53 protein-coding genes and 2 tRNA genes (1 of these 55 running past the window's edge) are annotated in these 56,570 nt (G+C 68.1%); 26 read left to right on the forward strand and 29 right to left on the reverse strand.

Annotated features, from left to right (window positions below; translation table 11 throughout):
• Positions 1–115: 115 nt before the first annotated feature.
• Both ACWGCN_RS25450 and ACWGCN_RS25455 read left to right on the forward strand, forming a co-directional pair.
• Positions 116–271 (forward strand): DUF6131 family protein, encoded by a 156-nt coding sequence (locus ACWGCN_RS25450; protein WP_378993113.1) that lies wholly within the window; start codon positions 116–118, stop codon positions 269–271.
• Between the two features lie 35 nt (positions 272–306).
• Positions 307–519, forward strand: coding sequence for a hypothetical protein (locus ACWGCN_RS25455; protein ID WP_378993115.1), 213 nt, complete (start codon positions 307–309; stop codon positions 517–519).
• Positions 520–555: 36 nt separating this feature from the next.
• Here ACWGCN_RS25455 and ACWGCN_RS25460 read toward each other — a convergent pair whose 3' ends face one another.
• Positions 556–1,353 carry an MHYT domain-containing protein gene (locus tag ACWGCN_RS25460; protein WP_452460134.1) on the reverse strand — a complete coding sequence of 266 codons (798 nt, stop codon included), beginning with the start codon at positions 1,351–1,353 and terminating at the stop codon, positions 556–558.
• Positions 1,354–1,540: 187 nt separating this feature from the next.
• A complete protein-coding gene (locus tag ACWGCN_RS25465) occupies positions 1,541–1,987 on the reverse strand; it encodes an SRPBCC family protein (protein ID WP_452460133.1) in 447 nt (148 codons plus the stop codon).
• Between the two features lie 163 nt (positions 1,988–2,150).
• On the opposite strand from ACWGCN_RS25465, the gene ACWGCN_RS25470 reads away from it, so the two are divergent.
• From ACWGCN_RS25470 to ACWGCN_RS25490, 5 genes are all read left to right on the forward strand, one after another.
• Entirely contained in the window at positions 2,151–3,638 is a 1,488-nt protein-coding gene (locus tag ACWGCN_RS25470; RefSeq protein WP_379314948.1) for a peptide MFS transporter, read from the forward strand.
• Positions 3,639–3,689: 51 nt separating this feature from the next.
• Positions 3,690–5,201, forward strand: coding sequence for an APC family permease (locus ACWGCN_RS25475; RefSeq protein ID WP_379314947.1), 1,512 nt, complete (start codon positions 3,690–3,692; stop codon positions 5,199–5,201).
• Between the two features lie 116 nt (positions 5,202–5,317).
• A tRNA-Leu gene (locus ACWGCN_RS25480) sits at positions 5,318–5,391 on the forward strand.
• Between the two features lie 152 nt (positions 5,392–5,543).
• Positions 5,544–6,092, forward strand: a complete 549-nt coding sequence (locus ACWGCN_RS25485) for a carboxymuconolactone decarboxylase family protein (RefSeq protein WP_452460132.1) — start codon at positions 5,544–5,546, stop codon at positions 6,090–6,092.
• 178 nt (positions 6,093–6,270) lie between these two features.
• Positions 6,271–7,515 carry a hypothetical protein gene (locus ACWGCN_RS25490; RefSeq protein ID WP_452460131.1) on the forward strand — a complete coding sequence of 415 codons (1,245 nt, stop codon included), beginning with the start codon at positions 6,271–6,273 and terminating at the stop codon, positions 7,513–7,515.
• Between the two features lie 14 nt (positions 7,516–7,529).
• Here ACWGCN_RS25490 and ACWGCN_RS25495 read toward each other — a convergent pair whose 3' ends face one another.
• The 4 genes from ACWGCN_RS25495 to ACWGCN_RS25510 all read right to left on the reverse strand — a co-directional run bounded on the left by ACWGCN_RS25495 (position 7,530) and on the right by ACWGCN_RS25510 (position 11,277).
• Entirely contained in the window at positions 7,530–7,979 is a 450-nt protein-coding gene (locus ACWGCN_RS25495; RefSeq protein WP_452460130.1) for a cupin domain-containing protein, read from the reverse strand.
• 128 nt (positions 7,980–8,107) lie between these two features.
• Positions 8,108–9,334 (reverse strand): acyl-CoA dehydrogenase family protein, encoded by a 1,227-nt coding sequence (locus ACWGCN_RS25500; protein ID WP_387445847.1) that lies wholly within the window; start codon positions 9,332–9,334, stop codon positions 8,108–8,110.
• Positions 9,335–9,386: 52 nt separating this feature from the next.
• Positions 9,387–9,965 (reverse strand): TetR/AcrR family transcriptional regulator, encoded by a 579-nt coding sequence (locus ACWGCN_RS25505; RefSeq protein ID WP_452453374.1) that lies wholly within the window; start codon positions 9,963–9,965, stop codon positions 9,387–9,389.
• Positions 9,966–10,035: 70 nt separating this feature from the next.
• Complete coding sequence (locus tag ACWGCN_RS25510; RefSeq protein WP_452458867.1) at positions 10,036–11,277, reverse strand: cytochrome P450; 1,242 nt, start codon at positions 11,275–11,277, stop codon at positions 10,036–10,038.
• A 95-nt stretch (positions 11,278–11,372) separates the two neighbouring features.
• Here ACWGCN_RS25510 and ACWGCN_RS25515 point away from each other — a divergent pair, with 95 nt between their 5' ends.
• Together ACWGCN_RS25515 and ACWGCN_RS25520 are read left to right on the forward strand one after the other, a co-directional pair.
• Positions 11,373–11,639, forward strand: a complete 267-nt coding sequence (locus ACWGCN_RS25515) for a YdeI/OmpD-associated family protein (protein ID WP_449970463.1) — start codon at positions 11,373–11,375, stop codon at positions 11,637–11,639.
• 60 nt (positions 11,640–11,699) lie between these two features.
• Positions 11,700–12,710: a hypothetical protein gene (locus tag ACWGCN_RS25520; RefSeq protein WP_452458866.1), complete on the forward strand. Its 1,011-nt coding sequence runs from the start codon at positions 11,700–11,702 to the stop codon at positions 12,708–12,710.
• Positions 12,711–12,773: 63 nt separating this feature from the next.
• Here ACWGCN_RS25520 and ACWGCN_RS25525 read toward each other — a convergent pair whose 3' ends face one another.
• From ACWGCN_RS25525 to ACWGCN_RS25560, 8 genes are all read right to left on the reverse strand, one after another.
• Entirely contained in the window at positions 12,774–13,733 is a 960-nt protein-coding gene (locus ACWGCN_RS25525) for a Ppx/GppA phosphatase family protein (protein ID WP_378993144.1), read from the reverse strand.
• A 45-nt stretch (positions 13,734–13,778) separates the two neighbouring features.
• On the reverse strand, positions 13,779–14,294 hold the full coding sequence (locus ACWGCN_RS25530) for a DUF501 domain-containing protein (RefSeq protein WP_378636110.1): 516 nt from the start codon (positions 14,292–14,294) through the stop codon (positions 13,779–13,781).
• Entirely contained in the window at positions 14,291–14,866 is a 576-nt protein-coding gene (locus ACWGCN_RS25535; protein ID WP_378636108.1) for an FtsB family cell division protein, read from the reverse strand. Before ACWGCN_RS25535 ends, ACWGCN_RS25530 begins: the two co-directional genes overlap by 4 nt.
• 23 nt (positions 14,867–14,889) lie before the next feature.
• Positions 14,890–16,176: a phosphopyruvate hydratase gene (gene eno / locus ACWGCN_RS25540; RefSeq protein WP_378993146.1), complete on the reverse strand. Its 1,287-nt coding sequence runs from the start codon at positions 16,174–16,176 to the stop codon at positions 14,890–14,892.
• A 114-nt stretch (positions 16,177–16,290) separates the two neighbouring features.
• Complete coding sequence (locus ACWGCN_RS25545; RefSeq protein WP_378993148.1) at positions 16,291–17,007, reverse strand: lytic transglycosylase domain-containing protein; 717 nt, start codon at positions 17,005–17,007, stop codon at positions 16,291–16,293.
• Positions 17,008–17,137: 130 nt separating this feature from the next.
• Positions 17,138–19,591 carry an ABC transporter ATP-binding protein/permease gene (locus ACWGCN_RS25550; RefSeq protein ID WP_452458865.1) on the reverse strand — a complete coding sequence of 818 codons (2,454 nt, stop codon included), beginning with the start codon at positions 19,589–19,591 and terminating at the stop codon, positions 17,138–17,140.
• Positions 19,588–20,517 (reverse strand): ABC transporter permease, encoded by a 930-nt coding sequence (locus ACWGCN_RS25555; protein WP_449970447.1) that lies wholly within the window; start codon positions 20,515–20,517, stop codon positions 19,588–19,590. Before ACWGCN_RS25555 ends, ACWGCN_RS25550 begins: the two co-directional genes overlap by 4 nt.
• A gap of 5 nt (positions 20,518–20,522) precedes the next feature.
• Positions 20,523–22,028 (reverse strand): ABC transporter substrate-binding protein, encoded by a 1,506-nt coding sequence (locus tag ACWGCN_RS25560; RefSeq protein ID WP_452458864.1) that lies wholly within the window; start codon positions 22,026–22,028, stop codon positions 20,523–20,525.
• 327 nt (positions 22,029–22,355) lie between these two features.
• Here ACWGCN_RS25560 and ACWGCN_RS25565 point away from each other — a divergent pair, with 327 nt between their 5' ends.
• Genes ACWGCN_RS25565 through ACWGCN_RS25585 form a run of 5 tightly spaced genes read left to right on the forward strand, consistent with a single transcriptional unit; the run spans position 22,356 to position 28,359 of the window.
• Complete coding sequence (locus ACWGCN_RS25565) at positions 22,356–23,432, forward strand: TauD/TfdA family dioxygenase (RefSeq protein WP_378993155.1); 1,077 nt, start codon at positions 22,356–22,358, stop codon at positions 23,430–23,432.
• Entirely contained in the window at positions 23,404–24,414 is a 1,011-nt protein-coding gene (locus tag ACWGCN_RS25570) for an ornithine cyclodeaminase family protein (protein ID WP_378636093.1), read from the forward strand. Before ACWGCN_RS25565 ends, ACWGCN_RS25570 begins: the two co-directional genes overlap by 29 nt.
• Positions 24,405–25,859: a Y4yA family PLP-dependent enzyme gene (locus tag ACWGCN_RS25575; protein WP_452458863.1), complete on the forward strand. Its 1,455-nt coding sequence runs from the start codon at positions 24,405–24,407 to the stop codon at positions 25,857–25,859. The genes ACWGCN_RS25570 and ACWGCN_RS25575 overlap by 10 nt, the downstream gene beginning before the upstream one ends.
• Before the next feature lie 36 nt (positions 25,860–25,895).
• Complete coding sequence (locus ACWGCN_RS25580; RefSeq protein ID WP_378636088.1) at positions 25,896–26,930, forward strand: PLP-dependent cysteine synthase family protein; 1,035 nt, start codon at positions 25,896–25,898, stop codon at positions 26,928–26,930.
• Between the two features lie 37 nt (positions 26,931–26,967).
• A complete protein-coding gene (locus ACWGCN_RS25585) occupies positions 26,968–28,359 on the forward strand; it encodes an MATE family efflux transporter (protein WP_452453364.1) in 1,392 nt (463 codons plus the stop codon).
• A gap of 57 nt (positions 28,360–28,416) precedes the next feature.
• Here ACWGCN_RS25585 and ACWGCN_RS25590 read toward each other — a convergent pair whose 3' ends face one another.
• From ACWGCN_RS25590 to mfd, 4 genes are all read right to left on the reverse strand, one after another.
• Positions 28,417–28,992, reverse strand: a complete 576-nt coding sequence (locus ACWGCN_RS25590) for a TerD family protein (RefSeq protein ID WP_378993159.1) — start codon at positions 28,990–28,992, stop codon at positions 28,417–28,419.
• A gap of 38 nt (positions 28,993–29,030) precedes the next feature.
• Positions 29,031–29,516, reverse strand: coding sequence for a hypothetical protein (locus ACWGCN_RS25595; RefSeq protein WP_378993162.1), 486 nt, complete (start codon positions 29,514–29,516; stop codon positions 29,031–29,033).
• Positions 29,517–29,717: 201 nt separating this feature from the next.
• Positions 29,718–30,425, reverse strand: a complete 708-nt coding sequence (locus ACWGCN_RS25600; protein WP_449970430.1) for a MazG family protein — start codon at positions 30,423–30,425, stop codon at positions 29,718–29,720.
• Positions 30,422–34,036, reverse strand: coding sequence for a transcription-repair coupling factor (gene mfd / locus ACWGCN_RS25605; RefSeq protein ID WP_449970427.1), 3,615 nt, complete (start codon positions 34,034–34,036; stop codon positions 30,422–30,424). The genes ACWGCN_RS25600 and mfd overlap by 4 nt, the downstream gene beginning before the upstream one ends.
• A 218-nt stretch (positions 34,037–34,254) precedes the next feature.
• Here mfd and ACWGCN_RS25610 point away from each other — a divergent pair, with 218 nt between their 5' ends.
• Together ACWGCN_RS25610 and ACWGCN_RS25615 are read left to right on the forward strand one after the other, a co-directional pair.
• Positions 34,255–35,538 carry a hypothetical protein gene (locus ACWGCN_RS25610; RefSeq protein WP_452458862.1) on the forward strand — a complete coding sequence of 428 codons (1,284 nt, stop codon included), beginning with the start codon at positions 34,255–34,257 and terminating at the stop codon, positions 35,536–35,538.
• An 87-nt stretch (positions 35,539–35,625) separates the two neighbouring features.
• On the forward strand, positions 35,626–36,249 hold the full coding sequence (locus ACWGCN_RS25615) for a TIGR03085 family metal-binding protein (protein ID WP_378993169.1): 624 nt from the start codon (positions 35,626–35,628) through the stop codon (positions 36,247–36,249).
• A 1-nt stretch (position 36,250) separates the two neighbouring features.
• Here ACWGCN_RS25615 and ACWGCN_RS25620 read toward each other — a convergent pair whose 3' ends face one another.
• Together ACWGCN_RS25620 and ACWGCN_RS25625 are read right to left on the reverse strand one after the other, a co-directional pair.
• Positions 36,251–36,898 (reverse strand): TetR/AcrR family transcriptional regulator, encoded by a 648-nt coding sequence (locus ACWGCN_RS25620; protein ID WP_358071707.1) that lies wholly within the window; start codon positions 36,896–36,898, stop codon positions 36,251–36,253.
• Positions 36,899–37,058: 160 nt separating this feature from the next.
• On the reverse strand, positions 37,059–37,697 hold the full coding sequence (locus ACWGCN_RS25625) for a TetR/AcrR family transcriptional regulator (RefSeq protein ID WP_379223884.1): 639 nt from the start codon (positions 37,695–37,697) through the stop codon (positions 37,059–37,061).
• A 227-nt stretch (positions 37,698–37,924) separates the two neighbouring features.
• Between ACWGCN_RS25625 and ACWGCN_RS25630 the strand changes: the two genes are divergently transcribed.
• The 6 genes from ACWGCN_RS25630 to ACWGCN_RS25655 all read left to right on the forward strand — a co-directional run bounded on the left by ACWGCN_RS25630 (position 37,925) and on the right by ACWGCN_RS25655 (position 42,578).
• Positions 37,925–37,995 (forward strand) — tRNA-Gln (locus tag ACWGCN_RS25630).
• A gap of 91 nt (positions 37,996–38,086) precedes the next feature.
• Positions 38,087–39,577: a bifunctional UDP-N-acetylglucosamine diphosphorylase/glucosamine-1-phosphate N-acetyltransferase GlmU gene (gene glmU, locus ACWGCN_RS25635; protein ID WP_378993172.1), complete on the forward strand. Its 1,491-nt coding sequence runs from the start codon at positions 38,087–38,089 to the stop codon at positions 39,575–39,577.
• The gene (locus ACWGCN_RS25640) at positions 39,574–40,554 is read left to right on the forward strand and encodes a ribose-phosphate diphosphokinase (RefSeq protein ID WP_056813833.1); all 981 of its coding nucleotides are present in this window, start codon (positions 39,574–39,576) and stop codon (positions 40,552–40,554) included. The genes glmU and ACWGCN_RS25640 overlap by 4 nt, the downstream gene beginning before the upstream one ends.
• A gap of 205 nt (positions 40,555–40,759) precedes the next feature.
• Positions 40,760–41,386, forward strand: coding sequence for a hypothetical protein (locus tag ACWGCN_RS25645; protein WP_452458861.1), 627 nt, complete (start codon positions 40,760–40,762; stop codon positions 41,384–41,386).
• A gap of 86 nt (positions 41,387–41,472) precedes the next feature.
• Positions 41,473–42,138 carry a DUF2461 domain-containing protein gene (locus ACWGCN_RS25650; protein ID WP_378993175.1) on the forward strand — a complete coding sequence of 222 codons (666 nt, stop codon included), beginning with the start codon at positions 41,473–41,475 and terminating at the stop codon, positions 42,136–42,138.
• A gap of 65 nt (positions 42,139–42,203) precedes the next feature.
• Entirely contained in the window at positions 42,204–42,578 is a 375-nt protein-coding gene (locus tag ACWGCN_RS25655) for a hypothetical protein (RefSeq protein ID WP_387445836.1), read from the forward strand.
• Between the two features lie 112 nt (positions 42,579–42,690).
• Here the strand turns inward: ACWGCN_RS25655 and egtD are convergent, their stop codons facing one another.
• The 4 genes from egtD to egtA form a co-directional block, all read right to left on the reverse strand.
• Positions 42,691–43,662, reverse strand: coding sequence for an L-histidine N(alpha)-methyltransferase (gene egtD, locus ACWGCN_RS25660; RefSeq protein ID WP_452458860.1), 972 nt, complete (start codon positions 43,660–43,662; stop codon positions 42,691–42,693).
• Complete coding sequence (egtC, locus tag ACWGCN_RS25665; RefSeq protein ID WP_452458859.1) at positions 43,659–44,501, reverse strand: ergothioneine biosynthesis protein EgtC; 843 nt, start codon at positions 44,499–44,501, stop codon at positions 43,659–43,661. Before egtC ends, egtD begins: the two co-directional genes overlap by 4 nt.
• Complete coding sequence (gene egtB, locus ACWGCN_RS25670; RefSeq protein WP_452453352.1) at positions 44,501–45,835, reverse strand: ergothioneine biosynthesis protein EgtB; 1,335 nt, start codon at positions 45,833–45,835, stop codon at positions 44,501–44,503. Before egtB ends, egtC begins: the two co-directional genes overlap by 1 nt.
• An 82-nt stretch (positions 45,836–45,917) precedes the next feature.
• Positions 45,918–47,204: an ergothioneine biosynthesis glutamate--cysteine ligase EgtA gene (egtA, locus tag ACWGCN_RS25675; RefSeq protein ID WP_387445833.1), complete on the reverse strand. Its 1,287-nt coding sequence runs from the start codon at positions 47,202–47,204 to the stop codon at positions 45,918–45,920.
• A 122-nt stretch (positions 47,205–47,326) separates the two neighbouring features.
• On the opposite strand from egtA, the gene ACWGCN_RS25680 reads away from it, so the two are divergent.
• Positions 47,327–48,505, forward strand: coding sequence for an aminotransferase class V-fold PLP-dependent enzyme (locus ACWGCN_RS25680; protein ID WP_387445832.1), 1,179 nt, complete (start codon positions 47,327–47,329; stop codon positions 48,503–48,505).
• Here ACWGCN_RS25680 and ACWGCN_RS25685 read toward each other — a convergent pair.
• Entirely contained in the window at positions 48,495–49,055 is a 561-nt protein-coding gene (locus ACWGCN_RS25685; protein ID WP_387445831.1) for a TetR/AcrR family transcriptional regulator, read from the reverse strand. The two genes, ACWGCN_RS25680 and ACWGCN_RS25685, sit on opposite strands and share 11 nt — an antisense overlap.
• Before the next feature lie 97 nt (positions 49,056–49,152).
• On the opposite strand from ACWGCN_RS25685, the gene ACWGCN_RS25690 reads away from it, so the two are divergent.
• Positions 49,153–49,809 (forward strand): lysophospholipid acyltransferase family protein, encoded by a 657-nt coding sequence (locus tag ACWGCN_RS25690; protein WP_378993191.1) that lies wholly within the window; start codon positions 49,153–49,155, stop codon positions 49,807–49,809.
• Between the two features lie 122 nt (positions 49,810–49,931).
• Positions 49,932–51,575 (forward strand): fatty acyl-AMP ligase, encoded by a 1,644-nt coding sequence (locus tag ACWGCN_RS25695; protein ID WP_378993194.1) that lies wholly within the window; start codon positions 49,932–49,934, stop codon positions 51,573–51,575.
• 42 nt (positions 51,576–51,617) lie between these two features.
• Here the strand turns inward: ACWGCN_RS25695 and pth are convergent, their stop codons facing one another.
• On the reverse strand, positions 51,618–52,196 hold the full coding sequence (gene pth, locus ACWGCN_RS25700; RefSeq protein WP_379318384.1) for an aminoacyl-tRNA hydrolase: 579 nt from the start codon (positions 52,194–52,196) through the stop codon (positions 51,618–51,620).
• Positions 52,197–52,219: 23 nt separating this feature from the next.
• Positions 52,220–52,843: a 50S ribosomal protein L25/general stress protein Ctc gene (locus ACWGCN_RS25705; protein WP_452453345.1), complete on the reverse strand. Its 624-nt coding sequence runs from the start codon at positions 52,841–52,843 to the stop codon at positions 52,220–52,222.
• A 482-nt stretch (positions 52,844–53,325) separates the two neighbouring features.
• Here ACWGCN_RS25705 and ACWGCN_RS25710 point away from each other — a divergent pair, with 482 nt between their 5' ends.
• Positions 53,326–54,966, forward strand: a complete 1,641-nt coding sequence (locus ACWGCN_RS25710; protein ID WP_387445829.1) for a peptide chain release factor 3 — start codon at positions 53,326–53,328, stop codon at positions 54,964–54,966.
• 19 nt (positions 54,967–54,985) lie between these two features.
• Here the strand turns inward: ACWGCN_RS25710 and ACWGCN_RS25715 are convergent, their stop codons facing one another.
• Entirely contained in the window at positions 54,986–55,552 is a 567-nt protein-coding gene (locus ACWGCN_RS25715) for a nuclear transport factor 2 family protein (RefSeq protein WP_387445897.1), read from the reverse strand.
• A gap of 240 nt (positions 55,553–55,792) precedes the next feature.
• Positions 55,793–56,570 carry the 3' portion of an Abi-alpha family protein gene (locus tag ACWGCN_RS25720; protein WP_378993200.1) on the reverse strand. Its footprint extends 95 nt past the window's final position, so only the last 778 of its 873 coding nucleotides appear in the window; its start codon lies beyond the right edge, outside the window; the stop codon is at positions 55,793–55,795.

Here is a 56,570-nt window from a genome sequence, read left to right on the forward strand (position 1 = left end):
CGGTGCCCCGGTCGCTTGGGGCACAGCCTGTTTCGAATCGGGAAAACCGGGCATGCGGCCATTGTGGGTGCCTGCCGGCATTCCACAGTCCCGACACCGAACAAGGTGAGATCTGATGATTATTCTCGGCGCAATTCTTCTCATTGCTGGACTCGTTTTCGGCATCCCCCTCCTCAGCACGGTGGGAGTCATCCTGCTCGTGGTCGGTCTCGTCCTGGCATTGGTCGGTAGCACCGGGCGTGTTATCGGCGGCCGTCGGCACTACTACTGACCATGCGCAGAATCCGTCGAACCAGAGGACCAGTCATGGCAGGCAGTAGATCACGCATCATTTCGATCGTTGTGCTGGTGTGGTTGCTGATCGGAATCCTGGCCGCGGGCCAACGCGGCTACTACACCGAACGCGATCAGAACTGCGCGACCCTCGGCACCATCGCGGTGACGATCATCGCGGGCCCCCTGAACTATGTGGGCGCCAATCCGAAGGTCGATGATTGCGACCTACCTCAGCCGAGCTGATGGATGCCGCCGTGGCCGAATACTCGGCCACGGCGGTCACTCCGGCTGACGCGGCCAGTGTTTTCCGCTGTCGGAGAGCGTGGCCGGATCGGTGCTGTACATGCCACCCGCGCTCGGTCGCACCGGCGTGAATTCCGACCGGCTGTCGCCGGCTTCCACTTCGGCCAGCCCGACCACGATCACCAATCCGGTGACCACCAGCGACACCGTCGCGATCAACGGCAGCAGCAATTGCACCGGCGTGACACCGTCCACCACGGTCATCGATTCACCGTGGTGCACGCGCATCGCCGCCATCGCCGTGTAGTGCATGCCGCACACCGCGATTCCCATGACCAGCGCGGCGCCCGCCGTCATCAGCAGGCCACGCACGTGCAGCATGAACCACAGCGCCGCCGTGGCCGCTACCACCGCGATCACGAGCGACAACGCCATCAGCGCCGGCTCGTATTCGATGACAGCCTGGGTGCGCATCGCCCACATCCCCAGATAGTGCATGGCAGCCACCCCGAGCCCGGTGATGGCGCCACCCATCGGCAGCGCCACCCACTCGTTGCCGCCCCCGGTGACGATGGTGAGCCCGATCAGCACCACCACGATCGCGATCACCGCGCTGAGCAGCGTCAACGGCACGTCGTAACGGATGGCCGCACCGTCGATGCCGAATCCGAGCATGGCGGTGAAGTGCATGACCCAGATGGCGGCTCCGCCCAGCGCGACCGACGCGGCGATGAGCCACCCGAGCGGTGCGGACGACGCTTTGGCGTGCACCGCGCACCGTAGCCCCAATACCGAACCGATGAACGACAGGCCGAAGGCCAGTACCGGATTCATCCAGCCATTGTTGAAGTGCTCGATATGAAGCACACGCGTTCCCCTGATCTACCCTATGCATTTCGATAGTGGGCTAGAGACTAATCCACATGCGCAGACAGAACATCAGGACAGCGAATTCCACAAAACTATTGCAGCGCGAAATACTCGCTATCGAGAAATACGAACCGGTCGGAATTCCTGCGAGTCATTCATTCTGCGAACGAGCACGAATCAAAGCGGCCAACCGATCCAGCGATTCCTGGTTACGTGCCGAGAAGAGCAGATCTTGCGCCATGCCGGGGATCAACTGCGCGGGTCCGCGGGCGGCGCGTTCGACCATCCGGATCGTGGTGTACCCCGGGGATTGTTCGTCGAGCGTGAGCGTGATCCATGCCGAGCCGACCGACCACAGCCGCGCCTCCAACTCCAGCCGGTGCGGCGGGTCGATCGCCCGCACCACTGTCGTATCGCTGATCAGCACCGGCCACAGCCCGAATCGGTAGTGGATGCGGCTGCCGATGGCGGGCCAGCCGGGGTCGACCTCGCCGATGTGCGAGGCGCCGACCACCCAGCTCGCGTAGAGCCAGCCGTCGGCCAGGGTCGCGAACGCCCGCTCCGGCCGCACGGGCACGGTCACCTGGGCTGTCAGCACGTCTGATTTCCTCGTCCGTCGCGGGAGTCCGGTCACCACAGCCTAATTGGTGCCGGGGTCCGCCGCCGGACGTGTTCGCACCGGCCCGGCGGGCACGGCACGCCGAACCCGCGACGATGCGGGAAAATTGCTGTCCGCCGTTTCGGCGTGGGATCGTTCCCTTATGTCCACGGAAGAAACACGGCTCGGCGACCCGCCGAGCCCCGCCGACACGGCGGCCGAACGCACCCTGTTCGGTCACCCCATCGGTTTGACCAACCTGTTCGGCGTCGAGCTGTGGGAGCGTTTCTCCTTCTACGGCATGCTCACCATCCTGGGCTACTACCTCTACTACTCCACCACCGAGGGCGGCCTCGGGATCGCACAGAGCACCGCGCTCGGCATCGTCGGCGCGTACGGCGGCTTGGTATACCTGTCCACCGTGCTCGGCGGCTGGATTGCCGACCGGGTGCTGGGGATGGAGCGAACGGTCTTCTACGGCGGTGTCGTGGTCGTGGCCGGGCATCTCGCGCTGGCGGTGTTGCCCGGGCTCACCGGTGTCGGCGTGGGTCTGGTGCTGGTCGCGCTGGGCAGTGGCGGGTTGAAGGCGAACGCGTCGTCGTTGCTCGGCACTCTCTACGCGCCGACGGACGCGCGAGTCGACGGCGGGTTCACGCTGTTCTATCTGGGCATCAACATCGGCGCGTTCTGCGGCCCGCTGCTGACCGGCCTGTTGCAGCGCGAGTGGGGTTTCCACGTCGCCTTCGGCGCGGCGGCCATCGGCATGGCGCTCGGCCTGGCCCAGTACGTGATCTTCCGCCGCAATCTCGGCACCCACGGGCGCGAGGTGCCCAATCCCATCACCCGCCGCGAACTGACCCCGGTGCTGATCGGCGTCGCCGTCGCCGCGGTCGCGGTGCTGGTCGCCGTACTGACGAAGCTGATCACCCTCGAGAATCTCTCCGACGTCACCACCGGCGTCATCGTGGCCGCTTCGGTCGTCTACTTCGCGGTGATGCTGCGCAGCGCCAAGGTGACCCAGGTCGAACGAACACGGGTGGTCGCGTTCATCCCGCTGTTCCTCGCCAACGCGGTGTTCTGGTCGCTGTTCCAGCAGATGTTCACCATGCTCGCGGTGTATTCCGACGAGCGCGTCGACTGGCGGATCTTCGGCTGGGAGGCGCCGGCCAGCTGGATCGGTTCGGTCGAGCCGGTGTGGATCATCGCGCTCTCGCCGCTGTTCGCGCTGATGTGGACCAAGCTCGGCAATCGCGCGCCGAGCACGCCGATCAAGTTCGCGCTCGGCGTCATCGGGATGGGCATCGCGTTCTGGTTGTTCGCGCTGCTCAGCGGTTTCGACGGCAAGACCGTGCCGGTGCTCGCCGTCTTCGTGATCCTCGGCGGCTTCGCGGTCTCGGAATTGCTGCTCTCACCGATCGGCCTCGCGGTCACCACGCATCTCGCGCCCGCCGCGTTCCGCTCGCAGATGATGGCCCTGTACTTCTTCTCCGTCGGTATCGGCACATCGATGGCGGGCACGCTGGCCCGCTTCTACAGCCCCGAGAGCGAAACCGCCTACTTCGGGTTCAGCGGTGCCGCGGCCATCGTGGCCGGTCTCGTCGTCATCGCGTGCGCGCCCTGGATCAAGCGCCGCATGCAGGGCGTGCACTGACCTGGTTACGGGTAATCCCCGATTACGTTCGTGAGAAGAAGGAGAAATACCGTGCCGACACCGCAAGACGCTCCAGGCGTGGGCCGATCGCCCGGCCGAGGGAGCGGGTTGTTCCGCACCAAATCCGTCGAGCAGTCGATTCTCGACACCGACGATCCCGATTCCAAACTCCGCAAAGATCTGACGGCCTGGGATCTCACGGTCTTCGGTGTCGCCGTCGTCGTCGGCGCGGGCATCTTCACCCTGACCGCACGCACCGCGGGCAATGTGGCCGGGCCGTCGGTGTCACTGGCATTCGTTTTCGCGGCGATCGCGTGTGGGCTCACCGCGGTCTGTTATGCGGAATTCGCGTCGACCGTGCCGGTGGCCGGTAGCGCCTACACCTATTCCTATGCCACTTTCGGTGAATTGGTGGCGTGGATCATCGGCTGGGACCTGATCTTGGAATTCGCGCTCGCCGCGTCGGTGGTCGCGAAAGGCTGGTCGCAATATCTCGGCACGGTATTCGGATTCGATTCCGCCACTGTGCAACTGGGGTCGATCACCTTCGACTGGGGCGCGGTGTTACTGCTCGCCGTACTCGGCGTGCTGCTCGCCGTCGGCACCAAGGTGTCCTCACGGGTGTCGGCCGTCGCGGTGGCGATCAAGCTCGCCGTCATCGCGCTGGTGCTCGTGCTCGGTATCACCTATTTCAAGGCGTCCAACCTGAGCCCGTACATCCCGCCGTCGCAGCCCGCCGAGGAAAGCGCCAGCGGACTGCACCAGACGCTGTTCCAGTTCATCACCGGCGCGGGTGACACCAACTTCGGCTGGTACGGCCTGCTCGCCGCGGCCAGCATCGTGTTCTTCGCGTTCATCGGCTTCGACGTGGTGGCGACCGCCGCCGAGGAGACCAAGAACCCGCAGAAGGCGGTGCCGCGCGGCATTCTCGGTTCGCTGCTGATCGTCACCGTGCTCTACGTGGCGGTAACGCTGGTGCTCACCGGCATGGTGCCCTACACCGAGCTGTCCGGTGAGAACGCCACGCTGGCAACGGCATTCCAGATCCACGGCGTGGACTGGGCCAAGAACGTCATCTCCATCGGCGCCCTGGCCGGCCTCACCACCGTGGTGATGGTGCTGTTCCTCGGACAGACCCGCGTGCTGTTCGCGATGTCGCGCGACGGTCTGCTGCCCCGCGGGCTGGCCCACACCGGCAAGCGCGGCACGCCGGTGCGGCTCACCGCCATCGTCGGCGTGATCTGCTGCGTGCTGGCCGGTTTCGTCGACTTCGGCACGCTGGAAGAAATGGTGAACATCGGCACGCTGTTCGCCTTCGTCCTGGTCTCGGTCGGCGTCATCATCCTGCGCCGCACCCGCCCCGACCTGCCCCGCGGCTTCCGGGTCCCCCTGGTCCCCCTCATCCCCATCCTGGCGGTCGCGGCCTGCCTGTGGCTGATGGTGAACCTCTCGGTGGAAACCTGGCTGCGCTTCGTGATCTGGATGGCCATCGGCTTCGCCGTCTACTTCGCCTACGGCCGCCGCCACTCGGTCCTCGGCAAAAAGGCCGCGAGTGACGACTGACCAGCCCCTTCGATGACATGATCGGTCCCGGCGTGGTCTGTTCCGACACGCCGGGCCGACCTTGTCGACCAACAGGATTCCGGTACACCCGTACGATTCGCTACGCTATCCGGGACGCCCCTATAGCCCAATTGGCAGAGGCAGCGGACTTAAAATCCGCACAGTCAGGGTTCGAGTCCCTGTGGGGGCACTCAGCATGACCCATGGCGCTGGGTCGCGGCGTCTTTCGGTGGGCGTTTCGCCCCTCTCCCCCTGGAAGCGAGGAGGATCACCCTGGGGTTCGGTGGGGTCCCGGCGTAGGTTCATTTGCAGGGAAATCGTCGGCACGAAGGGGTGTTATCGATGCGGGTGGTCACGCGGGTTCGGGGATACGTCAAGGTGCTGGGGCAGGCTCGGCGTCATCGGGGGGATCTGGTGGGGTGGCTCGGGCGGCGGCCGCAGATCGCGGCGGCGACGCTGACCTATGAGACGGCGTTGTTGTTCAGCAACAAGCTCGATCCTCGGCTCAAGGAGTTGGCCGAGCTCAAGACGGCGGGGCTGGTGGCCTGTCAGTTCTGTCTCGATATCGGGTCCGCGCTGGCGCATACGGCGGGGCTGACCGAGCAGCAGCTCGTCGATCTGCCTCGGTATCGGACCAGTGATGCCTACACCGAGCTGGAGAAGCTGGTGATCGCGTTCGCGGAGGCGATGACGGTGACACCGGCGGTCGATATCGAGGAATTGCGCGCAACTCTGCTCACTCACCTGTCGAAGGCACAGCTGGCCGAGTTGGCGGCGAGCATCGCGTGGGAGAACCAGCGGGCTCGGCTCAACCAAGGTCTCGGTGTGCAGCCGACCGGGATGGCCGACGGGCTGGCGTGCGCGATGCCGGAACCACGGCAGGCCCCGTAAACGGCGAATACCAGACGCCGACGGCCGCGCCTGGATAGGACGTGAGTTGGGGATACGAGTAGCCCGTGGGCGTTCGCTGCCATGCAGTGCACTACGGTGATCGCGAGCCGACCACGGTGACGTGGACGCGCGAGATTCTTCGACAGTTCGCCAGTTCGAGCGCAGCGAGGGGATCGTCATGCATTCGGTTGGGGCTTTGATCGTTCGCGTCGGTTGTGTGGTGGCAACGGTGCTGGCCGCGGTGGGGTTCGCCGCGCCCGCCTCCGCGGACCCGCCGGACTCGCCGCTGTGCGCGTGGCGGTTCATGTCCAACAGCACCGTGCTGAATGTGGCGTTCCCCGATGCGAATTCGACGTATTGGCTGATGCCCTACACGCTGGGACCGGGTGACTCGATCGAGTTGTCCGGTACGTATCCGGCCGCCCGGTATTTCTCGTTGAACACCTACGGGACCGACCTCGACACCGTGGACACCTTGCGCGACGACCAGATCGTCGCCGACCCGGGCAGCGCCAACCCGTTCGTCGATGCCGCCGCCGCGTCGCTGCCCGCCGCGCAGCAGCGCTGGCATGCCACGTTGGTCAACGGGCCGGCCGATCACAGCCGCAACGAGATCCAGGCTGTCGCGAGTGGGCAGAGCACACCGATCGGCTTCGTCATCGTCCGTGTCTATGTTCCGACCGATCCGGCTTCGCTCAGCGGCGGCGTCGCGCTGCCCGATGTGAAGCTCTCGATCGCGGGCTCCGACGCTCCGGCCCAGCCGTGCGCGCAGCCCTTCGACCCGGCCACCTACACCGGCCCGGTCGCTGACGCCGCCAAGGCCGCCTTCGATCGCGCGATCGCCCAGGCCGCCTCGGGCGCGTTCCCCGGCAACACACCGGAGGCGACGTTCGGGAACCCGGCGAGCACCTCCGGGCTCTTCCCGAACGGCGACAACAAGTACATCGGAACGCGGATCAGCTATCAGCCGGGACGCCTGCTGGTGGTGCGCGGTAAGGCCCCTACATTCCCGAATACCCGTGCGGGACAATCGCCTACCGATCCGAACCAGCAGGTGCGGTATTGGTCGATGTGCCAGAACGACCTGCGCTCGCCCTACCCCGTTGTCGCCTGCGCGGCCGACTTCCAGACCGCGATCGACGCGTCCGGCTACTACACCTATGTGGTCGCCGCACCCGCGGACGTGCCCGCGAACCTCGACCCGAGCGTGACGGTGATTCCCTGGGGCAGCACCGACGTGGACAAGGTCCTGTTCCTGCGGAACATGACCCCGAGCCCGGCGTTCTATCCGAATTCGATCCAGGCGTCCCAGGACTCCGGCGCCGACCCGGCCGCCACGATGGGCCCGTATTACCCGGAAACCGCCTATTGCGGCACCGAGACGTTCGCCGCGGGCGGCGCCGGAGCGTGCCTGACCACCTGAGCCCCGAGTAGCGGCTACGGGCAGTCCGGGGCAGGGGCGTCCACGAAGAGCGGTTCGTTCGCGCGGTTGAGATAGGCGACGTACAGCTCGACGGGCCGGTCGCCGAGGTTGCGGCCCACATGGACGTGGTCCGGGCCGACGGTCTCGGACAGGCCCTCGCCGGCGGAGTACGTCGTCGGTACGCAATCCGCCTCGTATCGGGTCACCTGGCCCGCGGTGATCACGGCGAGAACAGTGCCGTCGTGGTAATGCCACCCGAGCGTGCCCCCGGGGGCGATGGTGATCCGCCGGAAGGTGAATGCGCTCGGCAACGAGGCGAAGGGGCTGAACGCGCTGACATCGACCTGGGCCAGCGGTTCGACGGTCACGCCGGAGGACGGGGTGGCCGAAGACGACGGCGCCAGGGTGACGACCGCGGCGGCGACCACCACGGCGCCGGCGAGAGCATTCCGGTGGGTTCGCACCTTCGTCAGTATACGAGCGGACTACCTGCGCGAACAGCCGCAAATAAACCCCACTGCAGGACAGACCGCCGCTAAACGGGCGGCACGCTCCGACGCCGGAGCGTGCCGCGAACGCGGGCCGCCGCGCACTACCCGGCGATCAGGCCCTTGGCGATGTGGGTGACCTGGATTTCGTTGCTGCCCGCGTAGATCATCAGCGACTTGGCATCACGGGCCAGCTGTTCGACCTTGTACTCGGCCATGTACCCGTTTCCACCGAACAGCTGCACGGCCTCCATCGCGACCTCGGTGGCGGCGCGGGAGGAGTAGAGCTTCATCGCCGAGGCCTCGGCGAGGGTCACCTTGTCACCCGCGGCGGTGCGCTCGATGGCGTTGAACACCATGTTCTGCACATTGATTCGCGCGATCTCCATCTCGGCCAGCTTCAGCTGGATGAGCTGGAACTGCGCGATCTCCTTGCCCCACAGCGTGCGGGACTTGGCGTAATCCACACACAGGCGGTGACATTCGTTGATGATGCCCAGTGCGAGGGAGGCGATGCCGATGCGTTCGGCCGCGAAAGATTCCTTGGCGCTGTCTTTTCCGTCGCCCTTGGCCGGGTTCTCGGTTTCGCCGAGCAACCGGTCGGGGGTGATGCGGACGTTCTCGAAGAACAGCTCGCCCGTGGGCGAGGAGTTCATGCCCATCTTCTTGAACGCGGGACTCTGCACGAAACCGGGCATGCCCTTGTCCAGCACGAACGTCAGCACCTTGCGGTCGCGGCGATCGGTGCCGTCCTCTTCGTCGAGCTTGGCGTAGACGATGGTGACGTCGGCGTGGGGGCCGTTGGTGATGAACGTCTTGCGGCCGTTGAGGATGTAGTCCTCGCCGTCGCGGCGGACGTAGGACTTCATGCCGCCGAACGCGTCCGAGCCCGAATCGGGTTCGGTGATGGCCCAGGCGCCGACCTTCGCCATGGTGACCAGTTCGGGCAGCCAGCGCTTCTTCTGCGCGAGGGTGCCGCGGCTGCGGATGGTGCCCACGGCGAGACCGAGGCTCACGCCCATGGAGGCCACCAGACCCAGGCTCACGCCGGCGAGCTCACTGTTGAGAACCACACCCATGCTGCCCGCGCCGCTGAAACCGCCGCCCGGCTTACCCGAGCCGGTGGTACCCGCCTCTTCGCGGGCGAGCGCCTTCTCGAGGCCCTCGCGCGCCATCTCGTCGAGCCCGAAGGTGGCGTACAGCTTGCGGATGATGTCGAACGGCGGCAGCGCACCGCTCTCCAGCTGGTCGACGTGCGGGGTGACCTCCTTGGCGATGAAGCCGCGCACAGCGTCGCGGAACATCAGGTCTTCGTCTGACCACTGGTACATATCTGGACTCCCGAGGGATCGCCGGAACTTTCCCTCGAATATAGAACACGTTCTAATTCGGTGCGACGAACGTACGGCTGATGACCGGGGCGACGAATTCTTCGAGCATGGCGCGTTCGTCGGCGGCATCGCGGCCGGGAGCCGACAGCAGCGAGACGATGATGCGGGTGAGCCAGCGGGCCAGGCGGCTCCGTTCCGGGTCGGTCAGGTCCGTGGGGGCGAAGATGGTGGCGGCCAGCGATTCGATGACGTCGGAGTCCTGGCTGATGCGGCCCGCCGTGCCGGAGTCGGCGGGCCGGAACCATGCGATGAGCAGGGGGTTGGCGCGGACTTCTTCGACCGCGCCGAGCATCGCGGCGATGATCCGTTCGCCCGGGTCGGCGATGTCGCGGAACTGCTCGCCGAGCTGGGCGACGATGCGGCGGGTCTCGCGGTGCACGAACGCCAGACGCACCGCGTGCCGGTTGTCGAAGTAGCGATACAGCGTGGCGCGCGAGCACCCGGCGGCCTTGGCGATTTCGGCCATGCCGACCGCGGCCACCCCGTGTTCGGCGAACAGTTCGGCGGCCGCGTCGATGATGCGTTCGGCGGCCAGGTCCGCCCGATCGGCGCCCAGCCAGTCACCGCTCATGCTGTTTCCCCGCGGCATGCTCGGGCGCCCTGCGTGGTTACTCGGACTACCGCCTCCGGGCGCCGACCGCTCATGCCGTGCCCTCCGCACGGAACGGCACCGAGACCGGCCAGCGCACGTAGTTGCCCTGCGACCACTGCACCGCGTCGAGGTCGACGGTGAAGCCGGGGCAGCGGGTGAGCAGTTCCTCGAGCGCGACGCGCGCCTGCATGCGGGCGGCCGCCGCGCCGAGGCAGTGGTGGTGGCCGTGACTGAAGCTGAGGATGCGCTTGGGGTCGCGGCGGATATCGAGTTCGCCTGCGGTGGGCCCGAATTCGCGTTCGTCGCGGTTGCCCGAACCGTAGAGGAGCAGCACGCGGCGGCCCTCCGGGATGATGGTGTCGTGCAGTTCGACATCGCGGGTGGTGGTGCGTGCCAGACCCTGCACCGGTGAGGTCATCCGCAGGAACTCCTCGATGGAGTCCGGGATGAGCGAGGGATCGTCGATGAGCAGCTGTCGCTGGTCGGGGGCGGCGGTGAGCAGCTGGACCGCACCGCCGAGATTGCCGGTGGTGGTGTCGTTGCCGCCGGTGATCATCGTGAACGCGAAGCCGAGGATCGCGACCAGGCCCTCGTTGTCGCCGTCGGCGCCGAGACCGGAGGCCAGCAGGTGCGAGATGGTGTCGTCGCCCGGTTCGACGCGGCGGCGGGCGATCAATTCACTGAAATAGCCGACCATTTCGCCCACCGCGGTGAAGGCGTTCTGGTCGCCCGCGGCAAGCCCGGCCCCCGCGACCGCGCCGCCGACGATGTTCTCGGTCCACGCGTCGAACTTCTCGTGATCCTGTTCCGGCACACCGAGATAGTGGGCGACGACCATGGTGGGCAGCGGCTTGAACAGGTCCTTGACGATGTCGCCCTCGCCCGCCGCGCGCAGTCTCTCGATGCGTTCGACGATGAATCTGCGCACTGCGGGCTCGACCGAATTCACCTGGCGCGGAGTGAATCCCGGCGACACCCGACGCCGGAAATCGGTGTGCTCCGGCGGGTCCATGAAGACGAACGGCTTGACGGCGCCGAACCCGGCGGCGACCAGGTCGACGTAGTCGACGGTCAGCCCCGACGCGGAGGAGAAGGTCGCGGGGTCGCGCGCCGCCGTCCACACGTCGGCATGCCGGGACAGCACGTAGAAGTCGTTGTCCTCCTGCCCCGCGGGGATCACTCGGTGAACAGGGTCGTGATCACGCAGTGCGGAATACATGGACCAGGGATCGCGCCAAGTGTCTCCGGAGCGAAGTTCGAACCGCACCGAATGAGACATCGTTGTACTCATGACTTCATTATGAGACATATGCTCTGTTTTGTCTAGCATCGCTGATGAAGCTCGCGATAACCGCAGGTCGAACGCTCGCGCGCTACCGTGGACCGATGAGCAGTCGACAGGTACCCGGGGGCGTTGTGCACGAGTTGCCGGCTGATCTGCGTGCTGCGCTGCTCGCCAACTCGGTAGCGCTGGGCGCCTGGCAGGACATCACGCCGCTGGCCCGCAACGAGTTCATCTGCTGGGTCGAGGACGCCAAGCAGGACGCGACCCGCGCACGGCGGATTCGGCGCACCCAGGAGGAGCTGGAGGAAGGTCAGCGGCGGCCGTGCTGCTGGCCCGGGTGCCGGCATCGCGAGCGCACCGGCAGCTGAACCGGCGGATTCCAAGAATCCGGCAAGCTTTCTGTCGGCGGCACCTGCGAACATCGCGGCATGGATGGGGAGGATTTCGGTAGCTGGGGAGCCGCGTTCATCTGGGCACTACTCGCCTGGTCGATCGCGGGGCCACTGTGGTTGTGGACCGGCGAGGAAGCCTGGCTGATAGTCCTGGTGATACCCGGCATCGGGTTCACGGGTGTCGGCCGGGGCATCGTGTGGATGGCACTGGCCACCCTGTCCGCTCGCGGAACCCGCTTCGCCGGAGGGTTCTTCGTATCGGTCGCCGTAGCGGACGCGGTGGCGATATCGGTGTGGAAGCTGTCGCCCTCGGGGTGGACCTGGCCGGTCGCCGCGGCCGGGGCGCTGTTCCTCGGCGCGGTGACCTATCTGGCGGTCGCCTCCGAGGTGGCCGACGGCTGGCTGCTCGCCCACGGTACCGCGCTGCGGCACGTCGAACAGGAGCTCGCGTCGGCGCATCCGGAGCAGACGCCGCGTATCGATCGGTCGTCGATGTATGCCTCGGGGCCCACGCTCGGGCTCCGGCCGCCGCCGTTCGTGATCGGGGCGCACGGGATCAACGACAAGCTCGGTGAATACCACGCCAGGATGGCGCGCCGCTATTGGATCAGCGCCCACAGCGATTTGGCCCTGCTGCACGCGGCGGAATCGTCGGCGGCACGCCGCGAGCTGGTCAGCGGGCCGCTGCGACACGCGAAGATGCTCGACTTGGCGCAGTCGCTCTACGAGGAGGCGTTCTACCTCGACGAACTCCACCGTAAGCGCGAAGCCGTCGAGCTACGGGCCGAAGAGATCGACCTGCGTCGTCAGCTCGTCCGCCGCTTCGACAAGCGGTTTCCGGCGCTGGTCGCGAAAGCCACCCGGCCGCGGGCGAAAACCGCGACGAAGCAACAGGCGGTCGCGGTTCAGTTGCTCGGGCAGGGATTGAAGGCGTCGCTCGTTACCGCGCTGACCACCCAGACCGCCGGATTGACGGCATTGGAGCGGACCGCCGAGGCGGCCGAACTCCGGGCCGAAGCCGAGACGCTCGCAGCCTCGGACACCTGACCCGGGTCGCGCACACCCGCCGACCCGAACCCGGTGCGATTGCGCTCGTCGGGGAGCCGGAAGTCAGGCGGGTGCGTCGAGGATCGACATGGCGATACCGTCGAGGATGTCGTGCTCGCTGACGACGAGTTCGGAAACTCCCGCGCGGCCTGCCAATTCGTCGGCCAGTACTTCGGTGATCACCGCGCCGCCGCCGATCACATCGACGCGGCCGGGATGCATCGGGCCGAGGGCGGCGCGTTCGTCGTGGTTCATGCCGATCAGGCGGTCGCACACCTGGTGCACCTCGGCGAGGCTCAGGCGGGTGAGATGCACCCGCGCGGAGTCGTATTCGGGCAGATCGAGGGCCACGGCGGTGATCGTGGTCATCGTGCCCGCCACCCCGACCCAGGTGTGCACCTTGTCGACGGGGACCTTCGCGAAGGCCTCATCGAGCTTCTGCTGGGCGAATTCTCGTGCGGCAGCGACCTGGTCGGCGGTCGGCGGGTTGCCCGCCAGGCAGCGTTCGGTGATGCGGACACAGCCGATATCCGCGGAATAGGCTGCCTGGACACCGTTCTCGTCGCCGACGACCAGTTCGGTCGAGCCGCCGCCGAGGTCGACCACGACGAAAGGTCCCGCATCAGCGGACAATTCACCGACGGCACCGGCGAAGGACAGTCGCGCTTCCTCGTCGCCGGTGATCACCTCGGCGACCGCGTCGGGCACGACGCGGCCGAGTTCGGTGCGGGTCATCGAGAAGAAATCGTCGCGGTTGGCGGCATCGCGGGTGGCGGAGGTGGCGACCATGCGGACGCGTGAGACACCCTGCGCCACCATCACATCCACGTAATCGGCCAGGGCGAGGCGGGTGCGTTCGATGGCTTCGGGCGCGAGGCGTCCGGTGGCGTCCACACCCTGACCGAGCCGCACGATGCGCATCTCCCGGTGCACGTCGGTGAGGCCGCCATCGGCCCCGACCTCGGCGATCAGCAGGCGGATCGAGTTGGTGCCGCAGTCGACTGCGGCGATGCGCTCACTCATGGTGTCCTCCAGAGGTCTCGACCCACGTTCGGGCACTGCCCGCGATTATGCCTGTTCGTCAGGTGCGGCGGGCCAGTCGGCGGGGATCGCGGTCCCGCGGAAGCCCGCGGCGGCGGCCAACGCGACGGCCTCGTCACCGAAGGGGTTCAGACCGGGCCCCTTGGCGAGGGAGTGCGCGATCAGCACGTGCAGGCACTTCACCCGGTCGGGCATGCCGCCACCGGTGAAATCGGTGCCGAGGGACTCGATCTCGTTGCGTTCGGCCAGGTAGCTCTCGTGCGCGCGACGGTAGGCGGCGGCCAGTTCGGGGTCGGTGGCGAGGCGTTCGGTCATCTCGCGCATCACCCCGGCCGACTCCTGCCTGCTCGCCTCGGCGGTGAGCCGGGGATCGGTCAGGTAGTAGAGCGTGGGGAACGGGGTGCCATCGGGCAGGCGGGGCGCGGTCTTCACCACGGCGGGCAGGCCGTCGGGGGTGCGGTAGGCGACTTCGAGCACTCCGCGAGGCTCGCGGCCCAACTGCTTCGCGATGATCTCGAGGTCGTCGGCGTTCGGTGTCGTCACCGTGGTCCTTCCGGGGCTGGTTCGGAGATGCTGCGCCACAGGTCGGTGTACCAGGGGTCGGGCGCCGCGGTGCGGGTGCTCATCGGCGGCGGCGCTGGTGCTTCGATGCCGGGAATCTGCACGATGTAGGGGGTTTCGCCGGGCATCACCAAGCGCAGGCGGTCGCGCGCCTCGGAACGGATGTAGGCCGGATCCTGTTGTTGCGCACGACGATCGCGCAAGCCCGCCAGGTCGGCTTCGAGCTCGGTCCGCTGTTTGGCCAGTGCCACGGCCTCGGCGCGCTGACTGAAATAGGTGCGCGTCGGCACGGCCAAGGTCAGCGCGAGGCCGCACAGCACCGCCGCCAGGATCACCGCTTTACCGGTCGAGAGACCGAGAATGGTGTGTTCGCTGCGCTCGAGCTTGCCGCTGGGCTTGCGCGAGGTGGCCGAATCCGGGCGGCGGCGGGTGGGACGTTTGGCCGCGGTGGGGCGGCTCGGCGTGTCCAGACGGGGGCGCGAGCGCGCGGCCCGCGACGTGCGCCTGTCGCCTCGTCCACCAGGACTGGTTCCACGCGCACGTCGCTCGGTCATTCGCTACCGCCCCTGTACTGCTTTCAGAATTCGCCGGTGAAACGCGGGAACGCCACGTCACCCGCGTAGCGTGCCGAATCACCGAGGGCGTCCTCGATGCGCAGCAGCTGGTTGTACTTGGCGACCCGCTCGGAACGCGCGGGAGCACCGGTCTTGATCTGGCCCGAACCGACGGCGACCGCGAGGTCGGCGATGGTGGTGTCCTCGGTCTCGCCCGAACGGTGCGACATCATGGTCTTGTAACCGTTGCGGTGCGCCAGCTCGACAGCGTCGAGGGTCTCGGTGAGCGTGCCGATCTGGTTGACCTTCACCAGCAGCGCGTTGGCCGCGCCCTTGGCGATGCCCTCTTCGAGGCGCTCGGGGTTGGTGACGAACAGGTCGTCGCCGACCAGCTGCACCTTGTCGCCGATAGCGTCGGTCAGTGCGACCCAGCCGTCCCAGTCGTCTTCCGACAGCGGGTCCTCGATGGAGACCAGCGGGTACCGGGTGAGCAGGTCCGCGTAGAACTCGCCCATCTCGGCGGCCGTACGGATCTTGCCCTCGAACTTGTAGCCCTCGCCCTCGGTGTGGAACTCGGTGGCGGCCACATCGAGCGCCAGCGCCACATCGGTGCCGAGCTTGTAGCCCGCGCGCTCGATGGCGACGCTGATCAGGTCGAGCGCCTCCACGGTGCCCGCGACGTCGGGGGCGAAGCCGCCCTCGTCACCGAGGCCGGTGGACAGGCCCTTCTCCTTCAGCACGGCCTTGAGCGAGTGGTACACCTCGGTGCCCCAGCGCAGTGCCTCGCGGAAGGTGGGCGCGCCGATCGGGGCGACCATGAATTCCTGCACGTCCACGCCGGTGTCGGCGTGCGCGCCACCGTTGAGGATGTTCATCATCGGGACCGGCAGCACGTGGGCGTTCGGGCCGCCCAGGTAGCGGAACAGCTCGAGACCCGAGGACTCGGCGGCACCGCGGGCCACGGCCAGCGACACACCCAGCAGGGCGTTCGCGCCGAGGCGGGACTTGTCGGGGGTGCCGTCCAGGTCCAGCAGAACCTGGTCGACGGTGCGCTGCTCCACGGCGTCGAGGCCGATGATGGCGGGCGCGATCTCGTCGAGAACACCCTCGACGGCCTTGGTCACACCCTTGCCGCCGTAGCGGTCGCCGCCGTCACGCAGCTCGACGGCCTCGTGCTCGCCGGTGGACGCACCGGAAGGTACGTCTGCCCTGGTCAGGGTGCCGTCGTCGAGGGCGATCTCGACCTCGACGGTGGGATTGCCGCGCGAATCCAGAATCTCGCGAGCTCCGACCTGTTCGATAATGGCCACGAAAACTGCTCCTTACGACGGAAGGCACGGTAGGTATCACGGGAAGGGCCGTGCGGTGCCGAGCCTATCGTCTCGGCGGAGTGTGGAGTAACCGGCACTCCGGGCCATGGGCAACTACACGCGGCGGCCGATGCTGTATATGGCGGCGCGATCGCGCACCACGTGCATGTACTTGTTCGACTGGTTGTAGGCGAACAAGGCGCGCTGCCAGCCGTCGGCCGAGGTCAGATCGCCGCCGCGGGTGCAGAGGTAGCGGGCGGCGGTGAGGGCGGCGTCATCGATGTTCTGCGGATCGGCCACGCCGTCGCCGTTGGCGTCGACACCCCAGCGCTTCCAGGTTTCGGGAATGAACTGCAGCGGGCCGACGGCGCGGTCGTAGGTGGTGTCGCCGTCGAGGCTGCCGCCGTCGGTGTCGCGGATGTCGGCGTTGCCTCGGGTGCCGTCGAGGGCGACGCCGATGATCGCCGGGCGCACGGTCCCGTCGGCGTCGACGCCGGCACCGCGATGGGTGCCGTGTCCGCTCTCCACGCTGGCGATGCCGGCGATGGTGGTCCAGGCGATTCCGCATTCGGGCTTCGACTTCGCCAGCACGGCGGCGGCGTAGCCGTAGGCCTCGAGCGCGACCGGTTGGATGCCGATCGCGTCGGACTGCTCGTCGGCCCAGCCGCGTAGCTGTTCGGCCGCGCGGCCGGGTGCGTCGACATCGATCAGCGGCAGCGCGACCCCCGGCCCCGGCGGCATGTCATCGGGGATCGACGCGAGCGAACTACACCCCGCTAACAGGGCGCTGATCGCGACTGCGGCGGCCACGCCGACCTTCTGCACTGACATCTGTTCAATCATCCAGATCCAGCGCGCTTTGCGCACATCTCACAGCCACTTCTCAGCTCCCCGCGAATCCGGTTGTCCGGCTACGAACGAGCTGCGGGCGAAACCGCTGGCTGGTTCGACGAGGGTGGTATCAGCCGAGTAGCGCCGCGGTGGCCCGGTGGGTCGGGGTGGTGAGAACTGTTTCCGGGGTGCCTGTTTCGACTACTCGGCCCTGATCGAGGACGAGGAGGTCGGTGCAGTGGCCGCGGACCAGGGTCATGTCGTGGCTGATCAGGATGATCGCGGTGGCCCGGTCGGCGCGGAGGCGGTCGAGCAGGGACATGATGGCCGTGGCGGTTTCGGTGTCGAGGGCGGTGGTGATCTCGTCGCAGATCAGGACGGCCGGGTCGGCGGCGAGGGCGCGGGCCAGGGCCACTCGTTGACGTTGACCACCGGAGAGTTGATGGGGCCGGCGGCCGGCGAGGTCGGCGGGGAGGTCGACCGCGGCGAGCAGAGCGCTGACGCGGGTGCGGATTTCGGGTCCGGTGACTCGCGCGATGCGGCGCAACGGGCGTGCCAGGGTCTGCTCGACGGTGCGGCGCGGGTTCAACGCCGCGCGCGGGTTCTGGGTGACGAGTTGGATCCCGTTGGCGCCGACCCTGATCCGGCGCCCGCTTCCCACCGGAACGCGCACACCACCCACATCCAGCGATCCGCCGGCGTCGGGGTGCAAACCCGCGATCACCCGCGCGAGCGTGGTCTTACCCGCCCCGGACGGCCCTACGACAGCAAGGGCCGCGCCCGGGGACAGGCTGAAACCGACGTTCTCGAGCACCCTGTGGCCGCCCGCGTCGGCGTTGATCGATGCGGCCTGCAAGGCGATCACCTCGTCGGCGCCCGCCGAGCCGTTGGTTCGAGATGCTGTCCCGCTCACCGCACCCTCGGCCGCCGGATCGACGGGTCGACGGCCGGTCGCCCCCGAGCGCTCGTCGGACAGGTGTTCGGCGCGCACCGGATCAGTCACCACGGCAGCGACATTCACCGGCCGATCACCGGGTGGATCGAGCTCGATCACGGAGTCGGCGATGACGTGGATCGCGTCGGTGTCGTGGCCCGAGAGCAGGACGGCCGTGCGGTTCTCGGTGGCGAGAGTCGCGATCAGCTGGGCTATTTCGGTGCGGAGAGTGCTGTGGAGACCTGCGAGTGGTTCGTCGAGGACGAGGATCCGGGGGCGGCGGAGAATGGCTCGGGCCAGGGCGACACGGCGTTGCTGCCCGCCCGAGAGGCGGGCGCAGCGACGGCGGAGATGGGTGGGATCGAGACCCACTTGCGCGAGGACGGCGAGGCGGTCGGCGTCGGAGGTGCCGGGAGCCGCCTCGGCCAGGACTGCCCGGACGCGAAGCAGCGGGTTGAGTTCGGAGCCGGGATCCTGGCCGACGTAGGCGATCTGTTCACGACGGAATGCGCGCAGCGCGCCCGCGTCGAGCGCGAACACATCCTGTCCCGCGACAAGCACGGCGCCCTGCCCGCGAGCCCCGGCGGGCAGGTGTCCGAGCAGCGCACGCATCGCCGTCGACTTCCCCGCACCCGATGCACCGGTGAGCGCGGTGACCGTCCCCGACTTCAGCCGAAACGACAACGGCGCCAGCAACACCGCCCCGCTGTCAGCGACAACGCTCAACGCGTCCACCGCCACCGCATCCCCCGAATCCACCACCGAGATCCCGCATCCAGCGCCAGCCGTCGCAACCCCGGCCGCGGCGACCGCATCCGATGCGGTTTTCGGGGTCTGGCGGGTCCTGGGCCCACTGGTCACCACCAGATTCACACCGACCGCCACGATGGCGATGGCAGCGCTCGGTGCCAGCACCGCCCAGGGATTCAGGAGCAGCCCGGAGGCATTGTCTCGGACCATGATCGCCCAGTTGTCGGGGTCGAGCGCGGAGACGCCGAGGAAGGCGATGGTGCTGACGAGATACACCGCGACGACGAAGCGCAGGCCGAGCTGGGTGGTGAAGACGGCGCGCAGGTTGGGCAGGATTTCGCGGAAGACCAGGTGGGACAGGGATTCTCCACTGGCGACGGCGGCTTCGACGTAGCCGGAGGCCGCGATGGTCGAGGCGGACGCCGCGAAGATCCTGGCGCAGTAGGGAACTCCGAAGAGCAGCGACACCGCGATCAGCGCGGTGACACCACCCTGGGGCCATGCGGTGAGCACCAGCAGGATGCCCAGGACCGCGGGCAGCAGGATCACCAGATCGCCGCAGAGTTCGATGATCTTGCCCGCACGCGGGCGCACGGCGGCGATCGCGCCGAGGACGGCCGACAGCACGGTCACCGCCACCGCGATCACCGCGGAGACGGCCAGCAGCTGCGTGCCGCCGGTGAGCAGATGGCTGAACACATCCCGGCCGAGCCGATCCGTCCCGAGCAACGCTCCCCCACCCGGCTGCGCGAACGGCATCCCGACGGCTGCGTCCCCCGGGTAGGGCGCGAAGAGCGGCCCGGCCACCGCGAGCAGAACAACCAGTCCCACACCGGCCGCCACCGAGTAGGCGCCCCACTTGGACACCACCGCTCGGCCTTCCGCGTCGGACTTGCTCATCGCGCACTCCTCGACGCCCACGCCCGGACGATGTCGGCGATCGCGAGCAGCGCCATGATGACGATCGCCGTCAGTGCGACCACCGCGGCGACCATGGTGGAGTCACGGTCGGCGACGGACCCGGCGAGAACGGCGCCGACACCGGGATAGTTGAAGAGCGTCTCGACCACCAGCGCACCGCCGAACAGCATCCCGACAGAGGTGGCGTATCCGGCGACGATGGTCGGCGCCGCGAACGGCAGCATGTGCCGGAAGAGGATCGTGCGTGTCGGCAGCCCTTCCAGCACAGCACTTTCCACATGCGCAGCCGCGGCGACATCGAGCAGCGCCGAGCGCACGACTCGGGCGTTCCAGCCGATCTGCGGAATCGCCAGCGCCAGCACCGGAAGCACCAGCATCTCGGGGCCGACGGGAAAGCCGGATCGGCCGGTAATGGTCACGGCCGGAAGCCATCCGGTGGCCAGGGAGAACACCAGGATCAGCATCGTGCCACCGACGAACTCCGGTACCGCCACGGCAACAGTGCTGACGGGCTGCAGAATTCGCGCCCCGAGCGCGGTCGGACGCATCGCCCACCAGCAGCCGAGTCCCAGCGACACCGCGATGGTCAGCAGCAACGCGATCCCCCCGAGCAGCAGAGTCTGCGGGAACTTGTCGGCCAGCAGCGCACCGATCGAATTCCCGCGGGCGGTCTGCCCGAAGTCTCCGGTGAGTACCCCGCAGATCCAGTCCAGGAACTGCACCGGCAGCGCGCGATCCAGGCCGAGCTCGTGCTCCTTCGCCGCCAGCGCGGCCGGATCCGCGTCCCTGCCGAGCGCCGCCCGCGCCGCGTTGCCCGGCAGCAGATCCACCGCGACGTACACGATGGCCAGCAGGGTCACCAGGAGCACGATCCGCCGCACCATCGGCAGGGCAAAGGTTTTCATGACATTCACGCCAGCCAGGCACGTTCCAGCTGGAGGCGCGCGAAACCGCCGAGCGTCGGCAGATCACGCACCGTCGACGCGGCGATGTCGACACCGTCGGCCATACCCCACACCAGATAGCCGCCACGCTCGAACTCGATGCGCTGCAATTCGCGCACCGCACGCGTGTAGTCCTCGCCGGACGCGGCAAGGGCTTTGGCGTCGGCGGTATCGAATTCCGGGTCACGGAAGGCGGTTTCGTTGCGGTTGGTGCCCGAGGTCATCAGCTTGTCGGCCAGGAACAGCACCGAGTCGTTGGTCCCCCACGACACCGTGTACAGCGGTGCGTTGAGCCAGGTCTGGTCGTAGAACGCGGCCGATTCGACCACCTGCACGTCGAGCCGGACGCCGATCTCGGCGAGCTGAGTGGCGATCACCTTCGCCGATTCGACCTCGCCCGGAACTTCGGCCTTCGTCACGAACGGGTAGCTGCGGCCGGTGTCGAACCCGGCTTCGCGCAGCAGGGTTTTCGCGCGTTCGACGTCGCGGTCGCGGCGCAGCGTGGTGTCGTAGAGCGGGTCGGCGGTGCCGAGAACGTCGGCGGCGACGGTGCCGTAGCCGGAGTGCACCTGGTTGACCAGCGCGGTCCGGTCGACACCGAGACGCAACGCCGTGCGCACCCTGGCATCGGCGAACGGGCCGTCGGCGGCACGCATCGCCACGCCGAGCATGGTGTCGTCGGCGCGCCGGATCACCTGCAGGTCGCCGCGTCCCGCGGCGGTGCGGCCTGCGATCGCGCCCACATTGGAAGCGAGGTCGATCTGCCCGCCCAGCGCCGCGTTGCCCAGGGCGGTGACGCTGTCGAACATCGTCACCTCGATGGCGTCGAGCAGTGGCGGGGTGCCGTGCCAGCGCTCGTTGCGCACCAGCCGGGCGTTGCCGCCCTGGTAGGACTCGAGCCGGAACGGGCCGGTGCCGATCGCGGCGGTGAAGTCGGTGGTGTCCTTCGGCACAGTGAAGGTCATCAGCCGAAGCAGCAGCGGCAGTTGGGTATTGGGTGCGGGCATGGTGAACACGACGCGGTTCGGACCGTCGGCGACGATGTCGTTCTCGGCCACCGGCATCTTCGACGCGCCACCGACCGAGCGCAGGCGTCGCATCGACCACACCACGTCGTCGGCGGTCACCGGCGCACCGTTGTGGAAGGTCGCGCCGTCGGCGATGGTGAAGGTCCAGCTGCGGTTGTCCGCGCTGGGCTCCCAACGCGAGGCGAGGCGCGGGGTGACGGTCGGATCCGCGCCGGGAACAGTGAGTGCGTCGTAGACGAGCGAGGCGATGAGGAAGTCGCTGTCGTTGCTGAGGTTGGCGTGCGGGTCGCGTTCGCTGCGAGCGGCCGTGCCGAGCGCGCCGACTCGCAGCGTGCCGCCGCGCTGCGCGGTGGCGGACCGATCATCGGTGCCGCATGCCGCCGCCAGTAGTAGTGCGGTGACGCCGACGCCGGATTGGAAGAGCTGCCTGCGAGTGAAACCCATCGTGTTGCCTCCTCGAACCGCGTGCGCCGAAACCCCTTTCCCGACGCCGCAAACTAGGCGAGGCTAGCCTAAAAGAGGTTCCGAGTGGGGAGCTTCACTTCGACCGTCACCGAACCGCAGCGACCCGCGACACCCCGGTCAGCGCTCACTTCGCCAACTCGGGTAGGAAGCTACGTTATATGGATCGGCTATTTCCCTCGCCGACGCATTAGGTAAGTCTTGCCTAATCACACGACAGGCACTACCTTCGCACATCGAGCCTGAAGTTCACCCGCTTTCGACCGATGCGAAGAAGGGAAACCGGTGAAAAGCGTTCTCTCCGAACGTATGACGATTCACCAGCACGACATCGAATACCGCGAGCTCGATCCCGACGCCGCGACGGCGCTCCGATCGCTCGCGACAGATATTCGGCACCGATTAGGTGACGCACCACACACCACGACCCTGCACGATCCCGCGTTGATCGCCCGGATCACCGAGCGCGTCGGCGACCTGCCCGACAGCCTGCGCCACGCCGTTCGACCGCCCGCCACCGCCGCGGGCGCGACCGTGGTGCGCGGGTTGCCTGTCGACGACGCCGATTTCGGTCCCACCCCGCAGCACTGGCAGGCCGCGGCCGAGCACGCGCATCCCGGCTCGCTCGAACTCGACATCGTGATGTTGCTGCTCGGGCGTTGTGCCGGTGAGCCGTTCGGCTGGCAGGGCCAGCAGAACGGCAGGCTGGTCAACAACATCGTGCCTGCCGCGGGCCACGAGGACGAGCAGTCGGGCGCGAGCAGTTCCACCCTGCTCAGCCCGCACACCGAGGATGCCTTCCACGCTCAGCGCGCGAACCTGCTCATGCTGGCCTGCCTGCGCAACCCCGACCGGGTCGCCACCACGGTCTCCTCGGTGCGCGAAGTGCGCCTGTCCGGCGAGGACCTGCGCACCCTCACCACCCCCACGCTGCCGATCCTGCCCGATGTCTCCTACGGCACCGGTTTCGATCAGCTCGCACCGTTGCCGACGCTGTGGCTCGACGAAAATGACGCTGTCACAGCACGTTACGATCCCGCCTACACCCCGATCGACGATGCGGACGAAGTCTTCCGCGCCGCCTACGCCAGGCTCACCGCCGAACTCGCCAGGGTCAGTCACGCCCCCGCGCTGGCCCCCGGCGAGCTCTTGCTGGTGGACAACGACGTGGCCGTGCACGGGCGCGTTCCGTTCCGCGCGCGCTACGACGGCACCGACCGCTGGCTCAAACGCATCAACGTCCGACTGCCCGAACGCCGTCGGCGCGCGCAGGAGTCGTCCGAGAATGGGTATGGCCAACGTGTGGTCGCGCCGTTCCGGGCGACCGCTGATCGGACAGCAGAGCGGGGCATGGCAGATGAACGAGGATCCGTTGAACAACCGTGACCGCGGGATCGGGCTGCGCGTCCTCTCCCGCAGCGACCTGGCCGATGTACCGATCAGCCCCGCCGAAGTGGTGCGCGCCGTCGAGGAGGCCTATCTCGCCTTCGCGGCGGGCGAATCCGATAATCCACGCAAGCTGAGCGTCGCGGACCCCGGCGGCTCGTCGGTGTCCTACGCCATGCTGGGCCGCGACGGGCGCCGGCGCGTGGTGGCCATGAAGACCTCCTACAAATTCGATCCCGGTCACGACCGCAGCACCAAGCGGTACTACACGACCATCACGCTCTACGACGACACCACCGGCGCCCCCATCGCGATGATGGACTGCGCGCGGGTCGGCGCGTTGCGTACGCCCGCCGTGTCGGCACTGCTGGTGCGCGAGACGGTGCGACGCGGGGCGGAGAGCGTGCTGCTCATCGGCACCGGTACCCAGGGACGTAATGCGCTGCCACACTTGCTCGCCGCGAACCCGCAGTTGCGCAAGCTGATGGTGTACGGCACTCATCCCGAGGGACTGGCCGCCGTGCACTCGCATCTGGCCGACGCGGCGCCCCACGCGCTGCTCGACGTGGTCGACGACCCGTACGCGGCGGCGGCCTCCGCCGATGTGGTGCTGGCCACGGCCGGACCCGGCACCGAGGTGGCCCTGGAATCCTCGCATCTGGCACCGGGTTCGGTGGCGGTGCTGGTGGGCTACGGTCTGGCGCCGTCGACGCTGGTCGAGGCCGATCGGGTCGTCGCCACCAGCGCGGCGCAGATGGCGCTGACGGGCACCGACATGGCCGGACCCGACGGAACGCTGCGTTCGGTGGATGCCGAACTGCCGCAAGTGCTCACCCGCAGCGCCGTGGCCCGCCGGACCGAGGACGAGAAGATCTTCGTCTACAACAGCGGACTGGTGCTCACCGATATCGCGGTCGCGCACGCACTGGCCGCCAGGGCGATCGCCGAAGGACGTGGCACGGAGGTGCCGTTGTGGGACTGACGGGTGCGCAGCCCGGGGTCACCGGGGACAGCACCCCGCAGGCCGCGCCGCGATCCGACGCGCGGGTTCCGCCGAGCCCGACGCACATCGAGGACCGCGTCGTCGACCGGGCGCCGTCGGCGACCACCGACCGGCCGACGCATTGCGCACCGCCGATGCCCGCTCACACCGACGTGGCGCAACAGCGGCTGCTCGCCGATCCCCGCCTGCTCCGCGAGATCGCCGACGCGGTCGGTGGACCGTTTCATGTGCTGTTCCCCGAGCGCGTCGCGGTGAATATCCGGGCGTTTCAGTCGGTCTTCACCGAGGCAGACGTCGACGGGTTCGTCTACTTCGGGAAGAAGGCGAACAAGGCGGCGTGCGTGGCTCGGGCGTGCGCGGAGAGCGGGGCGGGGATCGATGTCGCCAGCACCGGAGAACTCGTCGCGGCGCTGGGGCAGGGGGTGCGCGGCGAGGACCTGATGGTCACCGGGCCCGCGAAGTCCGACGAGCTGCTGTGGCTGGCGGCTCGGCACGGGTCGTTGATCGCGATCGACGCGCTCGACGAACTCGACCGGCTCGCCGCGCTCGAACTGCCGGTGCGAGTGCTGCTCCGGGTACTGCCGGAGGGCTCGACCAGCCGCTTCGGGCTCGACCCGATGGAGCTCGAACAAGCGATCCAGGCCATCGGTGCACCGATCACGCTGTCGGGCTTCAGTTTCCACCTGTCCGGCTATGACGCTGTCGACCGCTCCGAACAGGCGGCCGCGCTGGTCGGGCACTGCAGGCGCGCACGAGCCAACGGCCATCGGGCGGACACGATCTCGATCGGTGGCGGGTTCGGCGTCGACTATCTCGATGCCTCGGCGTGGACCGAGTTCCAGAACACCCTCAGCGACAAGTGGTTCCACACGAATCCGCCCGGCGACTACTACCCCTATCACTTCCCGGCTCCCGGCGCGGCCATGCTCGACGCCGTTCTCTCCCACAACGACCTCGCCGGACTGTTGCGCGACAACGGAATACGGCTCGCGGTCGAGCCCGGCCGGGCCCTGCTCGACCGGGCGGGAAGTTCCGTCTTCCGGGTCCAGGGCGTGAAAACCCGGACCGCACAGGGAAGCCCGTACGACATCCTCACCGTCGACGGCACCAGTCTCAGCCTGTCCGAACAGTGGTTCGACAGTGAATACCTGCCCGATCCCGTGCTGTGGCCCGAAAGCGCCGGCCACCTCACCCCCACCTGCGTCGGCGCCACCACCTGTCTGGAGTCCGACCTGCTCAGCAGACGGCGCATCCCGCTGCCCCGCCGCGCACGAACCGGCGACCTGCTCGTCTACCCGAACACCGCCGGGTATCAGATGGACTCCAACGAGTCCCCGTTCCACGAACTCCCGCTCCCGCCGAAGGTGGTGTTGCGCCCAGGCGCGGACCGACTGCGCTGGAGCCTGGACAGCACTGCCCGCTGATCCACCCGAGCTCTCGATCCGATGGAGGAACAACCCATGGCTCTCGTCACGCGCGTGACGGACCTGATCGGCCGCACGCCCCTGTTCGAACTCGCCGTCACCGACACCGGCACGCGGCTGCTGCTCAAGCTCGAGCAGTTCAATCCGACCGGTGCCGCCAAGATCAGAATGGCCCGTTCGATGGTGCTCGACGCGGAGCGGCGAGGTTTGCTGCGCGATGGCGGGCATATCATCGAGTCGACGTCCGGCAACACCGGACTCGGCTTGGCGGTGGTCGCGGCCGAACGTGGCTATCGATTCACCGCCGTGGTCGACAACCACGCCTGTAAGGACAAGTTGCGCGCGATGCGAGCCATGGGCACCGACCTGGTGTTCGTCGCCGACGACGGTGACGACGAGCTGGCCACCTCGGCACGGGAAGACCTCGCCGAGGCCATGGCGGCTGCCCGCGACGACGCGTACTTCACCGAACAGCACAACAACGACGCCAACGCCGTCGGCTACTACGCCGTAGCGGAGGAATTGCTGGCCGAGGTCGAACGGGTCGACATCCTGCTCTCCGCGGTCGGCACCGGCGGCTCCCTGTTCGGCACCGCCACCCGGCTGCGCGACCTCGGCCTGCCCGCCCGGGTGATCGGGATCGAGCCGGTCGGATCCATCGCCTTCGGCGGCGAGGGCGGACCGTACTGGCAGTCGGGCACCGGCACCCCACCCGGCGCGACCATCGGCACCGCCGTCGACTACGCCCTGCTCGACGAGGGTGTGAAGGTGAGCGACGTCGACGCCTTCGCCACCACCCGCGCCGTCGCCAGGACACACGGTCTGTTGATCGGTGGTTCGGCGGGCGGTTCGGTGCACAATGCCTTGGCGCGGCTCGAGGAGTTCCCGGCCGGGTCCACCGTGGTGACCATCGTGTGTGATGGTGGCGAGAAGTATCTCGACACCGTGTTCGACGACGACTGGATGAGCGCCCGCGACCTGCTCGATCCCGCCGCCGAAGCGGAAGTGACCACCCTGCTGCGCCGCTATTCACCGCTGCGGCGCCAGGACGAATTGATGGAGGTCAGGTGAGCGCGATCGCGCGCGAGACGAACCACGGAGCGGGTGGGTGAACGGCACGGCGACCGATAGCAGCGCGCTGGCCAGGCTGGCGACGCCGATCGCGCTCACCCAACTGGCGCAGATCGCGGTCTCGACGACCAATCTCGCGCTGATGGGCACCCTCGGTGTGCGCGAGGTCGCCGCGGGCGGGCTGGCGCTGGTGCTGTTCAACCAGATCCGCACGATGTGCGTCGGGCTGATCACCGGCACCGGGAATCAGATCGCGGGCGCGCTCGGCGCGGCCGGGAAGCGCGGAGGTTCGGCCGACGACGAAGTGCGCGCGGTGGTCCGGGCGGCATTCGTCATCGCGACGATCGCCGGACTGCTCGGCGGCGCGCTGCTGATCGGGCTCGGGTGGGTACTGCCGTGGCTCGGCCAGGATGCCGGTGTGCTCGACGCGGCGCGGCCGATGATGATCGCCCTCGCGCCAGGGTTACTGCCGTGTCTGTGGTTCCAGGTGCTGCGCCAGTACACCGTCGGCATGCAGCGGCCCCAGGCGTTGCTGCTGGTCACGCTCGGTTCGGTGGCCTTGAATCTGGTGCTGGCACTGGCCTTCATCCACGGCTGGGCCGGCATTCCGGCGATGGGCCTGACCGGTGTCGGCATCGCGACCTCGCTGGTCTTCCTGATCACCTTCGGGGTGTTCTGGGCGATGGTGCGCCGCGACGAGCAACTCGGCCGCACCCTGCCCTCGACGCCGTGGCCGGTGCGCTGGGCGACCGTGCGCGAGGAACTGCGCCTCGGCACGCCGATCGCGCTCACCTACGGTTCGGAAGCGGGCATGTTCTCGGTGCTCGCGCTGGTGATGGGCAGCTTCGGGCCGGCCGCGCTGGCCGCGCACAATGTGGTCTACCAGATCATCTACATCGTGTTCCAGATGGCGATCGGGCTGTCCCACGGGGCGTCGATCCTGGTGAGCGATGCGGTCGCGCGCGATGAATTCGGGCACGCGCGGGCGCTGGCCTGGCTGGCGCTGCGGATGGCCGCGGTGATCGCGATCGTCACCGGCGCTGTCTACGTGCTCGCCCCGGACATCGTGCTCGCACCGTTCCTCGATACCACCGACACCGGCACCGTCGCCATCGCGCACACCCTGTTGCTCATCGGCATCGTGCTGCAATTCTTCGACGCCGCCCAGAACATCGGCACCGGGCTCCTGCGTGGTCTGAAGGAGACCTCCGCGGGCTTCCGGCTGTCACTGGTCGGTTACTGGGGCGTGGGCCTGCCCTCAGCGCTGCTGCTCGCCTTCCCGCTGCACCTGGGCGCGGCGGGGGTCTGGTGGGGCTTGACGGCCGGCCTGGCCACCACCGCCGTACTGATGCTGCGCAAGTACTTCGCGCTGCTCGAGCAGGCGGGCGTGGTCCCGCCACGACGGGTGCCGGTCACGCAATCGCGATGACAGCGAGCACGACGAAGGCGGGCGACACTCGGTCGCCCGCCTTCCTGTCGTGGTTGGTCAGAGATTCACGCCGTAGTCGCGGGCGATGCCAGCCAGGCCCGAGGCGTAACCCTGGCCGACCGCGCGGAACTTCCACTCGCTGTTGTGGCGGTAGAGCTCGCCGAACACCATCGCGGTCTCCGTGGACGCGTCCTCGGACAGGTCGTAGCGCGCCAGTTCCACGCCGGTGTTCGCGTCGGTGACGCGGATGTAGGCGTTGCGGATCTGGCCGAACGACTGACCACGGGCCTGGGCGTCGTGGATCGACACCGGGAAGAAGATGTTGGTGATCGTCGGCGGGGTGGCGGCCAGATCGACGTTGATGATCTCGTCGTCCCCGTCGCCCTCACCGGTCAGGTTGTCACCGGTGTGCTCGATGGTGCCTTCCGGCGAGCGCAGGTTGTTGTAGAAGACGAAGTGCTGGTCCGAGAGCACTTTCAGGTTCGTGCCGGTCGCCAACGCGCTGGCGTCCAGGTCGTGGTCGGCACCGGTGGTGGTACGCACGTCCCAGCCGAGACCGACCGCCACCTTGGTGAGGTTGTCGGTCTGCTTCGACAGCGAGACATTGCCGCCCTTGGCGAGTGTGACGCTCATGAAAACCCTTCTGTCCAGATGGTGTGCCGTAGAGGAACTTACGCTGCGGGCCCGTTGTCGGCCCAGGATCGCAGGGTCTCGACCCGACCCTCCAGCGCCCGCAATTCGGTGTCGTCGAGGACGGTGCGCTGGATGCCACGGTCGACGGCGAACGCGGACTGCCGGTGGTCGTCGATCACATCGACGTCCAGCTGCACCGCGGTGTAATCCGGCGCCGACGGCATCTGCTCGGCGATGACCGTCGCCCGGCCGCGCGCACACAGCGCCACATTGCCGCCGCCCAGAATCAGCAACGCCACCTCAGGCTGTGCCCGCAACCGTGCCAGCGAACCACGATCGGACTTCAAACTGAGGAGAATCCGCCGGTCGTCCGCGCGTACCGGCCACGACACCGGGATGGCGTGCGGCCCCGCGTCGGTCGTCACCAGCACTGCGATGGTTTCCTGCGGCCATACCGGCAACACGTCCAGCTCAGGATGGTCGGCCATCACATCCTGTCCTGCCGGATCTACCTCTGTACCCATCAACCTCACCTCGACGATCGCCGGACCCCTGCCCCGCCGCGGACGGCGAGCTGCTTCGAGTCTAAAGCTGTGTGGCCCTTGCCCGCTGGCGCGCGCACGATTGTCCACAAGATCTCAGCAACGTCTCAGCCGCCGACGCCGTCCACCCACCCACCGAGCATCGTTAGCTCAGCGGTAGCCGACGCCGTCGGCGGGTGATGCTCAGCGCGGCCAGAAGGTATGCCAGTCATCCGCGCCGAGCGGGGACCGAGCACCTCGTTCGGCTTCGGCGGCGTCCTCGGCGGCGCGGATGGCGGTGGCGAAGTCGACGGCCGCTGTGCGGAGCCGTTCCTCGGCCGAATCAGGACCGCCCAGTTCCACCACGCGCAGGGTGTCCGGGACGAGGTCGGCGGGCAGGCCCGCGTTGGCGCTGCGGGTGCGGATCTTCTCGGCGAGAGCGAGAGCGGGCTGGGCCATGGCGATGCCGTCGAGGCAGGAGCGCCGGGATTTCTCCGCGGATTTGCGCTCCTCCCACGCCTTTTCCTGCGCCGCGATCTTGGCGGCCACCGAGGTACCCGAGGAGAAATCGGCATCGGTGAGGTAGGGACTGCGATGGACGAGTTTGCCGACCAGGGTCGCCGCCACGTCGTCGACGGTGAACTCGCCCGCGTGTTCGGCGATTCGGGAGTGGAACAGCACCTGCAACAGCAGGTCGCCGAGTTCTTCCTTGATGGTTTCGGCGTCGCCGGCCTGGATGGCGTCGAGGAGTTCGTAGGTCTCCTCGAGGAGATAGGGGCGCAGCGAATCGTGGGTTTGGGTGCGCTCCCAGCCGCCGAAATGCCAGAGGCGATCCATCACCTCGACGGCGTCGGACAGTCCCGCGGCGACGACCGCGGTGTCGGCCTGTTCCTGGGACGTCTCCTGGCTCATCGCGCCGCCGCAGCTTCTGTCGGCACCGAAAGATCCACCATCCCCTGGGGTTTACCGTCCAGCACCAGCAGCAGATCGGCGACGAATTGCAGCACTGCCACGTCGCGCACCCGGTCGGCGCCGACGCTGTCGGTGATCCGCGGCAGCGGCAAGGTGATCAGCCCGCTCGCCGGGCGATAGTTGGCCGCGGGGTAGATCCGCTTGAGCCGAAGCTGTTTGGAATCAGGAAGATTCAGCGGCGCGATCTTCAGCGACGAGCCGGTGACCACGATCTCGGACACGTCGTACTCGCGCGCGAGCAGGCGCAGCTTGGCCACCGCCACCAGTCGCCCGACCTCCACCGGCAGCGGGCCGTAGCGGTCGACGAGCTCCTCGACGACCGCGGCCAGGGCCGAATCGTCCTGGGCGGAGGCGAGTTTGCGATAGCCCTCGAGCCGCAGCCGGTCGCTGGCGATGTAGTCGGGCGGGATGTGCGCGTCGACGGGCAGATCGATGCGCACCTCCTTGTTCTCCTCGGTGACGATCGGCTTGCCGTCGGCGGCCGCGCGGTAGGCCTCCACGGCCTCGCCGACCAGTCGCACGTACAGGTCGAAGCCGACACCGGCGACGTGACCGGACTGTTCGGCGCCGAGCACATTGCCCGCGCCGCGGATCTCGAGGTCCTTCATCGCCACGGCCATACCCGCACCCAGATCGGAGTTCTGCGCGATGGTGGCCAGGCGGTCGTAGGCGGTCTCGGTGAGCGGCTTCTCCGGCGGATACAGGAAGTACGCGTAGCCGCGCTCACGGGAACGACCGACACGACCACGCAACTGGTGCAGCTGCGAAAGGCCGAGGGAATCGGCACGTTCCACGATCAGCGTGTTCGCGTTGGAGATGTCGAGGCCGGTCTCGATGATCGTGGTGCACACGAGCACGTCGTATTCGCGCTCCCAGAATCCCTGCACGGTCTTCTCGAGCTGGTCCTCGTTCATCTGACCGTGCGCGACGACGACGCGCGCCTCGGGCACCAGATCGCGAATCTTCTTGGCGGCCTTGTCGATCGAGGACACCCGGTTGTGCACGTAGAACACCTGACCGTCGCGCATCAGCTCGCGGCGGATGGCGGCGGTGACCTGCTTGTCGTTGTAGGCGCCCACATAGGTGAGCACCGGATGACGCTCCTCGGGCGGGGTGAGGATGGTCGACATCTCGCGGATGCCGGCCAGGCTCATCTCCAGGGTGCGCGGGATCGGAGTGGCCGACATGGTAAGCACGTCGACGTGGGTGCGCAGCGCCTTGATGTGTTCCTTGTGCTCCACACCGAAGCGCTGTTCCTCGTCGACCACCACCAGGCCGAGGTCCTTCCAGCGCACACCGGTCTGCAGCAGCCGGTGGGTGCCGACCACGATGTCGACCGAGCCGTCGGCCAGCCCGGCCAGGATCTCCTTGGAGTCGGAGGCATCGGTGAACCGGGACAGCCCCTTCACCGTCACCGGGAAGCCCGCGACGCGTTCGGTGAAGGTCTGTAGGTGCTGCTGGGCGAGCAGCGTGGTGGGCACCAGCACGGCGACCTGCTTGCCGTCCTGCACCGCCTTGAACGCGGCCCGCACGGCGATCTCGGTCTTGCCGTAGCCCACGTCGCCGCAGACCACGCGGTCCATCGGCACCGCCTTCTCCATGTCCGACTTCACGTCGGTGATGGCGGTCATCTGGTCGACGGTCTCGGTGAACGCGAACGCGTCCTCCATCTCCTGCTGCCACGGGGTGTCCGGGGCGAAGGCGTGACCCGGCGCGGCCTGGCGCGCAGCGTAGAGCTGCACGAGCTCACCCGCGATCTCGCGAACGGCCTTGCGCGCCTTGCGTTTCGTGTTCGCCCAGTCGGAGCCGCCGAGCTTGGACAGGCTCGGCAGTTCGCCGCCGACGTAGCGGGAGAGCTGGTCCAGCGATTCCATCGGCACGAACAGGCGGTCGCCGGGCTGGCCGCGCTTGCTCGGCGCGTATTCGATCACCAGGTACTCGCGGCGCGCGCCGCCGATGGTGCGCTCGATCATCTCGACGAACCGGCCGATGCCGTGCTGGTCGTGCACCACCATGTCGCCCGAGGTGAGGGCGAGCGGGTCGACCTGGTTGCGGCGCTTGGCGGGCAGCCGCTTGCCCTCGGTGGGCGCGGTGACCCGGTTGCCGGTGAGATCGGACTCGGCGACGACCACCAGTCCGGCATCGTCGAAGATCAGCCCGTCGTGCAGCGAACCACACAGCACGCCCACCACTCCCGGCTCCGGCACCCCACCGGCGGGCAGCAGCGCGGCGGGCACTTCGGCCTCGCCGAGCCGTTCCAGTACACGCTGCGCCGTACCGTGACCGGTGACCACGACGACCGCGCGACCGCCGGTGGCGACGTGCGCGCGCAGCGACGCGAAGATGGTGGCGACCAGTTCGTCGGACCCGCGGGCGGTGGGCCCGGCGGCCACCGGCAGGTTCACCTCGATCGGGTCGCCGGAGCTGAGCGGGCTCAGCGTCCACCACGGCAGGCCGAGTTCGTCCGCGCTGGTGTGCAATTCGGGCAGGCTGCGGTAGCCGGAGGCAGCCAGGTCGAGGCCGTTGGCGCCCAGCGGCGCGTCGCTGCCGAACGAGGCGGCGGTCCACGAGGCTTCGAGGAACTCCTCGCCGGTGCGCACGAGATCGGCTGCGCGGGTGCGGATCTTCTCCGGGTCGCACAGCAGCAACTGGGTGCCCCCGGGCAGCGCCTCGGTGAGCAGGCTGAGCTTGCCCGGCGCGAGAACCGGCAGCAGGGCCTCCATGCCGTCGACGGGGATGCCCTCGGCGATCTTGTTCAGCATCTCGACCAGGGAGGCGTCGGCCTCGTTGTCGGCGGCGACCGCGGTGGCGCGCTCGCGCACCGGCGTGGTGAGCAGCAACTCGCGACACGGCGGCGCGACCACCATCTCGACGGTGCTCTCGGTGAGCGATCGCTGATCGGCGACCGAGAACGGGCGGATCTCGGTCACCTCGTCGCCCCAGAACTCCACGCGCACCGGATGATCCGCCGTCGGCGCGAACAGATCGAGGATGCCGCCACGCACCGCGAACTCGCCGCGCTTGCCGACCATGTCGACGCGGGTGTACGCGAATTCCACCAGGCGAGTGAGCAATTCGTCGAAATCGTGTTCGCCGCCGACCCGCAGCACCACCGGCTCGATATCGCCGAGCCCGGCCGTCATCGGCTGCATCAGCGAACGCACCGTGGTGACCACCACCCGCAGCGGTTCGGGGTAGACGGGGTCTTCGGGATGGGCCAGCCTGCGTAGCACCTCGAGCCTGCGCCCGACCGTGTCGGGGCCGGGCGAGAGGCGTTCGTGCGGCAGGGTCTCCCAGGACGGGAACATGGCGACCGACGGGCCGAGCATCTCGGTGAGTTCCACGGTCAGATCGTCGGCCTCGCGACCGGTGGCGGTCACCACCACCAGGGGACGCTGATCGGCGATCGTCGCGGCGACGAACGGCCGCACGGCCGACGGCGCGACCAATTCCACCCCGGATTTGCCGACCAGGTCGGTGACCGTCCGCAGCGCGGCGTCACCCGCGACCACTTCGGCCAGACCGGCGAGCGGAGGACGAAGGGAGGACATTGTTCGCTCCTGAATACGCAGACGGGATAGGCGAGGCAGCCCGTCTCGAAGTCTAGATGAGTGATTCCCGGGGGTCGGCCCGCGGCTGACCCCGGGTGTGAGCCGACTCAGGAGCAATGGATGCCCTGTGAGAGACATCACAGTTGGAACATCGACCAATCACCGAGCGCACCCACCACGAACCTCCGAAAGCTATACGTCTATCGAGTGGGTGATCTATGACGACCACAGTCGGAATATCAGCGGAACGCACTGTCGTCCGGGGGGTGCTCCTGTCCAACGCACCGGGGAGGAAATCCGAGGTCCTTCAGTCGGTCGAGCAGCGTGTCGAAGACGGGGGCTCGATCGTCCACGCACTCGACGCCCTCGCCGAGGCAGCCCCGGTGATCGCGGATGTCGCCGTGGCGTATCACACTGCGCAGGACCGGCAACAGATCGTCTCGGAGCTCGCGGCCGGCCCGTGGCGGACATCATCGCTGGTTTCGACCCGATCGGCACTGTTCGCGCTGGTCGGTGACATGCCGGAACTCGATGAGTTCGGGACCGTGGTGATGCTCGACCTCGCCGATCACGCCGCGACCGCCGTCGTGGTCGGGCCGGATCGTCGGCAGATCCTGGCCTCGGACGCCTGGACCACCGGTATTGCCGAGGGCGCCTCGGCCGACGGTCTCGCGGAATCGTTCGATACCGACGCGATGACCGAGACGATCGGTCGCGTGCGGTCGGTGCTGGCGTCGATCCCGGCGCACCCCGACGCGGTGGCCCTCTGTGGTTCGTCGACCGCCGATCCCGAGATCGCGGGCGCCCTGCGCTACGAACTCACCGCGCGCGTGGTCCTCGTCCCGGACTTCGCGCAGGCGACGGCGCGCGCAGCCGCGCTGATCGCCGCCGGCCAGGTGCGCAAGCAACTCGCCGAACCACCGCAGGCGCCTCGCCGCCACCGGCGGCTACTGCTGACCGCGGCGGCCCTCGCGGCCTTTCTCGGCGTCGCCGGATTCGCCGCGTCGCAGGCACTGGAGGAGAACTCGCCTGCCATGAACGCGGGTTCCCCCGGCACGACCAGCCTCGCTCCACCGTCGCCCTCAGCGCCTGCCACTGTCGAGACAACCCCTGATGCCTCGCTTCCGGCCTCGCCGCAAGATCGAACCCGACCTGTGACACCTGCTCCGGCAGCGGCGCCGAACCACTCAGCGCAGGCTCCCGCTCCAGCGCCGCCGTCAGCTGCTACGGCCCCCACCACCGCCGGGCCTCGTGATCCAGAACCGCCCACCTGGGTTCCGGCACCCGAAGCCGGTCCCACAGACTCCCCCGAACCGGCGGACACACCGGAAGCGGCCGCACCGAGTGCCGCTGCGACCCCGGCAAAGGTCGGCGCCCCAAGTCCGCAAGGGCTGTTCCCGGGAGAATCACCACCCCCGGCGGCAGGCTCTGACCCCGCGGCGGAACAGGCGTGGTGGGCCAACCATTGGAACCTCAAGCGACGGTGGATGAACGGCGGCTGACGCGCTACAGCCCGGGATCGCTCGAGAGGCGGCTGCTTGTCGACGGGCTGGGCGCTGTGGATGTCGCGATACGCGTAGGGTCGAGGCGTGAGTCTGGCTCGACGTGAACGCCACGCCCTCGTGGAAACGATGACCGAGGCCGGCCCTGCCGCGCCGACCCTGTGCGGCACCTGGACGGTGCACGACCTCGCGGCCCACCTGGTGGTCCGCGAACGCAGGCCCGACGCGTCGGTGGGCATCGTCTTCCGGCCGATGGCCGGCTACCTGGAGGCCAAGCAGGCCCAGATCGCGCAGCGGCCGTTCGCCGAACTGCTCGAGCTGGTCCGCACCGGCCCGCCGTGGTGGTCGCCGTTGCGCCCGGTCGACGCGGTGGCCAATCTCAGCGAGATGTTCGTCCACCACGAAGACGTGCGCAGGTCCGAACCGGGCTGGGAGCCAAGGCAATTGGCGGCGCGCGACGAGGACCGACTGTGGACCGCACTGCGCACCGTCGCACGCGCGGCCTACCGCAAGTCGCCGGTTCCGGTTGTCCTCGCGACGCCGCAGGGAGCCCGGATCACGGCGCATCGTGGCGACGGCGCCGAAGTGGTGCTCACCGGCACGCCGTCGGAGCTGCTCCTGCACGCCTTCGGCCGCGACGAAGTCCGGATCACCCCGACCGGACCCGAGGCCGACGTGCGGACGGTGCTCGCCACCGACCGCAGCGTGTGAACTAGACGACGTAGCGGCGCAGCCTGCGCGCCGCGAACTCCCGGAAGTACGACAGCTTCTCCGGCGGCACCAGCGAGGGCAGCAGGAAGTACCAGGCCCGTTCCATCCGCGCCGCCATCTGCTCCATCGACTCGGTGCCGACCGCGACGATGTGCACGCCCGCGGTCAGTTCCTGGAGCAGCACACCGACCACCTCGGGATCGAGGTCGGCGATCAGGTCGCCTTGGGCGATGGCCCGCTCCGACAGCAACCGGTAGGTCTCGCCCCAGGTCTTGGCGATGTTGTCGCCCTGCGCTCCGCGATAGTCACCGATCTGGTGGGTGAGCTTGAGCATCGCGCCCACCATCGGATCGTTCATCGACAGATCGGCCACCACGTAGGTGATCCCGACGGCCGCCTCCAGCGCGGGCACCCGGGAATCGAAGAAGCCCTGACAGGATCCGGTCAGGCGCTCGTTGCCCTGATCGACCACCGCCCTGGCCAGCTCCTCCTTGGAGCCGAAGTGAAAGTACAAGGCGCCCTTGGTCACATTGGACTGCGCGATGATTTCGCTGAGGCTCGCGTTGGCGTAGCCCAAACGGAGAAAGACATCGGCAGCGCCAGCAAGGACGGAGTCGCGGGTGATCTCCGCGCGTGCTTGCCTAGCCATCAGATCCGCCTGTCATCCAATAATCCAGCCATCCTGAAGTAGACCGACATCCCGAAATTTGCTCGACATACCGCCCGGCAGCACCCAAAAGGATGGGTGAACCGTACCACCAGGCGGCAAAGTGGCAGCCGAATCATGGATTCGGTCCACGTTGCTTGCGCTAACGTCCGGTTACCCCACCGCTGGTCGGCGTAGTCCCCGTATTCCATTCGGAGCTGAGCCCCGGTTCGGCTTCCAAATGACTCAAACCGTTCCAACACAGGTTGACCAGGTGCGCCGCGACCACCTCTTTGGGCGGGGTGCGCTCGTCGAGCCACCACGTGGCAGTGGTCGAGACCATGCCGACCAGAGCCTGGGCATAGAGCGGGGCGAGGCTGGTATCGAGATCGCGACGGCCGAAATCACCGGCGAGCAGATGGGCCACCTGGTTCACGGCCTCGTTGAGCAGGCTCGAGTAGCGACCGTCGGAGTTGGCGGCGGGCTGGTCGCGGACCAGGATCCGAAAACCGTCGGTCCGCTCCTCGATGTAGGTGAGCAAGGCCAGCGCCACCTGCTCTAATCGCACCCGCGATCGATTGCGGGTGAGCGAGGAGGTGACCATCTCCAGCAACATCGACATCTCGCGATCGACGACCACCGCGTAGAGGCCCTCCTTGCCACCGAAATGCTCGTAGACCACCGGCTTCGACACCTGCGCTCGCTGCGCGATCTCCTCGATCGATGTCGCGTCGTACCCCCGCTCCGCGAACAAGGCGCGACCGATCTCGATCAACTGCTGCCTGCGCTGCGTACCCGTCATCCTGGGCCTGGTGGCCCGCCCCGGCTCACTGGACGACATGCGTGCCCCCGCCTCTCCGCGTTTCGACTCACGAGAAATCAGTACGTGCGTTCCAGAAGGCTAACAACGGCATCCGAGCACGGACGCGACAGGCGTACACAAGATTCGCCCGAGGGCGGGATCGTGTGCGAGGATCACTGGCGTGCCGTAGCACAGTGGTGGGCTCCGAGAGCCCACTGGTGTGGCGATCCGCCGTAGTGTAATGGCAGCACCTCTGATTTTGGTTCAGATAGTTCAGGTTCGAGTCCTGGCGGCGGAGCACACGGACACACAGTGACGTATCGTCGGCCCGCACCATCTACCGACCGAACCCGCCACAGCACTCGCTGACAGGCAGCCGAGGGAGATCCATGCCACCGCAGACCGCCGTCGTCGTTCTCGCAGCAGGTGCTGGGACGCGAATGCGGTCGAAGACTCCGAAAGTGCTGCACCCGTTAGCAGGACGGTCGATGCTCTCGCACGCGCTGCACGCCGCCGTCGAGATCGATCCGACCCACCTGATCACCGTTGTCGGGCACGACCGGGACAAGGTCGGAGCCGCCGTCGCGGACGTGGGTAAGGAACTCGGCCGCGAGATCGTGTGCGCGGTGCAGGAGCAGCAGCTCGGAACCGGACACGCGGTGCAGTGCGCACTGGGTTCGATCCCCGCGGACTTCGACGGCGACCTTCTCGTCACCTCGGCCGATGTGCCGCTGCTCGACGGGCACACGCTGTCCGCGCTGCTCGACGAGCACCGCAGCTACGCCGAACGGCCCGCCGTGACGGTGCTGACCTTCGTGCCCGACGACGCCAACGGTTACGGCCGGATCGTGCGCGACGACGACGGCCAGCTCGCCGAGATCGTCGAGCACGCCGACGCCACCCCCGAACAGGCCAAGATCAAAGAGGTCAACTCCGGCGTCTACGCGTTCGACGCGTCGGTACTGCGCACCATGATCGGGCGGCTGTCCACCGCCAACGCCCAGCACGAGCTCTACCTCACCGATGTGCTTCGACTGGCCCGCGAGGCCGGTCGCCCCGTGCACGGCGCGCGACTGGTCGACTCGAACAAGGTCACCGGCGTGAACGACCGGGTGCAGCTGTCCCAGGCGGGCGCCACCCTCAATCGCTACATTCTCGAACGCCACATGCGCGCGGGCGTCACCATCATCGACCCGGCGACCACCTGGATCGACGCGAGTGTGCGGATCGGGCGCGACGCCGTGCTGCGGCCCGGTACCCAGCTCTTCGGCAGCACCGAGATCGGCGAGGACGCCGAGATCGGGCCCGACACCACGCTCACCGACGTGCTCGTCGGAGTCGGCGCGAGTGTGATCCGAACGCACGGAACGCACGCTCAGATCGGCGACGGCGCGTCCATCGGCCCGTTCAGCTACCTCCGCCCCGGCACCGTCGTGGGCGAGGAAGGCAAACTCGGCGCGTTCGTCGAGACCAAGAACGCCTCGATCGGCGCGCACTCGAAGGTGCCCCACCTCACCTACGTCGGCGACGCGACGATCGGCGAGCACAGCAACATCGGCGCTTCCAGCGTTTTTGTGAACTATGACGGAGTGAACAAGCACCACACCGTGGTTGGTTCCCATGTGCGAACAGGTAGCGACACCATGTTCATCGCGCCGGTCACCGTGGGTGACGGCGCCTATACGGGTGCGGGTACTGTACTGCGCAGAAGCGTTCCACCGGGTGCACTTGCTGTGTCGGGTGGGCCACAGCGCACTTTTGAAAACTGGGTGCAGCGCTACCGTCCAGGAACCGCTGCGGCGCGCGCGGCGGCGGAAGCCATCGCGGCAGACGAGACGTCTTCGAAGACAATCGAGCAAAAGGATGGCAACCAGCAGTGACCGCGTTCTCGATCGACAACCAGAAGAACTTGATGCTCTTCGCCGGCCGGTCACATCCTGAGCTGGCCGAGCAGGTCGCCAAGGAACTCGACGTCGACATCACCCCGCAGACCGCGCGTGACTTCGCCAACGGTGAGATCTTCGTCCGGTTCGAGGAGTCGGTCCGCGGTTCCGATGCCTTCGTGCTGCAGAGCTTCCCCGCGCCGCTCAACCAGTGGCTGATGGAACAGCTCATCATGATCGACGCGCTCAAGCGCGGTTCGGCCAAGCGGATCACCGCGGTGCTGCCGTTCTACCCGTACGCGCGCCAGGACAAGAAGCACCGCGGCCGCGAGCCGATCTCGGCCCGCCTGGTCGCCGACTTGCTCAAGACCGCGGGCGCCGATCGCATCATCAGCGTCGACCTACACACCGACCAGATCCAGGGCTTCTTCGACGGCCCCGTCGATCACATGCACGCGCTGGTGCAGCTGTCGGACTACATCCGCACCAACTACCCGTCGGACAACCTCGCGGTCGTCTCCCCCGACGCCGGCCGCGTGAAGGTCGCCGAGAAGTGGGCCGACGCGCTCGGTGGCACGCCGCTGGCGTTCATCCACAAGACCCGCGACCCGCTGGTGCCCAACCAGGTGAAGTCCAACCGCGTCGTCGGTGACGTCGAAGGCCGCACCTGCGTGCTGATCGACGACATGATCGACACCGGTGGCACCATCGCCGGTGCGGTGAAGGTCCTCAAGGAAGCCGGCGCGGGCGACGTCATCATCGCGGCCACCCACGGTGTGCTCAGCGATCCGGCCGCCGAGCGCCTCGCCAACTGTGGTGCCAGGGAAGTCGTCATCACCAACACGCTGCCGATCAGCGAGGACAAGAAGTTCCCGACGCTGACCGTGCTGTCGATCGCGCCGCTGCTGGCCCGCACCATCCGCGAGGTCTTCGAGAACGGCTCGGTCACGGGCCTGTTCAACGGCAACGCCTAACCGCCTCCCCGCGACTTTTGGCCAGACTGGGGCGCGGGGTGGGTTGGGGACGCGGCAAGCCTTCAGAGGTTGAGGGTTAGCTCGTGCCCGGTGAGTTACCCATGTTCTCTCGAGACCAGTCGGTGCGTTTGTCCTCGGACAATGGCGCACCGGCTGGTCTTTGGTGCATGGTGGTCCTGTAATTCGGGACGTTATAGGGGGCGGCATGGGGACTGAGCCGGAGCGGCGGGTCGAACTCGGTAAGGATCAGGGTGTGCCGCGGGTGCAGGACGCGCCGGAGGTGGCTGATCCGGTGGGCGGGGAACCATGGGGTGGGATCGCCGATCCGGTAACCGCTGACGACGCGACGTCGTATCCCCCACCGCCCGCCGCTCAGCCTTGGGCTAGGGTCGCGAATCCGGCTGTCGAGTTGCCGCCGTATCCGCCGCCACCGCCGGGGCCGATGTTTCCCGCGCCCGGGTATCCCGCTGTCGGCAATGCCGCGCCGATATATCCCGCTTCGGGCTATCCGCCGCCTGGTCGGGCTCCTTACGGAGCGCCGCAGTACCCGGGGCAGTTCCCGTCGCCGCCTCCGCCGGGGTACGGCTACCGCGACAGCACGCCGGTGTGGTCGATCATCAGCTTCTGTTGTGTCGCGGCGTCGGTGCTCGGCGGGGTGATGCTGTGCGGGCTGCCGGTGCTCGTCACCGCGCCGACGGGAGTCGTGCTCGGGCTGGTCGGACATGCCAAGGGTGAGCCGATGGGCAAGTGGGCGGCGATCGCCAACGGGGCCATCGCGGCGCTGGCCGCGGTTCTGGTGCTCGTGTTCGTGGCACTGATCGGCGGTCTGTGAGCCTCGGCGGGCGATACTGGTAGGGGTAGCCGGCTCGATCGCCACGCCGCCCCCGTCCCCGAACAGAACTGAGAAACGCCGCACCGATGGACGCTTTCACCGGATTCCCGCTCGCCGGACTCGACTTCTACGAAGACCTGGAGGCCGACAACTCGAAGGCCTTCTGGAACGCGCACAAACACCTCTACGACGAGGCCGTGCGCGCACCGATGGTCGCGCTCGCCGCCGAACTGGCGGCGGAATTCGGACAGGCCAAGATCTTTCGGCCCTACCGTGACGTCCGATTCTCGGCCGACAAACTGCCCTACAAAACCCACCAGGGCGCGGTGGCGGGAGTGTCGCCCGGCGTCGGCTGGTACGTGCAGATCGGGGCGGCGGGATTGTTCGTCGCGGGCGGCTGCTTCCGGCCCTCGCCCACCGCCTTGGCTGTCCTGCGGGCCACGATCGACGACGAGGTGCGCGGCGCGGAACTGGAGAAGATCCTGGCCGCGACGACGGCAGCCGGTTTCACCCTCGGCGGCGACAAGCTCAAAACCAAGCCGAAGGGCTACGCCATCGACCATCCACGCATCGACCTGCTGCGCCACAAGTCCCTGACCGTGCACCGCGAGTTCGGCGCACCGGAGTGGCTCACCACCCCGGCCGCGGCCACCGAGATCCGCCGCGCCTGGAACGACCTGCGGCCGCTCGTCGAATGGTTCGCCGCCGTCCTCCACGGCGTCCCGGAGGACACCAGCGGCAGACGCCCGTAGCCGACGACCGCCCGGCCCGGGCGTGGTTCGTGACGGACGGCCGTCGGAGGCCGATACTGGAGACCATGAGCCGTGAACCGTTGGACATGGACATGGGCGACGACGATCAAGCCGACGACATCGTCGAATACGAACGCTATGTGGAAGACCCGCCCGCCGACTATGTGATCCGCAATCACGAAGCCGACGCCGACGGCTTCCTCGGCATCAACGAGGAAATCTCCGAGGAGTACACCGAGCGCGGGTCCCGCCGGGAGGCGATGGAAGAGGACGAACGCCCCGCCGAGGAAAGCGCGATGCGCGTGGTCGGCGACGACGATGTCGACGGCGCCCTCTTCGACGACGACGCCGTCAACGGCGAGGAAGGCGTCGAAAAGGACCTGGAGGGCGACGAGAACCTCACCAGCGGCGAATACCTCGCCGACGAACTCGACCTCTGACCACCCATCCCGCGCGATGACATCACCGCCGACGCACCCCGCCGCGTGACGGCTCGGTTGCCGCCCTCCTGACCTGACCGCCGGCGCGCTCGGCCTGACCCGGAGCCAGGACTCAGCGGCGTTCGGACAGGGACAAGATGAAGCGGTTGTCGGGGTCGGTCCAGGTGTGGGTGGGGGTGAAGCCGGCTCGGTGCAGTTCGGCGGCGAGGGAATCGGGGCGGAACTTGGCGGAGATCTCGGTGCGCATCTCTTCGCCCGCGGCGAAGTCGACGGTGAGGTTCAGACCGGCGACGGTGGCCGTCATCGCCTCGGTGGCGCGCAGGCGCATTTCGATCCACTCGTTCTCGGCGTCCCAGAGGGCGACGTGGTCGAATTTCTCGGGGACGAAATCGGCGTCGAGACGGTGGTTGAGGACGTGCAGGACATTGCGGTTGAATTCGGCGGTGACGCCCGCGGCGTCGTCGTAGGCGGGGACCAGGACCGCCGGGTCGATGACCAGGCCCGCGCCGAGCAGCAGCAGCTCGCCGGGTTCGAGGACCTCGTTGATGCCCGCCAGGAATTCGGCGCGCTCGGCGGGGACCAGGTTGCCGATGGTGCCGCCGAGGAAGGCGATCATGCGGCGGCCACCGCGGGGCAGGTTGTGCAGGGTGTCGGTGAAGTCGCTGACCACGCCGTGCACGGACAGGTTCGGGTACTCGGCTGCGATCTCGTCGGCCGCGCCGCGTAGCGCCGAGGCCGAGACATCCTGCGGAACATAGGTTTTCAGCGAACCTTCGGCGGTGAGCGCATCCAGCAGCAGACGGGTCTTGGCGGCCGAGCCCGAGCCGAGCTCCACCAGCACCTCGGCGCGAGCGGCCGCGGCGATCTCGCCGACGACCCGCTCGAGCAGGGCTCGCTCGGTGCGGGTCGGGTAGTACTCGGGCAGTTCGGTGATCCGCTCGAAGAGCTCGCTCCCGCGGGCGTCGTAGAACCACTTGGGCGGCAGCGACTTCGGGTCGGCGGTGAGACCGGTGCGGGCGTCGGTGCGCAAGGCCGCGGTGAGATCGTCGTCAGTGAGGTGGATGTCCAGCAGCGGCGCGGTCATGAACGGACCCTTTCGGTAGCGGAGAGTTCGAGTGCGGTGATGGTGCAGTGGCCGGGTGTGGCGGTGACCAGTTGGTGGTCGACGACGGATTGCCAGCGTGGGTCCGCGTCGTAGGGTTCGGACGAGAGCACGGCGTAGTCGTCGGTGACGAGCACCGACAGCGCATGCCAGCAGGTGGTGGCCCACAGCTGGATACCGTTGCCGAGCAACAGGTTCAGGCGAGCGCTCGGCTGATACCGGAGAACGGTCGCGACCAGCAGCTGTAGGGCGTCGGCCGGGGAAGTGACAGGACCGGCGGGGTCGATCTCCCCGAGCAGGCCGCGCAGCAGCACCCACAGTGCGGCGGAATCGGTGAGCGCCTCCGCCTGCAGCAGCACCGCGGGTGAATCGAACAGCGTTGCGGTGGTGCAGACTTCGCGCAGATCGGCGACGACGGCGACGAGCGTGGTTCGCCAGTCCGGCACGACGCCGTTGTGGCTGAAGGCCCAGTGTTCGTCGGTGAAGGGCGCGCAGGCGCAACGCTCCACCGGCATGCCGACGGTGGCCGAGCGGACGGCGGCGACGACCGACCGGGATTCGAGCTGCCCGAGCACTTCGGCGACGGCGGGGTCGGTCCAGATCGGGGCGTGGTTGCGGTAGCGGGTCACCGCGTCGCGGGCACCCTCCGTTCCCACATCGGCGCGGCGCCACCAGGCCACGCCGAAGCCGTCGGCGTTGATGGTGCCGCCCGCGCGCATATCGACCGGCGCCCAGGACTGGGTGTAGAGCGAGTGGGGGCCGCGCAGAATCAGCTCGCCGACCCCCACCGGCGGGCCGACGTAACCGAGGTGCCTACACATCAGAGTTCGTCCTCGCGCAGATCTCGGGCGAGCCGGAACCCGGCGAAGATCTGCCGCCGGATCGGGTGATCCCAGTTGCGGAAGGTGGCACGGCAGGCGACCTCGTCGGTGCCGAAGGATCCGCCGCGCAGGATGCGGTAGTCACCGCCGAAGAAGACCTCCGAGTATTCGCGGTAGGGGAACGCGCGGAACCCGGGGTAGGCCTCGAAACCCGAGGAGCACCATTCCCAGACATCGCCGATGAGCTGGTGCACGCCGGTGGCCGACGCACCGGCCGGATAGGCGCCGATCTCGGCGGGTTCCAAATGTCGCTGGCCGAGGTTGGCCAGGTGCGCGTCCGGTTGGTCCTCGCCCCACGGATAGCGCCGCGACGCACCGGTTTCCGGGTCGAAGCGGGCCGCCTTCTCCCATTCGGCCTCGGTCGGCAAGCGCTTGCCCGCCCACCGCGCGAAGGCCTCGGCCTCGAACCAGCACACATGCACCACCGGCTGATCGAGCCGCAGCGGGGTGCGGACGCCGAATGCCGTGCGCGTCCACCCGTCACCGTCGCGCTCCCAGAACTGCGGAGCGACCAGGCCTGCCTCCCCGCGGTGCGCCCAGCCGCGCTCCGACCACAGCTCGGACCGGTCGTAGCCCCCGTCGTCGAGGAAGGCGAGAAACTGCCCGTTGGTCACCGGCGCGACATCGATCGCGAAGCCGTCGACGTGCACCGGATGGGCGGGGCGTTCGTTGTCCAGCGCCCACGGATCGGCCGAGGTCCCCATCAGGAATTCGCCTGCGGGAAGGATGATTTCGCCACCTGCGGACACCTGGGCGACCGGAGCGGGCGGCGCCGACAGGACCGGCGCGCCGATTCGCAATTGATGGGTGGCGAGCATGGTCTCGTCGTGCTGCTGTTCGTGCTGAGCGATCATGCCGAACGCGAAACCGTTGTCCACCAGCGGATTACCGGCCAGATCACTGGAATCGAGGACGTCGAGGACCTTTTCGCGCACCGAGCCGACGTAGCCGCGCGCCTGCTCGGGGTTGAGCAGCGGCAACGCGGGCCGGTTCGACCTGGCGTGCTTGAACGCGTCGTAGAGCTCGTCGATATCGGCCCGCACCGCGTCGCGGCCTCCGACATCGCGCACCAGCCACAGCTCTTCCTGGTTCCCGATATGCGCCAGGTCCCAGACCAGCGGCGACATCAGCGGCGAATGCTGCGCGACGAGATCGGCTTCGTCCACGCTCTCGGTGAGCAGGGCGGTGCGGCGGCGAGCACGCGACAGGACCTCGGCGATGCGCGCACGCGTCCGGTCGCGGTCACTGTGGTCGGCGGGGGCGGAAAGAGTCACGAGAGCTCCGAAACAGGCGGGTCGACAACGACTTCGGACAGAAGGACAGCGGCATGCCGACCACGCGCGGCCGACGAGATCATCACGACCCGCCCGCGCCGTTGCGTGCCGAGTCGACCTCGGCGAGTGGACTGCGGCCCGCACTACATCGGCGGGCCGCGGCGGCCAATTCCGCGGCAGCGGAGGGTGTTCGCGCATGCGCGGCGGCCAGGTCGAGCACGTCTACCGCAGCGCGGCGCAAGTGTGGGTCGAGCAGGCCGCAACGCGCCGACGTCAACCACTCCCCCGCGGTGGGCGCGGCGAGGGCTGTCGCCTCGGCGACGACAGCGGGGGTCGACAGCAGCGCGTCGAACAGGTGGATCGGGGTGGTCCACGCGTCACCGGGCTGGGTGTCGAGGTAGCGGACCTCGAGGTGACCGGACGCTCGGACCGGGGGAAAGAGGGTGGTCAGGTGGTAGTCCAGATCGGCGCGGGTCGGGCGGCGGCCCACTTCGTCGTCGAGGGCGCCCGACAGCCAATCGGCGAAGGTGGCACCGGGAGGCGGGGACCAGTCGGCATCGACATCGGTGCAGCGCACACACAGCAGCGGCACGTCGAGAGCCCAGTGGGCATACGAGGTGATCGGGTCCGCCCAGTCGGCCACCGGGGGTCTGGAACGGGCAGGGTCGAGGCGCAACCAGGTGCGCATTCGCTGAGACGCCCAGTCGCCGCGCGGTACGCCGTGCAGGCGCGGTGAGCAGGCGAAGGCGGCGATGAGGGTGGGGCCGAGGACGTAGAGGGCGGTCCAGCGCGCCCGCACCTCGGCGGGATCGGCGCCGGCGTCCACGCTGACCTGCGTGGCGGCGGTGTTGCACATCATGAGGGTGCCGAAGGGGCCGACGCCGTCGAAATGACGTTCCATCGCCGCGTAGCGGGGCAAACGGAGCAGGCGCTCGGCGGGACGGCCCGCATCGGCGGCGGCGGCGAAGATACTGATCTCCTGGGCGGCGAGCAGGTCCCGCAAACGGGCCGCATCAGCGCGTAGATGCTGCGTCAGCGCGGCCGGATCAGCGAACGGTGCGCTGGAAAGTTCTATCTGACCACCGGGTTCGACGGTGACCAGGCTCCCGCCGGGCAGGGGAACCGCGGCGGAAGCGGGGGCGAGGGAGGTCGGTGCATGCGGCCCGAGGGCCGCTGCCAGCTGGTCGAGCGAGGGCCGCGAACCGGTGGGACCAGCGGTGAGCCACTCCAGTTCGGCGCCGATCAGCGCAGGTGGACCGAGCTTGAAACAGACGCCGCCGACATAGGCTTCGGCCGCCGCCCTCGACGACATTTCGCCCTGGTCGGGGGCATAATCGGGCCACGACGAACGTTCCAGGGTGACCGCCATACCAACCTCCACGTGCTGCGTGCTGCCGGGGAACCTGCGTTTCGCTCATTCCAGAGTAGCGAGGTCCACCGACAGAAAAAGTGACCAAAAGGGGAACGACTCGGGGCGCTATCGTCGTCACCATGCTTGACCTCGCCGCGATCAGAGCCGACACCGCAGGACTTGCCAACGGTCAGGTCTTCCTCGACAGCGCCGGATCGTCGCTGCCGCCGAAGATCGTCCTCGACACGATGATCACCCATTTACACCGCGAAGCGGAGATCGGTGGCTATCGGGCGGCTAATGAGCGTCTGGACGATCTCGCCGCGGTGAAGACCTCGATCGCGACGCTCATCGGCGCCACGCCCGGAACCATCGCCCTCAGCGACAGTGCGTCCCGGTCATGGGCCGATTTCGCCTATTCGGTACCACTGCGCCCCGGCGACCGGATCCTGATCTCCGGCGCCGACTACGCCAGCAACGCGATCGCCGCGCTCCAGCGCGCGAAGCACACCGGCGCGGTGGTCGAGCGCATTCCCAGCGACGACACCGGCCGCCTCGACACCGACGCGCTCGCCGACATGCTCGACGAACGCGTGCGGCTGGTTTCGCTGCAACACGCCCCGACCAACGGCGGCCTCGTGAACCCGGTCGCCGAGGCCACCCGAATCGCCCACGAAGCCGGTGCGCTGGTACTGCTCGACGCCTGCCAGTCGACCGGCCAGCTGCCCATCGACGTCATCGAACTCGGGGTCGACGCCATGTCGACGACCGGTCGAAAGTGGTTGCGCGGCCCCCGGGGCACCGGCTTCCTGTATGTCCGTTCCGAATTGGCGCAGACCATGGAACCGGCCCGCCTCGACCTGCACAGTGCCGCGTGGGTGAGTCCCGGCGAATATCGTCTGGCCGACGACGCGGCCCGGTTCGAATTCTGGGAGTGCGGTGTCGCTGCCCGCCTCGGTCTCGGCGCCGCCGTCGACTACCTGCTCGAGCAGGGCTCCGACGAGGTCTACGCGGCCGTCGCCACCCGCGCCGAGTACCTGCGCAAGACCCTGCCGGAACTGCCCGGCGTGACCGTGCGCGACCTGGGCACCGAGCACAGCGGCATCGTCTCGTTCACCGCCGACGGCCACGATCCAGAACAGCTGCGCGATCGGCTCGCCGAGCACGCGATCACCGTCACCGTCAGTCACGCGGGCTCCACCCTGCTCGACATGTCCGAGCGCACCCTGCCCGCCGTGCTGCGGGCCTCCCCGCACTATTTCGTCAGCCCGGCCGACCTGGACCGCTTCGTCGCGACGCTGGCCGACCTCACCCGCTGAGTCCCGCGAGGTGCTCGCGGACGATCCGGTCCACGAGCACCCGCGGATCCTGGTCGGGGGCAACGATCTCCAGCGTCCGGTTGACGGCGATCGTCGCCAAACCGTGCACATTGGTCCACAGGGCCAGCGCGCGCTGCGGCGCCGACTCCGGCGCCACCGCCGCGACCAACTCCACCACCTGTCCGTACAGCGGCCGCGTCGTCGCCCGCAGATTCTCGCCGGAGCCCGCCAGCAGATCGTGGCGGAACATCAGCGTGAACATCTCGGGCCGCGACACCGCGAAATCCACATAGTCAACGGCCATTCGGCGTAACCGTTCACGCGGGTCGTCGATCGTGGCGAGCATCGAGAACCGCTCGATCAGCTCCCCGAATCCGCGCGCCGCGATCGCCGCGAGCAGCGCCGCGTGCGTGGGAAACCACCGCCGCGGCGCGCCGTGGGAGACGCCGGCGGCCCGCGCGATCGCACGCAGCCCGAGTGCGCCGAAGCCGTCGGTTTCGAGCAGATCGACACCGACGTCGACCAGGCGCTCGCGCAACGATTCAGGCATACCGGCAATTCTGCACACCCGTTCACAGACCTTCGCGGTCGCCTGCGTAGACAGTGTCTACTAGTCTGCGTAGACACTGTCTACGAAGGGTCTGCCCATGTGGTACCTGCTGTGCAAATACGTCCTCATCGGCCCGGCGCTGCGCCTGCTCGGCCGCCCGCACGTCGAAGGGCTGGAGCACATTCCACGCACCGGCCCGGTGATCATCGCGGCCAATCACCTGGCCTTCATCGACTCGCTCTACCTGGCCCTGGTGATCCCGCGGCCGCTCACGTTCCTGGCGAAGCAGGAGTACTTCGCCGGCACGGGGTTGCGTGGGCGATGCAAACGCTGGTTCTTCACCGCCGCGGGCCAGGTACCGGTGGACCGCACCGGCGGCGACGCGGCCGCCGACGCGCTCGCGGCGGCCACCGCGATCCTCGACGGCGGCGGCGCCTGGGCAATTCACCCGGAGGGCACACGGTCACGGGATGGCAGGGTCTATCGTGGTCGCACCGGGGCGCTGCGCGTTGCCATGGCCACCGGGGCACCGGTGGTGCCCGTGGTCCTGGACGGTACCGATCGCATGAATCCTCGCGGTCGGAAACTGTTGCGTTTCACCAAGGTACGCATCACCGTCCACCCCGCGCGGCACTATCCCACAGCTGTTCATCACGCCCAGGTCAGAGCGGCAACGGACCTGCTGATGCGGGAAATTGCCACGCTATCGGGTAGACCATACGTAGACCGCTACGCAGCCACCTTCGCTGGCTAGGGCGCAACAGCAGGGGTGCTGGGGCGTCAGCCCGGGTTAACACGCGTGGGGCGGGGCGGGATTTCTTGTTGGGAGTGCAGAGCACGGCCGTAACCGATCGTTGGCGTAAAGGGAGACCGACGTTGAGCAGGTTCACCGACGAAATGTTTGGCACAGCGTTGACCAGCTCCAAGGGGCTGGTCACCGGAGAGCCGGAGGCACCACTGCGGCAGACCTGGGGGGACATTCATAGGCAGGCGCGGCGGATGGCGGGTGGTCTCGCGGACGCCGGGATCGGGCACGGCGACGCCGTCGGCGTGCTGGCCGGCCTGCCTGTCGACATCGCGCCTGCCTGCCAGGCCATCTGGATGCGTGGCGCTTCCATCACCATGTTGCATCAACCGACGCCACGCACCGACCTCGCGGTCTGGGTGCGTGACACCGAAACGGTGCTGCACATGATCGACGCGAAGGCTGTCGTACTCGGCGCGCCGTTCGCGGCGGCCGAGCCGGTGCTGCGGGAACGCGGGATCATCGTGGTGCCGGTCGAGGACTTGCACCGAGGTGCCGATACCGATCCGGTGCCGACCACCGAGGGCGATATCGCGTTGCAGCAGTTGACGTCCGGTTCGACCGGATCCCCCAAGGCCGTCCGGATCACCCACGGCAACTTCAACACCAACGCCTACGCGATGTTCAACCGGGTAAAATTCCAGCTCGACGACGACGTGATGATCAGCTGGCTGCCGCTGTTCCACGACATGGGGATGGTCGGATTCCTTAGCGTACCTATGCAATTCGGCGCCGAGGTGGTGTGCGTGACACCACTGGACTTCCTTGCCAGGCCACTGCTGTGGGCCGAGCTGATCGACAAGTATCGCGGAACTGTCACCGCCGCGCCGAATTTCGCGTACTCCCTGCTGGCCCGGCGCCTGCGTCAGGCCGAACCGGGCTCCCTGGATCTGTCCAGCGTGCGTTACATGTGGAACGGCGCCGAACCGGTCGATCCCGACACCATGATCGCCCTCGCGGCGGCGGGCGACCAGTTCGGGCTCAGCCCGATGGCACTCACGCCGGTGTACGGCATGGCCGAGACCACCCTGGCCGTCTCGATTCCCGACCCCGGCAACGGGCAGGTGCTCGACGTGATCGATGCCGACCTGCTCGAGGTCGTCGGCAAGGCGGTACCGATCGCCGAGGACGGCCACCACGGCACCCCGCGCAGGCTGCCCACGCTGGGGCACCTGGTCGACGATCTGGAGGGGCGCGTCGTCGACGCCGAACGTCAGCCGCTGCCGGTCCGCTCGGTCGGCGTCATCGAATTGCGCGGCCCCGCTGTCACTTCGGGCTATGTCACCGTCGACGGCTTCCGCCCCGCCAAGGACGCCGACGGCTGGCTCGACACCGGCGATATCGGCTACTTCACCGAAGACGGCCTGATGGTGGTGTGTGGGCGCATGAAGGACGTCATCATCATGGGCGGGCGCAACATCTACCCCACCGACATCGAACGAGCCGCACTGCGCGTACCGGGCGTGCGCCCCGGCAACGCGGTCGCGGTGCGCCTCGACGCGGGGGAGAAACGCGAAAGCTTCGCGGTGGTGGTCGAATCCAACGACTACCAGGAGGCCGACGAGGTGAAGCGCATCGAGCGCGAGATCGTCCACGAGGTCTTCGCCGAAGTGGGCTCGCGCCCGCGCACCGTGGCCGTGCTCGGCCCCGGAGCTCTCCCGAAGACCTCCTCGGGCAAACTCCGCCGCTCGGCCACCGCGGTGCACCTGCGCTGAGAACGAACTCGGCGCGCCAAGTGCCTTGGCGCGCCGAGTGTCTCAATGCAGGTTGTTCTGGGCTGCTTCCAGCCCGACCTTCAGCAGCAGCTCCACCGCGTCGGCGGCCTGCTCCACGATCACCGGTACCTCTTTGCGCTCCGGCGCGGCGAAGGGCTTGAGGACGTAGTCGGCCGGATCCTGTCGACCGGGCGGGCGCCCGATCCCGATCCTGGTCCGCAGATATTCCTTGGTGGTCAACGCCTGCGAGATAGACCGCAGCCCGTTGTGACCACCCTCGCCGCCGCCCTGCTTGAGCTTGAGCGTCCCGAACGGCAGATCCAGCTCGTCGTGGATCACGATCACCTGGTCCACCGGCACCGAGAAGAACTTCGCCAGCGCGGCTACCGGCCGCCCGGACAGATTCATATAGGTGCGCGGCTTCGCGATGAGGATCTGACGCCCGTCCAATCGCGCCTGGAGCAGATCGGCACCGGACTTCTTGTGCACGGCAAAACGGCCGCCGACGCGCTCGGCGAGCACATCGGCGACCAGGAAGCCCACATTGTGGCGGGTGCGCTCGTACTCGGGGCCGGGGTTACCCAGTCCGACTACGAGCGCGGGCCCGGAAGATTCGGTCATTGCCCGAATCGTAGTGCGCGGTCTTACTCGGACTCGGGAGCGGTCTCCGCGGTCACGGCCTCGGCGGCAGCGCCTTCACCCTCGTCGTCCATCTGCGAGGCGGACGGCGCTTCGATCACGTTGACGATCAGCGCTTCCGGGTCACCGGCCAGGGTGACGCCCTCGGGCAGCGCGATGGTGCCGGCCAGGATCTGGGTGCCCGGCGCGATGCCGGCGACCGAGACCTCGATGGACTCGGGCAGGTTCATCGCGTCGGCCTCGATCGACAGGGTGTTGAGTTCCTGGGTGATCAGGGCGCCGGAGGTGGCCTCGCCGGTGACGACGACGTTGACGTCGGTGGTGACGCGCTCGCCACGCTTGACGATCAGCAGGTCGGCGTGCTCGATGTAGCGACGGATCGGGTGCACGACGACCGACTTGGTCATCGCCAGCTGCGGCTGGCCGTCGATCTGCAGGTTCAGGATGGCGTTGGTGCCGTGCAGGCGCAGGATCGCGGCGAACGCCTTGGCGTTCAGCGACAGGTGCTGCGGCTCGGCGTGGTGGCCGTACAGCACGGCGGGCACGTTGCCGTCGCGACGGGTGCGGCGGGCGGCACCCTTACCGAATTCGGTGCGGACGGCAGCTTCGATCAGATTGGCGTCGGACATACTGAATGCGCTCCTACGGCTGGTCATGGGTGACCCAACTCCGGGGTCAAGGTCTACTCGTCGGACGAAAGAACGAACGAGGACGGCCCAAACAAACTCAGCCGAGCCGCGTCGATCACGGTGTGCGCACCAAACGGGCACTCACCCTCGCCGAGACAACCCGCCAACCATACCGCATAGCAATCCGCGATCTGAAACCGCCATGACCGCACTCCGAACCCCCACCTGCGACCCATAGGGAGCAGCGGCCACAAAGTGGCCGGTCGCGGCCGGGTCGCCGGTCAGCCGCCGGGGCGTACGCGACGAAGGAGCAAGCCCCGGTGGCTAACCGGCGGCCCCCAGGGGCCGCGACTCGAGCGCGCCAGCGCTCCAAAAAACACAGCGTCAAACCTCCTGGGACTACCGAACAATTGATCCCCCCTGTGACCACCCCTTCAGCCCCTCGTACCCTGGAAAGGCTGCCCCCACCGAAAGGCTCCCCTTTGTCCGAGTCCGGAGAGAACGTCGCCCCCACCCCCCGCGGGTTACCCGCCGAGGTGGCCCGTCGGCGCACGTTCGCCGTGATCTCGCACCCCGACGCGGGTAAGTCGACGCTCACCGAAGCGCTGGCCCTGCACGCCAGGATGATCTCCGAGGCGGGCGCCATCCACGGTAAGGCCGGTCGCAAGTCGACGGTGTCGGACTGGATGGAAATGGAGAAGGCGCGCGGTATCTCGGTCAGTTCGACCGCGCTGCAGTTCAACTACCGCGCCGCCGGGTCCGATATCGACAATGTGATCAACCTCGTCGACACCCCCGGCCACTCCGATTTCTCCGAGGACACCTACCGGGTGCTCACCGCCGTCGACGCGGCGGTGATGCTGATCGACGCGGCCAAGGGCCTCGAGCCACAGACGCTCAAACTGTTCCAGGTGTGTCGCCACCGCGGCATCCCGGTGATCACCGTGATCAACAAGTGGGACCGGCCGGGTCAGGCCCCGCTCGAACTGCTCGACGAGATCAGCGAGCGGATCGGCCTCACCCCCACACCGCTGTTCCTGCCGGTCGGCATCGCGGGCGATTTCCGCGGCCTGCTGCGTCGCGGACCGGACGGCGAGGCCGCCGAGTACATCCACTTCACCCGCACCGCCGGTGGCGCGACCATCGCACCCGAGGAGTACCTGACCGCCGACGAAGCCGAAGCCCGCGAGGGTGAGGCGTGGACGACCGCGGCCGAGGAGAGCGAACTGCTCTCGGCGACCGGGCAGGACCACGATCAGGAGATGTTCCTGGCGGGCCAGACCTCGCCGGTGATCTACGCCTCGGCCATGCTGAACTTCGGTGTGCGCCAACTGCTCGAGACGCTGGTGCAGCTCGCGCCCGCGCCCGGCTCACGCGAGGACGTGACGGGCAAGGAACGCACGACCGGTGACCCGTTCAGCGCGGTGGTGTTCAAGGTGCAAGCGGGCATGGACACCGCCCACCGCGATCGGTTGGCGTTCATGCGGATCGTCTCCGGCGAATTCGAGCGCGGCATGGTGGTGACCCACGCGCAGACCGGTCGCCCGTTCGCCACCAAATACGCGCTGACGGTCTTCGGCCGCGAGCGCACCACGGTCGACACGGCCTACCCCGGCGATGTGGTCGGCCTGGTCAACGCCACCGCGCTCGCGCCGGGTCACACGTTGTTCGTCGAGAAGAAGGTGGAGTACCCACCGATCCCGAGCTTCGCCCCCGAGCATTTCGCGACGCTGCGCGCGCAGAGCGCGGGCAAGTACAAGCAGTTCCGCAAGGCCATCGACCAGCTCGATTCCGAGGGCGTGGTGCAGGTGCTGCGCAACGACGCGCGCGGTGACGCCACCCCGGTGCTGGCAGCGGTCGGTCCGATGCAGTTCGAGGTGGTCACCGCGCGGATGCAGGGCGAGTTCAACGTCGAGACCCAGCTGGACTTCCTGCCCTTCACGCTGGCACGGCGCACCGACGCGGAGTCGGCGCCCGAGCTGGATCGCCAGCGCGGGGTCGAAGTGTTCACCCGTACCGACGGCGTGATCCTGGCGCTGTTCAGCGACAAGTGGCGGCTGCAGTACATCGAGAAGGAACACCCGAAACTCACGCTGGAACCGCTGGTCGCGACCGCGGACTGACGCTGTCTGGGCCGGAGGTTCAGGCGGCAGGCCCGGGATTGCGTTCCACCGAGGAGATGTGGTTCTCCTGGGCGATCATTCCCCAGCGGCTCGCGGTGAGCCGCAGGCTGGGTAGATCGCTGAGCGAGAGCACTACTTCGTAGGTGCGCTCGTATCCGGTGTGCGAGATGCGCCAGTGCCCGTCCTCGCAGCGCACATAGCTGTCGGTATAGAAGGCGGCACCGCGCAGACACATGTTGTGTTCGGGAATGATCACCGTGTCGGCCAGGTACCAGGTGCCGGAGGCGGTGTCGCCGTCGACATCGATCTCGGGGTGGTCGCAGCGATGCTCGGTGATCACGTGCGGTCCGAGGGTGTTGCGCAGGAAGGCCAGGAAGGCCTCGCGCGACTCGAACTGCAGATACTCGCTATAGGTGGCGGTCGCCTCGGGGACCAGGGTATCGGCGAACTCGTCCCACGACTTGGTGTCCAGGCTGCGCAGATAGCGGTATTTCAGCCTGCCGATCGCGATGCGATCGTCGGGGTCGTCCGGCGGGCGCTCGATGGGTGCGGGCTGTTCGTCGTCGTCCGACGGCGCTGTCACCATCCATGCCTCCCCCGAGTCCGCCCCGGCGACCAACGGCTCGTCCTCGCCGGGCAGCACCGGCGCAGGCCCTGCCCATGCGGCCGCGACAGGTTCGTCGACGTGCACGTTCGGTGATTCCGGGCCCTGCTCCATTTCTCCACGATCCCACCAGAAACGGCTCGCCGCCCGTTCTGTATCAGATCGCTATCACTGCCGAAACCGGAGTGTGACCTCCGGCGCCGGCCGGCCCGGCTGTCTGAGCTACCCGATGGTGAAGCAGGTGCGGCAGAAATCCTCGCCGAATTCCGACAGACGCAGGCTCTTGCGCACGATCTTGGGCGCGCGGCCCGCCTTCTTGAGCGCGTGTTCCACGACGGGCTGCACTTCCAGCACCATGTACCGGCTCAGCACCACCGGATCGTCGGAGGTGAGCGTGAGGCCGAGGCGGTTGAGATTGATCAGGTAGGACCGAGCGCGGTCCGGGTAGCGCACGCCCGCCTGTTCGGGGACCGAGGTGAGGTCGCCCTGCACCAGCTCCGAGCCGATACCGAGCGGGCGGTTGGTGCGCACGTCGACCGAGGGTTGCGGACCGTTGAGGGCCATGAATCGCAGGATGCGGGCCTCGTCGGGAGCGACCTCGTCGAGGATGCGGTCGTAGGCCGGGTGCACGTCCTCGGTGAAGTACACGTCGGCCGAGCGGGCCAACAGCGCGTCGCCGCGTCGCCGCAGGTCATCGGTAGTGGCCGAGCGCAGGTACGGGCCGACGGTGATGGCCTGCTGCGACGAGCCGTTCGGCGTCGGCACATAGCTGACGATCTCGCGCACCGACCCCTCGGTGACGCCGAGTGCGCTGCGCGCGATGGAGCGCAGGGCATTGCCGGTGCGCTCGGCGATATCGGCGGAGGATTCGCCGTCCAGCGCCGCCTGCGCCAGCTCCTTGGTGACCTCGTAGGTGGTGCCGACAGCCCATTGGCTGCCGCGCACCGCGGTACCGGCGGCCAATCCGGCGGCGCGGAAGACGCCACGGATCAGCCGTGCT

The sequence above is a fragment of the Nocardia sp. NPDC055050 genome, from assembly GCF_053608345.1.

Excerpts from the sequence above, each read along its gene's own strand:
- ACWGCN_RS25450 (WP_378993113.1), top strand. The coding sequence starts at position 116 with ATGATTATTCTCGGCGCAATTCTTCTCATTGCTGGACTCGTTTTCGGC.
- ACWGCN_RS25455 (WP_378993115.1), top strand. The coding sequence starts at position 307 with ATGGCAGGCAGTAGATCACGCATCATTTCGATCGTTGTGCTGGTGTGG.
- ACWGCN_RS25460 (WP_452460134.1), bottom strand. The coding sequence starts at position 1,353 with ATGAATCCGGTACTGGCCTTCGGCCTGTCGTTCATCGGTTCGGTATTG.
- ACWGCN_RS25470 (WP_379314948.1), top strand. The coding sequence starts at position 2,151 with ATGTCCACGGAAGAAACACGGCTCGGCGACCCGCCGAGCCCCGCCGAC.
- ACWGCN_RS25485 (WP_452460132.1), top strand. The coding sequence starts at position 5,544 with ATGCGGGTGGTCACGCGGGTTCGGGGATACGTCAAGGTGCTGGGGCAG.
- ACWGCN_RS25490 (WP_452460131.1), top strand. The coding sequence starts at position 6,271 with ATGCATTCGGTTGGGGCTTTGATCGTTCGCGTCGGTTGTGTGGTGGCA.
- ACWGCN_RS25500 (WP_387445847.1), bottom strand. The coding sequence starts at position 9,334 with ATGTACCAGTGGTCAGACGAAGACCTGATGTTCCGCGACGCTGTGCGC.
- ACWGCN_RS25505 (WP_452453374.1), bottom strand. The coding sequence starts at position 9,965 with ATGAGCGGTGACTGGCTGGGCGCCGATCGGGCGGACCTGGCCGCCGAA.
- ACWGCN_RS25510 (WP_452458867.1), bottom strand. The coding sequence starts at position 11,277 with ATGAGTACAACGATGTCTCATTCGGTGCGGTTCGAACTTCGCTCCGGA.
- ACWGCN_RS25515 (WP_449970463.1), top strand. The coding sequence starts at position 11,373 with ATGAGCAGTCGACAGGTACCCGGGGGCGTTGTGCACGAGTTGCCGGCT.
- ACWGCN_RS25520 (WP_452458866.1), top strand. The coding sequence starts at position 11,700 with ATGGATGGGGAGGATTTCGGTAGCTGGGGAGCCGCGTTCATCTGGGCA.
- ACWGCN_RS25525 (WP_378993144.1), bottom strand. The coding sequence starts at position 13,733 with ATGAGTGAGCGCATCGCCGCAGTCGACTGCGGCACCAACTCGATCCGC.
- ACWGCN_RS25535 (WP_378636108.1), bottom strand. The coding sequence starts at position 14,866 with ATGACCGAGCGACGTGCGCGTGGAACCAGTCCTGGTGGACGAGGCGAC.
- ACWGCN_RS25545 (WP_378993148.1), bottom strand. The coding sequence starts at position 17,007 with ATGTCAGTGCAGAAGGTCGGCGTGGCCGCCGCAGTCGCGATCAGCGCC.
- ACWGCN_RS25550 (WP_452458865.1), bottom strand. The coding sequence starts at position 19,591 with ATGAGCAAGTCCGACGCGGAAGGCCGAGCGGTGGTGTCCAAGTGGGGC.
- ACWGCN_RS25555 (WP_449970447.1), bottom strand. The coding sequence starts at position 20,517 with ATGAAAACCTTTGCCCTGCCGATGGTGCGGCGGATCGTGCTCCTGGTG.
- ACWGCN_RS25560 (WP_452458864.1), bottom strand. The coding sequence starts at position 22,028 with ATGGGTTTCACTCGCAGGCAGCTCTTCCAATCCGGCGTCGGCGTCACC.
- ACWGCN_RS25565 (WP_378993155.1), top strand. The coding sequence starts at position 22,356 with ATGACGATTCACCAGCACGACATCGAATACCGCGAGCTCGATCCCGAC.
- ACWGCN_RS25570 (WP_378636093.1), top strand. The coding sequence starts at position 23,404 with ATGAACGAGGATCCGTTGAACAACCGTGACCGCGGGATCGGGCTGCGC.
- ACWGCN_RS25580 (WP_378636088.1), top strand. The coding sequence starts at position 25,896 with ATGGCTCTCGTCACGCGCGTGACGGACCTGATCGGCCGCACGCCCCTG.
- ACWGCN_RS25590 (WP_378993159.1), bottom strand. The coding sequence starts at position 28,992 with ATGAGCGTCACACTCGCCAAGGGCGGCAATGTCTCGCTGTCGAAGCAG.
- ACWGCN_RS25595 (WP_378993162.1), bottom strand. The coding sequence starts at position 29,516 with ATGGGTACAGAGGTAGATCCGGCAGGACAGGATGTGATGGCCGACCAT.
- ACWGCN_RS25600 (WP_449970430.1), bottom strand. The coding sequence starts at position 30,425 with ATGAGCCAGGAGACGTCCCAGGAACAGGCCGACACCGCGGTCGTCGCC.
- mfd (WP_449970427.1), bottom strand. The coding sequence starts at position 34,036 with ATGTCCTCCCTTCGTCCTCCGCTCGCCGGTCTGGCCGAAGTGGTCGCG.
- ACWGCN_RS25610 (WP_452458862.1), top strand. The coding sequence starts at position 34,255 with ATGACGACCACAGTCGGAATATCAGCGGAACGCACTGTCGTCCGGGGG.
- ACWGCN_RS25620 (WP_358071707.1), bottom strand. The coding sequence starts at position 36,898 with ATGGCTAGGCAAGCACGCGCGGAGATCACCCGCGACTCCGTCCTTGCT.
- ACWGCN_RS25625 (WP_379223884.1), bottom strand. The coding sequence starts at position 37,697 with ATGACGGGTACGCAGCGCAGGCAGCAGTTGATCGAGATCGGTCGCGCC.
- glmU (WP_378993172.1), top strand. The coding sequence starts at position 38,087 with ATGCCACCGCAGACCGCCGTCGTCGTTCTCGCAGCAGGTGCTGGGACG.
- ACWGCN_RS25645 (WP_452458861.1), top strand. The coding sequence starts at position 40,760 with ATGGGGACTGAGCCGGAGCGGCGGGTCGAACTCGGTAAGGATCAGGGT.
- ACWGCN_RS25650 (WP_378993175.1), top strand. The coding sequence starts at position 41,473 with ATGGACGCTTTCACCGGATTCCCGCTCGCCGGACTCGACTTCTACGAA.
- ACWGCN_RS25655 (WP_387445836.1), top strand. The coding sequence starts at position 42,204 with ATGAGCCGTGAACCGTTGGACATGGACATGGGCGACGACGATCAAGCC.
- egtD (WP_452458860.1), bottom strand. The coding sequence starts at position 43,662 with ATGACCGCGCCGCTGCTGGACATCCACCTCACTGACGACGATCTCACC.
- egtC (WP_452458859.1), bottom strand. The coding sequence starts at position 44,501 with ATGTGTAGGCACCTCGGTTACGTCGGCCCGCCGGTGGGGGTCGGCGAG.
- egtA (WP_387445833.1), bottom strand. The coding sequence starts at position 47,204 with ATGGCGGTCACCCTGGAACGTTCGTCGTGGCCCGATTATGCCCCCGAC.
- ACWGCN_RS25680 (WP_387445832.1), top strand. The coding sequence starts at position 47,327 with ATGCTTGACCTCGCCGCGATCAGAGCCGACACCGCAGGACTTGCCAAC.
- ACWGCN_RS25685 (WP_387445831.1), bottom strand. The coding sequence starts at position 49,055 with ATGCCTGAATCGTTGCGCGAGCGCCTGGTCGACGTCGGTGTCGATCTG.
- ACWGCN_RS25690 (WP_378993191.1), top strand. The coding sequence starts at position 49,153 with ATGTGGTACCTGCTGTGCAAATACGTCCTCATCGGCCCGGCGCTGCGC.
- pth (WP_379318384.1), bottom strand. The coding sequence starts at position 52,196 with ATGACCGAATCTTCCGGGCCCGCGCTCGTAGTCGGACTGGGTAACCCC.
- ACWGCN_RS25705 (WP_452453345.1), bottom strand. The coding sequence starts at position 52,843 with ATGTCCGACGCCAATCTGATCGAAGCTGCCGTCCGCACCGAATTCGGT.
- ACWGCN_RS25715 (WP_387445897.1), bottom strand. The coding sequence starts at position 55,552 with ATGGTGACAGCGCCGTCGGACGACGACGAACAGCCCGCACCCATCGAG.